The following is a 55472-nucleotide window of genomic DNA, read 5'->3' as shown; positions in this document are numbered from 1 at the left end:
CGCCAATCCCAGCCGACCGTGCCGCGCCCGAGCGAAAGCGCCCCTGTCGGACGGGCCGCCGCGCCACCCGCGGCCAGCGCGTAATCCTCAGCGCGAGAGGATACTTCGATGGCTGCGGGTGCGGGCTCGTCGTCCGGCGCGGGCTCATCATCGTCGATGAGCAGTTCGCATTGCGCGCGCAATGCGGTGATCTCCTGGTCGAGCAAACGGTCGTCGAGCGCGGTGATGCCGTCGATCGTCGATGCGGGCCACCAGCGCGTGGCCCAGTATGCGAACCCGAGACGCCGGGCAGCGGCCACCAGATCCGGCGCCGCGGGTGCCACAGGGAATTCGGGCGCGTCGGTGAATTCGCTATCGCCGCTGTCGAAGTCGGCGATGGCCACGGCGATCCGCTCGCCGTACACCGCCCACAGCCAGTCATGAGCCAGCTCGAGGTCGTCGATGACTGCTGCCGGAATCATCTGTCCGGCAAGCAGACTCCAGGTCAGATGGCCGCCGACCACCTCCAGCACCATGGTGTCGATCGCCGCCGCGGCATCGAGTACGGTCGGCGTGCCCTCGGGCACGACGGACCAGATCCCGTCTCCGGCTTGCCCGATCCGCACGGTCCCGCTCATCAGCTCGCCCTCGATTCCGCCGGATCCGGCTCGGTGACCAGTGCACTCAATGCCTGCTTGACCCGCATCCGATGGTCGAGCATGACCGAGCGAGCCACGCCATCCAGTAGATCCCACAGCTCGTCCGGCTCGTGGACACCGACTTCCCTGACGTCGCGGCCGTGCAGACGGACCCACAGTCGCCGCAGATAGGGCCGCCATGGTGTGCGCAGTTCGGCGGCAATGGCGGCCAGCGGGCCTTCGGGTAGGTCGATATCGGCGCGCACCGCGAGCCGCCGCGCCTGCAGCACATATGCCTCCCGCTGCCAGCGGCCATTGATCAGCCGGTGCGCCGCCGTTTCGGCTGCCGGCGACTCGGTCGGGCTCGCGCCGTTGGTAGTCGCATGCGCTGCGGCCGCGGCAATCGGCCGTAGCCCGAGTGCGAGCGTCGCTCCGGCCGTCGCCGCGACACGTAGCGATTCGTCCAAAAGTGCCCAGGGCGAACAGCTTCGGGCGATTTCCGTGGTCACCAGTTCCGGAATGGGCGGCAGTTCGGCGCGTTCACTCGACGCCTGTAGCGCGGTGAACACGCGTTCGTAGACGCTGCGATCGAACGGCAGCCCCAGACTGGCCTTCGACGCCGATGCGCCGAGCGCGGGTGGCTGCGGAAGCGGACGCGTGGTGAGGCCGAGTTGATGTGCCGTCGGCGCGGATGCGTTGTCCCAGAGCCGAATTCCCCCGTGCGTTCCGGCGTGGGTGGCGATCAGGTGATCGAATGTCGGCTGCCCGTCGGCAGTACCACCGTTGCGAGCCGCGGCGCACGCGTCGAGCAGTACCGCGAACATCTCGGCGTGATCGCTGCTCGGCCCGCCCACCGGACGTCGTCGCCATGCGATGTCGATCAACGTGGTGAGTTCGGTGATCCGCGCATCCGCGGTGATGTACTCCTTGAGCGCCTGTGTGGTGCGCCCCGCCGCGAATTCGTGCACATCGCGCAGTGTCGCCTCGGCGATCGCCCGGTCGCGGTTCGGATCCGGCATACCCGATGTGGTGGCGAGTTCGAACGAACGCTGGAAGTACAGATCCTGCGGATTGCCCTCGGTGATCCGCAGCGCCCGCCGGACCTGTTTGAGCAGGGAGAACCATGCGGCCGTCGCGCGCAGCACGTCGGCGGCGGCGTGTATCCGGGTGGCGAGCAGGATCGCGCCGTCGGCGGTGACGATCGGGCCAGCGCACAACGGATTCTGCACCGGCCGGATGACCAGCGGATCCAGGATGAGCTTCACTGTGCGCCGCAGCGGCCCGCCATGGGGTCCACTGAGCGGTTCGACGCCGTCCAGTCGGCGCCAAACCTCGTCCAGCACCATCGCGCGCGGCCGTCGCATTCGACCAGGTTAACGGAAGTTTGTCCGTTTCAGACTCCGAAAAACCTGGGATCGGTAGGGCGCGTTCGATTCCTACCTTTCTCGTATCGGCCCCACACCGGATCCGAACGAAGCAAAAGGAAGCAATCATGAACACCAAGTCGGTCCGCATCTCCGCTGCCGCCCTCACCGCCACCGCCGCCGTTGTGACCCTCTTCGTCACCGGGTGCAGCGACGATTCGAGCAGCTCTTCGCCCACCTCGGCGAAGCCGGGCACCTCGGCCGCCGTCGCTCCGGCACCGGCGTCGGGCAAGTCGGCCGCCGCGGTCGACGGCAAGGGGCTCGACGGCAAGTTCGAGACCACCTGCGCCAAGCAGGGCGACACCCTCGCCCTCGCGCTCAGCGACACCAATAACGCCGCCTACGGCACCCTGAGCGTCAGCGCCTCCATCACCGGCACCGACAACGTCCAGGCCGTCGCGGTCGCGGGCAGCAAGGGCGGCAGCAACGGCCTGCCCTACGCCCTCGGTTTCGGCAACGGTATGCCCGGCGGTTCGGCCAAGGTCGTCAAGGACGGCAACACCTACAAGGTCACCGGCGAGGGCGTCGGCGCACCCGACCTCACCAATCCGACTGCGGGCCCGAAGACCTCGAAATTCGACATCACCTTCGCCTGCTCGACCGTGGTCGGCGGCTGACCCGCACGAACGCGCCCATCCCGCTCATGCCCCATAGCCACGGGGCATGAGCGGGCCAGCGATCCGAATCCGTTCACGCACAAGGAAATATCATGAAAACCATTGCCCGCTCGCTCGCCGTCGCCTTCCTCGTCCTGTCGATCGGCTACTACCTGTGGCACGGCCTCACCTACACCAGCTCGGGCCCGTTCGACGACGGCACTCTCGCCTGGGTCGGACCACAGATGGCGCTGCCGATCATCGCCATCACCATCGTCGCGATGGTCTTCGCCTTCACCGGCGAGGGCATCATGGCGGCCTTCACCGGTAACAACAGCTCGGCCTTCCGCGACGGCCTGGTCGGCATCGGCACCATCAGGTCCTTCCGGCAGACCGGTCTCACCGTCAATGATCAGCCGCAGATCCGCATCGACTTCAGTGTCGAGGGCGTCGACGGCAAGATCTTCGACTCGCACGCCAAGATGATCGTGCCGCTCACCGAACTCGCCCTACTGCAACCCGGCGTCGTCCTGCCGGTGCGCTATCTCCCCGACCGTACCGACCGGGTCGAGGTCGACCGCTCCGGCGATAGGTCGGCCGCGCAGCGCGCCATGAACGAGTCCATGATCCGAAAGGGATTCACCACCAAGGCCAAACTCGATATCGCCGAGCGCGGTATCACCGCTCAGGCTGTCGTGCGGACGCTGTCGGTACCCGGCGAAATTCGCGACGGGCACTCCAAGATCGAGCTCGGGCTCGTGGTAACCCGCCCCGACGGAACGACTTTCACGACCCGTGTGGAGAAATTCCTGCCACCCGCCAGCGTCGGCCGGGTCCAGGTCGGGCGCATACTCCAGGTGCACTATCTGCCGGAGAACGAACAAGAGGTCGTGATCGCCCTGCAAGTCAATGCGTAGCCCCGGCGGCGAATGTTCGCTCTCGTTCGGCAGGAACGAGGGCGATATTCGTCTGTGCACACCCCTAGAACACCCGGTGGCTGAAGAAGCTGTGGTGGCAGGTCGGGCGCTTGCACTCCGCGCCGCCGCCCGGAATGAAGCCGACGCAGGTGGGGTGGGTGCACCTGTTGCAGCCACCGTCACCGTCTTCATCGAAATTGTTGTGGTCTACAAGTACGACGCGCGCCTCGGCCACCGCGCCCGCGAGAATCGAATCGAGATAGTCGAGCGCTTGTGGGCTCAGTTGGGACTTTCCTTCGGACAGAGTCATGGCATTGCTCCTGACTTTGATACCAATGTCCTTGTTATCGATCCTTGCACCGGAAACGCGACAGCGCCCGAGTACGCGCTACGCGATCCGGGTCCGAAATTGAGGGTTACCTAATTGGTCAGTCGTTCATCTGACCGTTTCCTGTGGATTGCCTGAGCGGCTTACCGTGCGGCCGTCGGCACTAGTCAGGAGTAGCTCGTGACCCCCAAGCCCCTCACCTTGTTCGTGAAGAGGGACGGCCAGCCGAAGCGGTCGGCCATCACCTGTCAGTACAAGTGTGGTAACGCCTGCTTCCACGAGGTGCCCAACACCTCGGACAACGAATACTTCGGCGATGTGGTGCGCGCGGCGCTGTCCCGGCGCGGCCTGCTCAAGGGCAGCGCGGGTGTGGTGGTCGCGGTCGGCGCGGCCGGTGCGCTCGCGGCTTGCGGTGACGACGACAAGGTCGAGTTGGCGGCGGGCGGTTCGCTGGTCGACGGCGTGCCGGTGGGTACCAAATTCGAACCGGTCGCGGCGAATTCCGATGACGCGCTGGTCATTCCCCAAGGCTACGACCACAACGTCGTAATCCGCTGGGGCGACCCGCTGTTCGCGGACGCACCGAAGTTCGACCCGGACTCCCAAACCGCAGCCACGCAGAGCAAGCAGTTCGGCTTCAACAACGATTTCGCGACGCTGCTGCCTATCGAAGGCCAGGCGAACACCTATCTGCTGGTGGTGAACCACGAGTACACCACCGAGCCGCAGATGTTCAAGGGCTACGACAAGGCGAACCCGTCGCTGGAGCACTACCAGACCGCGCTTGCCGCGCACGGACTTTCGGTGGTCCAGGTCAAGGGTGAATCCGACACCGGCAAGCTGACACCGGAATTCGGCAAATACAACCGCCGCATCACCGGCACTACCGAGTTCACCGTCACCGGCCCCGCGGCGGGCAGCGCATTCCTGAAGACGTCCGCCGATCCGACCGGCGCCAAGGTGCTCGGCACCCTGAACAACTGCTCCGGCGGTCTGACCCCGTGGGGCACCGTGCTTTCCGGTGAAGAGAACATCAACCAGTACTTCGCGAACGTCGACAAGGTCACCGACGAGGCCGCGAAGCCCAGGCTGAAGCGCTACGGTTTCGCGAATGCCTCGGAGCGCAAGTGGGAGATCCACGAGCCGCGCTTCGACCTGGCGAAGGAACCCAACGAGGCCAACCGCTTCGGTTGGGTCGTCGAGGTGAATCCGTGGGATGCCTCGGCCGCGCCGATCAAGCACACCGCGCTCGGCCGGTTCAAGCACGAGGCCGCGACCATCCACGTCGCCGAGGACGGCACTGTTGTCGCCTACATGGGCGATGACGAGCGCTTCGACTACATGTACAAGTTCGTATCCTCGCGAAAGGTGCAGTCCGGCACCGGCCAGGCGAGCATGCGGCACAATCTGACGATCCTGGACGCGGGCACGCTGTATGTCGCCAAGTTCACCGGCGATCACCCGGACAAGATCGACGGCAACGGCACCGTGCCCTCGGACAAGGGTTTCACCGGTACCGGCCAATGGATTCCGCTGCTGGTCACCGGTGAGGACGGCAAGGCCACCTCGAAGGTCGACGGCTTTACCGCCGAAGAGGTTTCGGTCTTCACCCGATTGGCCGCCGATAAGGTCGGCGCCACCAAGATGGACCGCCCCGAGGACTTCGAGGCAAATCCCAAGTCCGGCAAGGTCTATGTCGCGCTGACCTACAACGAGCAGCGCGGTAAGGAGGGCAAGGCCACCGTCGACGAGGCGAATCCGCGCAGAGACAACAAGTTCGGGCAGGTACTCGAGCTCGACGACGACCATGCGGGCACCAAGTTCACGTGGAATATCCTGATGCTGTGCGGTGATCCGAAGACCACGGACACCTTTTTCGCCGGATTCGACAAGGCCAAGGTCAGCCCGATCGCCGCGCCGGACAACCTGGCCTTCGACGACTACGGCAACCTGTGGATCTCCACCGATGCCTCGCGCGCGGCCGGTGCCAATGACGGTCTGTTCTCGGTGGTGCTCGACGGGCCGAATCGCGGTGAGACCAAACAATTCCTGACCGTGCCCTTCGGCGCGGAGACCTGTGGTCCGACGGTGTCGGAGCATCGGGTCACCGTCTGCGTCCAGCACCCGGGCGAGCGCGATGACGCGACCGCCGAGAAGCCCGCCTCGCATTGGCCCGATGGTGGCAATAGTCTGCCCAGACCCGCCGTTGTCTCGGTGTGGAAGAAGGGCGGCGGCCGGATCGGCACCTAGCCGAAGGCCGCGCAGCACACGAAACCGCTACTCGAACCTGCAGGGAGTAGCGGTTTCGTGCTGTCAGCGCGCGATATTCGCGTAGCGCGCGAAATCGCCTTGTGCACCGCTGTATACGTTGACATCGGTGCCGCCCGCGATGCCGGGAATGCTGCCGCCGTCGGTGGTCTGCCAGAACGTCCACGTCGGCCAGCCGCCGGGTACCTCGGGTTGTTCGTTGCCGCGGTAGTCGGCGATCCAGAGCGGATACCGGGTGAACTCAGAGGTATTCGCCATCGCCGTCTTCCAGAAATTCGGATACGTGTAGATGATCGGCACCCGCCCCGTCAGCGCCTGCACGGTATTCAGATACCGATGCGTCCAATCGATCAGTCCACGCGGATTCAGCCCGCCCGCATTCTCCAGATCGAGTACCGGCGGCAGATCCAGCGGCCCGTTCTGCCCGAGCACGACTGTCGCGTACAGCGCCGCCTGCGGCTCCGGCGGCAGATTCGGCCGCGCGTAGTGATACGTCCCGCGCGCGACGCCGGCCGTCCGCATCAGAATGCTGTCCGGCACGAAATACGGATTGACGTAGCTCAACCCCTCGGTCGCTTTGACCATGGCGAAGTCGTGCCCCGCCCGCCTCACCGCGAACCAGTCGATGAATCGCCCATCCACATGCTGCCACGACGACACATCCGGCCCACTCGGTTGGGCCACCGCCGTTCCAGCCGATGTTGCGGCAAGGATGCTGCCCAAAGTGATCGCGGACAACGCCGCAGCGCGAGTCGATCTCCAACGAGTGCTATCCATGCTTTTCGACGATAGCGACTCGCTCTCTCTGTGGCCAGAGTTGCAGATGAGGTATTTGCACAGCGTTCGCTCGGAGACGTTGTTCGGTGTTGTGTCGGCGGTGAGCCGTCCGGTACCGCGTCAGCCGAGCCAATCCAGGACCGATGCCGCGGTCCAGGACTGTTGCATGCTGCCGAGTGGCTCGCCGGTGAAGGGTTCATAGTACTCGGCGAAGCTGCCGTCGCTGGCCTGGCGCAGGCCCTCGGCACGGAGCATGAAGGAGCGTTCGGCCCAGCCGCGGCGGGCGAAGACCCAGGAGAACAGCCAGCTCATGACCGGCCAGACCGGGCCGCGCCAGTATTCGCGTGGCCGGAAATCCTTGGAAACCGGCGAGGTCGACGGCGGGAGCGCGTAACGCAGGTCCGGGTGGCCGCAGAAGCGCGGTCCCTCGAACAGGCGCAGCAGGCTGCGCTCGGTATCGCGGGGCAGACCGCCGCACAGCAGCGGGGCGAACATCGAGAGGGTTTCGGTGCCGATCCACCGTTGCAGCCGCACATCGAAGTCTCTGGCCGCGCCGGTGCGCCCGTCGGTGGTCGCCACCACGCCGGCGCGGAAGCGCTCCGCCCACGAATACAGGTCGCGGACATCGGCAAGGGGCTGCTTGTACTCCTCGCCGATATTGGCGAGTACCTCACAGGCCAGCGAGAAGATCGCGGTGACGAAGACGTCCTCCACCGCGAAGCTCATCGTCGAAGCGAGCAGGTAGTCGTCGTATCCGGCGCGGCGCATCTGCTCGACCAGCCACAGGTAGCGGTCGTACTCGCGATCGCTCGGTCGCTGCGACGGGTCGGCGACGATCAACACGTCCTCGCGCTTGTACGGCGGCAGGTCGCCGGGGACCACATTCGCATACGCCCGGTCCCAGCGCGGCGAGTTGTCCATCCCGGATTCCCAGCCGTGATACAGCGTGATCCGGCCGCTCTCCTTCGGGTCGCGAGCATGGGCCAGCCAGCGATGCCAGCGCACCAGATCCGGCCAGCGCCGGTTCAGGAATTCCTCGGCCACCGCCCGGGTACTGCGGCCGTGGCGGCGGGAATGGTCGAGGATGCGCTGCACCGCGATGGCGTGCACCGGCGGCTGGGTGATACCGGAGGTATCCAGACCGTCCGGGGCGTTCTCGGCCAGCTTGCGGCACTCCCAGCGGGCCGGGCCGGGAAAGTAGCCGTCAACGCCATTGGCGAAGACGATGTGCGGGATCATCCCGTTCTTCCACTGCGCCGAGAGCAGCGTGTCCAGCTCGATGACCGCGCGCTCGACGCTCAGCGGGGCGAGGCCGACCGCGACGAAGGCGGCATCCCAACTCCACATATGCGGATACAGTCGGGGCGCGGCGCTGGTCATGGTGCCCAGATCGTTGCCCCGAAGCAGATAGGCGGCGCGGGCCGCGAGCTGTGTTGGGGTGAAACCCGGGTGTGCCATCCCCCCATTCTGCGATGACACCCGCAGATACGCGCGCTCAGTGACGTCGGTCTCGGGCTCGGGATGTCGGGCCACCGGCAGGTAGTCCGCAGTGGTCTGCGACCGGCTCGTCGTCGGCTGGTGTGCGGCGGATCTCACTCTGGCTTGCCCCATCCGTGAATCTCTCTGTTACCGATATGCGTCCATCGCCATCTGTGCGGGTCGTGCTGCTGCCCGTGCCGGGCTGGTGACACGGCCGGATACGGTGAGCCCCATGACCACCGCCGTGACCAGCACACCGAAGCCGACCGCGCTGATCACCGGCGCCAGCCGCGGGCTCGGCGCCGCGATCGCTCGCGAACTCGCACCCACCCACGATCTGTTGCTCGGCGCCCGCTCCGCTCAGGCGCTGCGCGCGATCCTAGGCGAACTGCCGGGCGCCACCGGATGGCCGGTCGAGTTGACAGACTATTCCGCTGTGGCCGAAGCGGTTTCGCCGATCCAGCGCCTGGATGTATTGGTGCACAACGCCGGTGTCGCCGACCTGGGTTCGATCGCCGAGTCATCGGTGCAGCAGTGGCGAAATACCTTGGAAGCCAACGTGATCGCCGTCGCCGAGTTGACCAGACTACTGCTGCCCGCCCTGCGTGCGGCCAATGGCCATGTGGTGCTGATCAATTCGGGCGCCGGGTTGCGGGCGAATCCGGGCTGGGCATCCTATGCGGCGAGCAAGTTCGGACTGCGCGCCTTCGGTGACGCATTGCGGCTCGAGGAGCCGACGCTGCGGGTGACCTCCATCCATCCCGGCCGCATCGACACCGATATGCAGCGCGAGATCATCGCGAGTGAGGGCCGCGAATACCGCGCGGAGGAGTTCCTGCGCCCGGAGACCGTCGCGGGTGCCGTCCGGTGCGCCATCGATACACCGCGCGACGGCCATCCCACCGAGATCGTGCTGCGGCCCTACTGATTCGCCGCACCCTGATTCGGCCAGTTCTCACCACGCATGGGACGGCAAAATGATGCTCTTTTGTCGAGTTGTTGTGCTGAGGTTCAGCTCGCGGATGGTTTAGCTCGGTACAGTGCCGATTGTTACCTGCGCATTACGTCGACGGGGCGGCGGGGCGCTGACAGAGCGAAGTAAAAGGGTTTGGATCGTGGATAGACGTCGGCTGCTGACCATGCTCGCAACGGGTACCGCGGTGGCATTGACCGGCTGTGTGAAGGCGGAGGGGGAGCCGTTCAACAGTGGTTCGGCGGGCAGCGGGCCCATTCTGCCGGCACCGGCGCCGCTGCTGGCGCCGCCCCCGATCGGACCGAAGACGCCGATTCCGGCGCAGACGATCACCGCGTTGCCCGGGGCGGGCACCAGCATGGCGCTCACCGTCGATGACGGCGCGAGTCCGGAAGTGGTCGGCGCCTATATCAAGTTCGCCAGGGATACCGGCGCGCGATTCACCTTCTTCGTGACCGCGTACTACGACTCGTGGACGATTCACCGAGATGCGTTGCGGCCCTTGGTCGATTCCGGTCAGATCCAGCTCGGCAACCACACCTGGGACCATGCCGATCTGACCAAGCAGTCCGCATCGGGCGTCGCCGCCCAGTTGGCGCGGGCGAAGTCCTACCTGTGGAACAACTTCGGCGTGGACGGCACGCCGTACTATCGCCCGCCCTTCGGCCGGCACAACGGCACGGTCGACAAGGTGGCCGCGGATCTCGGCTATCCGGTGCCGACCATGTGGTACGGCTCGCTGTCGGACTCAGGTGTGATCACCGAGGACTATCTGCTGGAGTGCGCGCGTAAGTATTTCAATCCGCAGACGATCATTATCGGGCATGCGAACGCGCCTGCGGTCACCCATGTCTACGGGCAGTTGGTGGACATCATCAAGGAGCGCAATCTGTCCATGGTGACCCTCAACGACGTCCTGTTGGCGCCGCGCTGACCGTTCGCCGGAGCATCGAAGTCGGCGCTCCGGCAAGTCATCTGGTGACGGCCCCATAGCGGTCTTGCTTCGAGACATCTACGCCCGGACACACTTTCGCCCAGGCATCCGAACATGCCCGGGCGAAAGCGTGACTCAGGCGACGATGTTGACCAACCGCCCCGGCACCACGATCAGCTTACGCGGCGCGCTGCCACCGAGCGCTGCCGCGATCTTCTCATCGGCCAGTGCCGCCGCCTCGATGGTCGCGTTATCGGCGTCGGCGGGTACCTGAATTCGGCTGCGCACCTTGCCGTTCACCTGGATCGGATACTCCACCGACTCATCGACCAGCAGTGCCGGATCCGCCACCGGGAACGGACCGTGCGCAAGGGACTGCCCGTGCCCCAGCCGTTCCCACAGCTCCTCGGCGATATGCGGCGCCATCGGGGCCAGCATCAGCACCACCGGCTCCACCACCGCACGCGGCGCACCTGTCGGATAGCTCTTGGTCAGATGGTTGGTCAGCTCGATCAGCTTGGCGCCCGCGGTGTTATCGCGCAGTGCGGCGTAGTCGTCGTCCACACCGGCGATGGTCTTGTGCAGCAGGCGCAGTGTCTGCTCCGACGGCGTCGCGTCGGTGACCCGCGTCGCGCCGGACTCCTCGTCGACGACCAGTCGCCAGACGCGCTGCAGGAAGCGGTGTGCGCCAACGACATCCTTGGTCGCCCACGGCCGTGAGGTGTCCAGTGGACCCATCGACATCTCGTACAAGCGGAAGGTGTCGGCGCCGTACATATCGCACATCTCGTCCGGCGAGATGGCGTTCTTCAACGACTTGCCGATCTTGCCGTACTCCTGGAAGGCCTCGATCTCGATGCCGGTGGTCGGATCCGGGAAGTAGTGCTTACCGTCGCGTTCGATGATCTCGGCGGCGGGCAGGTAGGCGCCGCGCGCATCCTTGTAGGCGTGCGCCTGGATATAGCCCTGGTTGAACAGGCGCCGATACGGCTCGTAACCGCTCACATCGCCCAGATCGAACAGCACCTTCTGCCAGAACCGCGCGTACAGCAGATGCAATACCGCATGTTCCACACCGCCGACGTACAGGTCGACGCCGCCCGGATCGTTCGGGCCGTGCTCCGCGGTGCGCGGGCCGAGCCAGTACTGCTCGTTTTCCTCGGCGCAGAACGCTTCCGCATTGGTCGGGTCGGCGTAGCGCAGCTGATACCAGGAGCTGCCCGCCCAGTTCGGCATGACATTGGTGTCGCGCCGGTACTGCTTGGGGCCGTCGCCGAGATCCAGTTCGACGTGCACCCAGTCGGTCGCCTTGGCCAGCGGCGGGGACGGCTCGGAGTCGGCGTCCTCCGGATCGAAGGTCACCGGCGCGAAGTCGTCCAGCTCCGGAAGTTCCACCGGCAGCATGGATTCCGGCAGTGCGTGCGGTGCGCCGTCCTCGTCGTAGACGATCGGGAACGGCTCGCCCCAGTAGCGCTGCCGGGCGAACAGCCAGTCGCGCAGCTTGTACTGGACGGTGCCCTTACCGTGCCCATCGGCCTCCAGCCGGGCGATCACCATCGCCTTGGCCTCCTCGATGGACCGGCCGTTCAGGTAGTCGGAGTTCACCAGTGTGCCGTCGCCCGTGTAGGCCGCGGTCGTAGTGTCTCCACCGGAAATGACTTCCACGATCGGCAGACCGAATACCGAGGCGAATTCCCAGTCGCGCTGATCGTGTCCGGGCACCGCCATGATCGCGCCGGTGCCGTATCCGGCCAGCACATAGTCGGCGATGAAGATCGGCACCTGTGCGCCGTTCACCGGGTTGGTCGCGTAGGCCCCCAGGAAGACGCCGGACTTCTCCTTGTTCTCCTGACGCTCCAGCTCCGATTTGGCCGCGATCGCCTTGCGGTATGCCGCAACGGCTTCGGCGGGGTCTCCGGCGTCCTCGAAGGTCCAGCGGGCGTCGACGCCAGCTGGCCATTCGTCGGCGATCAGCCGGTCGACCAACTCGTGCTCGGGCGCCAGCACCACGTACGTGGAACCGAACAGGGTGTCGGGTCGGGTCGTGAATACCGCGAGATGCTGGCCGTCGGCGTCGAACTTGACCTGCGCGCCACGGGATCGCCCGATCCAGTTGCGCTGCATGGCCTTGACGTTTTCCGGCCAGTCCAGTCGATCCAGATCGTCGACCAGCCGATCGGAGTACGCGGTGATGCGCATCATCCACTGCCACAGCTGCTTGCGGAACACCGGGAAGTTGCCGCGCTCGCTGCGGCCGTCAGCGGTGACCTCCTCATTGGACAGCACCGTGCCGAGGCCGGGGCACCAGTTGACCACCGAATCGGTCTGGTACACCAGGCGATACGAGTCGAGCACCGCCGCGCGGTCGGCGGCGGGCAGGTCGTTCCAGGTCCGGCCGTCCGGGGTCGGCCGCGAACCGGAGGCGAATTGCGACTCCAGTTCGGCGATCGGGCGGGCGCGGTCCAGATCCTCGTCGTACCAAGCGTTGTAGATGCGCAGGAAGATCCACTGCGTCCACTTGTAGTACTCCGGATCGGTGGTCGCGAACGAACGCCGACGGTCATGGCCGAGACCCAGCCGATCCAGCTGGCGTTGCATGGTGGCGATATTCGACTCGGTGGTCTCGCGGGGATGCGCGCCGGTCTGCACCGCGTACTGCTCGGCGGGCAGACCGAACGCGTCGTAGCCGAGCGCGTGCAGCACATTGCGTCCGTGCATCCGGTGATAGCGGGCGAAGACGTCGGTGGCGATGTAGCCGAGTGGATGACCGACATGCAGACCCGCGCCGGAGGGGTAGGGGAACATGTCCTGGACGAATAGTTTGTCCGTCGGAGTCGCACCCGCGAGCGGACCTACCGGGTTCGGCGCGTGAAAGGTTCCGCGCTCATCCCATGTCCGCTGCCACCGGCGCTCGATGCGGCCGGCAAGGCCGGCGCTGTACCTGTGCTCCGGTACATCGCTTTCGGTTGCACGAGTGTCCGCCACGGTCCTGCCTTCTTGTTATCGCCGATCCCCGTCATAACTGTGTCTATCAGGGTAGAACGTCCGGGTTCATGCACCGAAAATCGGGCTCGGCTGTACCCGCGAGTCCGGCCGTCGCGTGCCGCCCGCCGCGTCGACTCGGCGGTGGGTTAGCCTTCTCGGGTGTTCGTCGTCGCTCTCACCCTGTTCGTGCTGGCCTTCGTGGCCATCGCAACCGGCGTGCTCGGACTGACCGGCCGTCTTCCCCGCAACCGCTTCGTCGGAGTGCACACCGAAGCGGCACTGTACGACGAAGAAACCTTCCGCATCGCCAACCGCGTCGCCGCCCCCACCTCCGTGGCCGCGGGCGCACTGCTGTTCGCCGGTGGACTCGTCGCACTCGCCGCGGGCGGATTCCTCGCGGTCATCGTCGCGGTGCTCACGGCGGCCGTCGCGCTGTTCACCCTCGGCGCCGGTGCCAATGCCGCAGCTCGCACGGTCGAGGCGCTGGTTCCGGCACAGGAAGTCGGCGGCTGCGGGTCTTCTTGCGGTGCGTGCTCGTTGCGCGACGCCTGCGCGCCGACCAACTGAGGCGTGGTCGCAACCAGCGCAGACTCGGTCGCGACGTCGTGCGCGCTGCTATTCGCTCCATTTCCGGAGGTGCTCGGCGATCTCGGGTACGTCCATGTCCCCGACTGCGACCGCGATCATGACCGGTTCCTGTTCGTCGGGGAGCACGGCCAGCACGACGCCGTTACGTTCGAGCATGAGCGCCGCCGCAAGGAACGCGGTGCGTTTGTTGCCGTCGATCAGGGCGTGATTGCGAGCTAGCGAATGCAGTAATGCGGCGGCACGGAGATCCGATCGCGCACCAGCCGACCGGGCGGGGATTTGAGCGCCAGACGACATGTGAGCGACGGGCTGGGGCGGCGCAGCCGAACCCACACAGGTCCCGCGAACGCCGCCGATCCAATACCACCTAGCGCAGTGACTCCAGCGCCTCGACGACGGCGCTGTCCGCTTCCGGATCCCCGACGGCGATGCGCGCGCTGCCGTCCGGATACGTCTTTGCCGCGATACCTGCCCGGCGCAGCGCCGTCGCCACACCCGGCCCCGGCAGGTACAGGAAGTTGGCGTAGCTGCGGGGGACCACGATATGCATGCGCCGCAGTGCGCTGCGCAGCGCCTCGCGTTGGGTGGTGATGCGCAGGATGCGCGCGGCGAGTTCGGGTTCGGCGGCGTAGGACGCGGCGACCGCGGCCACTGCCGCCGAACCCACCCCGAACGGCAGTTGCAGCCTGCGCACCCGGGCGATCAGTTCGCGTCCGCCGAAGGTGTAGCCGATGCGCAGTCCGGCCAGCCCGTATGCCTTCGAAAAGGTGCGCAGCACCAGTAGGTTCGGATGCCGATCCAGCAGTGCCAGGGTGTCGATCTGATCGGCGGGCCCGAGGAATTCGGCATACGCCTCGTCGAGGATGATCGGTATCCGGCTCGGCACCGAACACAGGAACGCCTTCAACTCACTGGCCGCAATCACCGTGCCCGTCGGATTGTGCGGACGGCAGATCACCACCAAACCGGTCCGCTTGTCGATGGCCCTCGCCATCGCCCAGAGATCCTGGTTGCCCGCGGCATCCAGGGGGACAGGGACGACATCGAGATCGGCCATCTCCGCCATGATCGGATAGCCGTCGAAGGTCGGTGACCCGTAGACGATTCCGGTTCCGGGAGTGGTCAACGCCTGGATGATCTGCATGGCCACCCCGGTCGCGCCGGACCCGACGACCACCTGATCCGAATGCACGCCGACATGACCGGCGATCAGCCGGGGCAGCCGCCGCGGCAGGAATTCCGGATAGCGATTGGCCTGCGCCAGTACGCCGTTCACCGCGTGCAGTACCGAAGGCAGTGGCGGAAAGGGGTTTTCGCTCAGGCTCAGATCGAACCGCGCCTGCGGCCGCTGACTCCGGTGCTGCTGCGAAGGCCGAGACTCATCGGCCAGCCGCACGCTCATCGAGACGCACCCCAGCGCACCGCGGCGGCTCCGGCGAAGTCACCCGCGTGCGCGAAGGCCGACAGCAGTACGACCGATCCGTTGCGCAGCCGACCCGCCCGGTTCTCGGTATCGAGAGTTACCGGAATGCCCGCGGCGAAAAGGTTTCCGCACTGGTCGAAGGTATCCGGATGCCGTTCCGGCGGCAGCTCCAGCGCATCGTGCCAGTTGCGCAGGAACAGCCGGTTCGGCTGATTGGTGACGAAGGTATCGATATCGCGGCCCTTCACCCCGATCCGATCGCATACCGCCAACGCCACCTCGGGCACCAGGCGATTGCCGCGCGCGAATACCTTGGTGATCTTCGATTCGGTGAAGCTGACACAGCCCTGTCCCTCGCCGGGCTGCCAGTATTTGCGCTCACCGTTGGTCGAGAACTCCATATCCCCGGCGAATTCGGGATAGGTACGGCATTCGATATCGAGAATCGGCGCGGAGTCGTCCTTGACGAGCAGTCCGACACCGCATCCGTCGCCGGGGACGGGGGCCTGGGCGAGTTTGCGGATCTCGGTCTGGGTGAAGACCGGGCCCGCGCAGTTCTGCGATGCCGCGATGAGTGCGGTGCGCGCGTCGGTGGTCTGCAGGACCATCCTGGCCATCGCCATCATGTGCACAAAGGCCGCACAGCCGCCGTTGTGCACGTCGTAGACGAATCGGGGCTTCATGCCCAGGCGGCGGGCCACCTCGGGACCGCATCCCATGACCGGATTGTCCGGTAGCTGAGTGTGCGTGATCAGCACATCGATATCGGTGATCGTCTGTGCGCCATGGCGTTCGATCAGTGCAGCAACAGCGCGCTCGACCATATCCACCGCGGTCTCGTCCCCGGCCACGTGGTGGCGACCCTTGGGCGAGCGGAACATGACGTTCTTGGCCATCCGATCGGATCGGCTGTACTGCGTGAAATATTCGGTGCCGACCGGTTCACCCGGCAGATAGCTCGCCACATCGACGAGGCTGACCGCCGGCAGTCCAGTGGCTCTGGGGTCAACGGGTACTTCGGAGTTCGAGATCATGGTGTGGCCTCACTTCATCCAGTCGGGCTTGATCGGAAGGCCGTGTGCCGCACGGTATTCGCAGATCGCCTTGAGGTTGTCCATCTCGAGCTGGTGCCCGGCGGAGAACATGTCCCAGAAGTCGCCCACCCAGACCGGCCGCTTCTCGGGAGCCGTTTCGGGATAGGGGTTTTCCTCGTAGAACGGGTGGCGGCAGTTCACCCACAACACCACCGACCCGGGCTTGTTGAACACCACCTGGGCGTCGACCACCCGCAACAGATAGATCATCCACAGGTGCTGGGACTGGTCCCAGGCACAGTGATAGTCGACGGTCATCGCCTCGGGATGTGCGATGGTGCGGGTGAAGATTTTGGTCGCCGGGCCGAGCCGGTCCCAGGCCAGCCACAGCCCCGGCTCCTCGGTTTCGACGAATCCGCGCAGACTGTAGGTCCATTCCTCCAGGGAGCGGGTATCGGCGAGGTATTCGAACACCTCCTGCGGCGGCGCGGCGATATATGCCTGCACCGGACAGTATTCGCCGAAGATCTGGTCGTGCGGGTACACCGAGCGCAACATGTCCATGATGATCGGGGTGGTGGCGTCCTTATCGGAGTTCTCGACCCGCAGTACGCCGGGAATGACATCGTCGGGGATATCGCTGAGGGCAGGGAGGGCACTGGTCGTCACTGCTTCTTCTCCAATGTCGCGAGGAATGGGATGAACGGTGGAACTTCGTCGGGGTCGACGTCGATCGAGATGAACGACGGCCCCTCGGTTTCGACGCATCGCCCCAGTGCGATGGCCAGGTCTTCGGTAGTACGGACGGAGTACGCGGGGAGTTCAGGGAACATCGCGTCGATGCCCGCTCCCAGGTGTGTGGGCCGGAATCGGTTGAAGCTGTAGCGATCCTGGTAATAGAGCTGTTCACGGGTGACGCACATGGCGTGCGCGTTGTTGTTGAGCACGATGAAGATGACCGGCAGCTCGTGTTCGATCGCGGTGTGCAACTCCATGCCGTGCATGTAGAAGGCGCCGTCACCGGCGACGACAACGGTGCGCCTGGTTCCGGAGGGGCCGCGATGGCGTGCGAATGCGGAACCTATTGCCGCGCCGAAGGCGTAACCCATGCCGCCCATGCCGAGTGCGACCACGAATCGGCCGCCGCGCGGTACCCGCAGGTGGTGCACTACCGCGGCGCCGGTATTGCCCGCATCGGCGAATACGTCGGTGCCCTCGGGCAATAACGCTTCGATCGTCTCGACCAACTCGCGGTAGCGCACACCGGGACCGGTCGCCGCTGGCACGCGCAGCGGTGTCAGCGCGGGCGCGGCATCGCGGCGGTTGTGGCTCGATATCGTGCTGTCGTCGGTGAATTCATCGGCGAGCGCGGCCAGATCACGTGCGAGATCAGTGCTGGTGGCGTGGATCGCGGACAGATACGGCGCGGTGACACCGATATGTGCGACGGTGGTTTCGGCCAGCAGTTCGTCCAACCCGGTGCGCGCGGTGATCGGCATCGGCGTGCCGACGATCAGGCACAGGGCCGCGGAGCGCAGCGCTGCCGACAGCTCGGCATGTCCCATGCTCCCGGCGACACCGCAGAACGCGGGATCGGCATTGTCATAGGTGTCCTTGGCATCCGGTGCGACACCGACCACGGCATCCAATGTCCGTGCCAGCCAGGCGAGTTCGCCACGTGCGTCGTCGCGTGCGACTTGATCGCCCGCGATGATCACGATCTTGCCGACCTTGTGGGCCGTGGTCAGCGACGCACGCACCCGGGCCATTCCGCTTTCATCGCGCCGGTACGGCGGCGGCGTCGACCGGAACGGCGGGACGTCGCCGATATCGCTCTGCTGCACATCCTTGGGCAGCAGCAAGACGGCGGGCCCGCCGTGCCGGGCGCCGCTGACCGCCCTGGCCACCATGTCGGGGAGGTCGGCGACGGTCTCGACGCGGGCGCAGTACTGGGTGATCTCCTCGAACATCCGGACCGCATCGATGGTGCCAGCGAGCCCGCTGGAGTCCTGGAACGCGCCGCGCCCTTCCAATGCGGTCGGTGGCTGGCCGATCAGCGCCAGCACCGGTACCCGCGATGCGTACGATTCGGCAAGTCCGGCAACGAGATTCATCGCACCGCCGCCCGAGGTGGCGGCGACGACGCCGAGCCCGCCGGTCGAACGGGCGTAGCCGTCGGCCATGGTGGCGGCCGAAAACTCGTGCTTGGCAACGATTCCGGTGACGCCGCAGGGCGAGTCGAAGAGCGCGTCGTACAGATCCTCGATGTTCGCGCCGTCGACACCGAAGATATGTCGCACGCCAAGAGTTGAAACCGCTCGGACCAGATAATCTACGACCCTGCTCGGCATCGACACTCCTCTCGCAGCGACCCGCGGTGCACTGAGCGCACGCGTGATCGCACATCGCGTACACGTGAACTACGTGTGGGACTGCGGAGCGGTTCAACGCCTCGCGCAAGATGTACTTCGAAAAATCTGGGCTGTGGGCGACGCTTGCGTGTACGTATACATCTACGTATAGTGAGGTCATGCCCAATAAGACGATCTACGTTGCCGATGACGATCTACCACTGTTCCAGCGCGCGCAGGAACTGGTCGGCGGCAACCTCTCGGGGGCGGTGACCACCGCACTGCGGCGGTTCATCGAACTGGAGGAGGGCAGGCTGGAGGGCTACGACGAGGTAGTTCTGCGGGTCGGCCACAACGGCGTGCGCCAGGTCCGCTTCTCCGGCGCCCTGCTCGGCGAACACCGTGACGTGAACGACGAGCGCATCGAACACGTTCGGGTGTATCGCAGTCGGAAGGGCAAGTTCGTCATGCACGCCCAGTATTCGAACTGGGACGAATATCCGCAGAACTCCAATTGGATCAAGGATCTGACGAACTGGCGCCGCATGCTCGGTGTCGGCGATCAGGACTGGGGCGACTTCATTTTCGAGGTCGTCGATTCACTGGGCGAATTGAAGGGAAAGCTTCCGGACAAGCTCTATGAGCGGGTCGCCCAGATCGCCGACCGTCCGCCGGTCGAGGAACTCGACATCTAGCCGAATCATTCAGCCGGACAACCGAATACCACTACTGATCGCCGCACCGGACGCCGGGCGCGGTGCAGGTAACTCATGCTGTCATTCGCATTATTCTATGAAACTTTCCGCGAAAGGAAGACCATGACCAACGGTCATCGCGCCCCCGCCATTTCGGCGCTGGGCCTGCGTAAATCGTTCGGTGAGCGACCCGTTCTCGATGGCATCGACATCACCGTCCCGGCCGGCACGATCTACTCCCTGCTCGGCCCGAACGGTGCGGGTAAGACAACCACCGTGCAGATCCTCACCACGCTGCTGCGACCCGATGCGGGCGAGATCCGGGTCGACGGCCATGATCTGATCATCGAACCCGATGCCGTGCGCACCGCGATCGGTGTCACCGGCCAGTTCTCCGCGGTCGACGAACTGCTGACCGGTCGCGAAAACCTCGTTCTCATGGGTGATCTGCACCATCTGCCGCGCCGTGAGAGCAAGCGCATTGCCGCGGAATTGCTCGAGCGGTTCGACCTGGTCGAGGCGGGCGATAAGACCGCGGCCACCTACTCCGGCGGTATGGTCCGGCGGCTCGATCTGGCCATGACGTTGGTCGGCGATCCGCGCATCATCTTCCTCGACGAGCCGACCACCGGCCTGGATCCGCGCAGTAGGCGCGCCATTTGGGAGATGATCCGCACGCTGGTCAGCGACTTCAGTGTGACTGTCTTCCTCACCACCCAGTACCTCGAGGAAGCCGATCAACTGGCCGACCGGATCGCCGTGCTCGACCATGGCCGGATCGTCGCCGAGGGCACGGCCGCGGAATTGAAGCGGCGGGTACCCGGTGGACACATCCGTCTGGAATTCGCCGATCAGCTCGGACTCGACGCCGCGGCAACCGCATTGGGTACGCAGGCGCGCATCGTCGATGACACGGCCGAGGAGGAGTTCACCCTCGCGGTCCCGAGCGATGGCGGCGTCAAGTCGCTGCGCTCCGTACTCGACCGGCTGGATTTCGAACAGATCGAGATCGCCGGACTTTCGGTGCACACCCCCACTCTCGACGACGTATTCCTCACTCTCACCGGACATCCCACGGCCGAAAAGGAGACTGTGCGATGAGCGCAATGACCTACGCGTTGGCGGACTCGAAAACGATGTTGCGCCGCAACCTGCTTCATGCGAAGCGTTACCCGAGCATGACCGTCGGCGTCATCGTCATGCCGATCATCTTGCTGCTCACCTTCAACTTCGTTTTCGGCGGCGCACTGGAGAAATCGTCCGGAGGCAAGTACATCGATTACCTGGCCCCCGGCATGCTGTTGATGATTCCGGCATATATTACGGCGGGTGTGGCGGTCTCGGTGTGCACCGACACCACCAAGGGCATCGTGAATCGCTTTCGCACGATGGCCATTTCGCAGTCCTCGATATTGGCCGGACATGTGATCGGCACATTGATCCAGGCCCTGCTCGGCATCGCCGCGATGGTCGGTGTCGCAGTGCTCGCCGGTTTCCGGCCGTCGGCGAATGTCATCGAGTGGATCGCCGCATTCGGACTGCTCGCCATGCTCGTCTTCGCTCTCACCTGGATCGCGGTCGGCATGGGGTTGATCGCGTCGAATCCGGAAAGCGCGAGCAATATGCCCTTTCCGCTGATCATGCTGCCGTTCCTCGGCAGCGGCCTGGTCGGTACCGACACCATGCCGGTCGGCCTGCGCCAGTTCGCCGAGTACCAGCCGTTCACCCCGCTGACCGAAACCATCCGCGGCCTGCTCATGGGCACGGAGATCGGCAATAACGGAATCATTTCCATCGCCTGGTGCATCGGCCTCGCGCTGGTCGGATACTTCTGGTCGACCTCGGTCTTCCGCAAGCAGCCCCAGCGCTGAATCTCGGTGCACCGAGCCACCTTCGATCCCCTCGCCGAATTTCGGCGGGGGGATCGATCGCGTCAGACCGTGCCGGACAGCAGCGTCTCACCTGTCGACGCCAACCGGATCTGCACCGCCTGGATCTGGTCCGGTGCTTTATCGATGGTCCGGTCGATCGTCAGCTCGGTCCCCGGCCCGGCGGGCCACTGATCGAGTTTGCTCTGACTGCCGTCGGTGCCGATCACGTAGAGGTCGAGATTCCAGCTGTAGCGCTGATCGCTCGGCCCGTAGCTGCACGTCATCACGATCCGCGTCTTGCTGTCGGCCCGAACGACTTTGAAGCTGGCCGTCACCGGATTCGGCTTGATCGGCTCCATACTGCGTTCCGCCACAACCTGTTCGGTGCCCGACGTAGTGTCCGTAGCGGTGATCGAGGTGATCACCGGAACCGCGATGGCCACTGCGGCGGCGGCCGCCGCGACCGCGGCGCCGATGGAAACCCACCGGCTGCGACGTCTGCGCTTTTCGGCCGCATAGGCGAGCCGGGGCAGCAACTGCGTGGGCGGCTCGGCTTCGGCCACAGGCGCTTCCAGCGGCTCGATCATCGCGAGTGCGGTCTCGGGTTCGACCAGGGCGAGCAGACCGGGGAGTACGGCGAGATCGGAAACCGCGGCCTGGCAGACCGGGCAGCCGGCCAGATGCTCCTCGTACTCCTGCCGCTCGGCGCGGGTCAGGGAGCCGAGTACATAGGGTGCGTCCCACGTCGAGTAGTCGTCGGCAATATCCGTCATCGGTTCGTCACCCCCATCTCCTGTAATGCCAGCCGAAGTGCCCGCATGCCGTAGTGCATTCGGGATTTCACCGTGCCCGCCGGGATATCGAGTTCCTCGGCGATCTGGTGAGTGGAAAGACCTCGATAGTAGGCACGCACGATCACCTCGCGATGATCGGCGCTGAGCCGTCCCAACGCATCCGCGACCAGCCAGCCGTCCAGAGCCCGATCGGCCTGATCCGGTGCGGCCTGCTCCGGCGGGTTATCGGTACGGAACTCGCGCCGGTTGCGGGCGCTGCGATGTTCATCCACGGCGAGATTGCGCGCGACCGTGAACAACCACGCGCGCGCCGAGGTCGTCGATTGATCCAACACATTCGGGCGTTGCCACGCCCGCAACAACGTCTCCTGCACGATGTCCTCGGCCCGACCGGGGTCGCGAACCAAACCAAGCGTGTACCGCCATAGCGCCGAAGCATGTTCCTGATACAGAACCCGCATCAGCTCGGCTTGTTCTTCGGGCATTCGTCACCTCCCGCTCATCCCACGAATCAGGAGGGTCGAAAGGTTCAATGCTCGACGGCATGTCAATTGCGCTCTAGTTCAATCGGATGCGTGGCCAGCAGCGACAGGGGGAGTGGTTGGCGGCGCAGGACGTGGGCCCACAGGTCCGGGCGGCCGGTACTGATCGGATCCGACGGCAGGGCGGAGAGCACGATCCAGTCGTTGTTCTGCAGTTCGCCTTCGAGCTGGCCGAAGGTCCAGCCGGCGTAGCCAGCGAATATTCGCAGCCCCTCGAGCAGCGGCGTGATCCGTTCCGGGTCGGCGTCGAGGTCGACGAGCACCACGCGGCCGTCGATCCGGCGAAGTCCGGGGACACCGGCGATCGATGCGCCGACCCGCACGGTACCCAGGCATAGTGCCGCGTCCCGTTTGACCGGGCCGCCGATGAACAGCGTCCGTGGCGCGGCCGCCGCCTCGGTCCAGCGTGGCAGCACGTCGTGCACCGCGGTATCGCTCGGGCGGTTGAGGACCACGCCGAGGCTGCCCGCCTCGTTGTGCTCGATGATGTAGACGACGGTGCGCCGAAAGGTCGGTTCGACCAGGTCGGTCGCCGACACCAGCAGGGTGCCGGCGCGCACCACCTGCTCGCTGTGCCGGGAATCACGTCGCCTGCGGTCACCGTGTCCGCCGCGAGTTTTCCGATCGTCCGGGTCATCTCCGCGTGCCACCCCGACATCATCGCACCGTCAGGGGTCATTCGTCGGTCAAGCGGCGTGGCGGATTCCGTTAGTGTGTGGCCATGGAACGGCCCGAGGTTCTCCTCGACAATGCGGACACTGTGTACGACTTCTATCGCGAACACCAGCAGAACCGGCTGAAGGCGTGGGGTGCCTACGCCATTCTCGGGCGTCGATACCATCCGCGCGTCGTGTACGCCGAGGGCGCGCGCAAGCTGCTGCACCAGGTGATCAGCCAGCGAAGACCACTGCTCATCGCGATCAACCATCTTTCCGAATCCGATCCGTACACCGTCGCCGCGGCGGCCTGGCGCAGCGAATTACGCCGGGTGATCGGGCGGGTGCGGGTGCTGGCCAAGGACGAGCTGTTCCTCGAGGCCGGGCAGCGCCGCAATATCGACATGATGGGCGGGATCCCGGTGTTCCGGGGCAAGGACCACGGCTTGCGTGCGGTGAACGCGGCCGGTCAGCGCATGATGGATATCTGCGCCGAACGGATGGCCGGTGGCGATGGGATCGCGGTCTTTCCGGAAGGCACCTGCAATGAGGTCGATCACACCGAGGTGCAGTCGGTGGGCAGCGGGATCGGACACATCGCGTTCCGGGCAATGAAGTTGGGTGCGGAGCCGGTGTTGGTCAGCATGGCTTTGAGCTACGGACCCCGACCCGATCCGACTCTGCCGGTCACCAAGGAAGAGGCCAAAGCGGCCAGCGTCTATTTCGGCGTACCCATCACCGAACTGCCCGCCAAGCCCGCGGAGATCGCCCGGTTGGTGCGCACGGATCTGCAGCAGGCGCTCGACGGGGCGGTCCACGCGTACTGATCTTTGCGCTGTTACTGGGGCAGGCCGAGGTTCGAACGCGCCCACTGTGGGACCAGCGCGATGTATTCCGGTTTCGATTCGACGAAGTGACGCACCATCGGGCACATCGGCAGAATGCCGAAACCCTCCTGACGCGAGGCGTTCAATGCCGCCTGCACCAGCATCCGGCCGTAGCCCTGGCCTTCGTGCCTCGGATCGATCTCGGTGTGGACGAAGGCTCGCTCCGAGGCGGTGTCCTGGTATTCGGCGTATCCGGCGATGGCACCGTCGACGTAGATCTCGAAGCGTTCCAGCGTGGTGTTGTTACGGACCTCAGTCGACATGGCTCGACGCTACTCCGGTGTGGGCGGGCGACTGTGCACCGCAACACTAATGGAACCCGATCGCGTGCTCGACTTGTCTACTTGTCCCGGGCTGGCGAGAATGCTCTTGGTCGCGCTGAACTCTTCTGAACAGCGATGGCCTGGCGGAGGTACGAAACATGATGAGGACGCTGGGCAGTTCACGGGTATTCGGCATCTCGCGGGCATTGGTCGCGGTGGCCGCCGCAAGCCTGATCGGCGGATCGATCGTCACGGGCGCGGCCACGGCAACACCCGACGCCGTCTTCGGCGCCTGCCCGGACTCGTCGGTGACCGAGGGGCACGGCGTGCAATGCGCGGTGATCTCCGTCCCGATGAATTACGCCGAGCCCGACAGCGCTCGCATCGAACTCACCGTCAGTCGGATCGCCGCCTCCGCGGAACGTCGCGGCGTCATCGTCGCCAATCCGGGCGGACCCGGCGCGGACGCCCTCGACTACTGGGCCCGCCGAATCGACTCGCTGCCCACCGAACTCAACGAGCACTACGACCGGGTCGCGGTGCAGCCGCGCGGACTGCGCTGGGCCACGCCACTGCGCTGTGCTGTCCAGGTCAGCGGGGATGCCCAATCGGTCGCGAAATCGGCCGACGGCGAACAGGTTTCGCTGGGCGGCGGTAATCGCGACGACATCAAGAAGGCCTGCGACGCCGCCCTGCCCGGCTACCTCGACACCATCACCACCGAGAGCACTGCCCGCGATCTGGACCAGGTGCGCGCCGCGCTCGGCGTCGACCGGATCAGTTATCTCGGCACCTCCTATGGCACCTACCTCGGCGCGGTGTACGCATCGCTGTTCCCGAACCGGGTGGATCGCATGGTGTTGGACTCCAACGTCAATCCCGACTGGGTGTGGACCGAGGAGTTCGCCCAGCAGCAGGTTGCGGGCAAGCAGCGGCTCGACGATCTGTTCACCTGGATCGCCGAGCACAGCGGTGAATACCGGCTCGGTGATACGGCGTTGCAGGTCTACCAGAATTGGGTGCGGCTGGTCGTGGACCAGGGCGGCGGCTGGTACGCCAATCTGACCCCGCCGCCGGCGAGCGTCGCCGATCTGCCCGGCGCACTGCCCGAACCGCTCGCCGAGATCGCCCGCGACGGCTTCAACGACAGCGTGGAGCAGGCGGGCAAGGTGCAGAATCTGGTGCGCCTGATGCTCACCGGCGGTGCGTCCGCGCAGGTGCCGCTGGTCGGTGCGACCGCGGTCGCCACCTACACCCGTACATTCTGGCCGACCTTCGCCGGGGCGATGGCCGATGCCAATATCGACCCGAAGAATGTCCGCCAACTGCTCGCCATCGAGGGCGCTACCAGCACGGATCCCACCGGTCGCTTCGTGTTCTCGGCCATCACCTGCAATGAGAACGCCGTGCGCGGCAGGCTCGAGCTGATCGGCTCGGCCTTCGCCACCATCGCCTCCGGCGGCAATGCCATGGATGCCCGCGCCGATCTGGTCCGCTCTGGATCCGCCTGCGGTAGCTGGAAGCCGGTGACCCAACCGGTGCCGATCAATGGCAAGGACCTGCGCACCCGACCGCTGCTGCTGCAGAGCCGCCATGACGCGCTGACCACCTATGCGGGCGGTCCGGCCATGGCGCGCGCGATCGGCGGCTCGCTGATCACCGTCGAGGGCGGTGACCACGGTGCGTTCGGGCGCGGCAACACCGTCGTCGACGAGGCCGTGATGACCTACTTGCGTACCGGTCAGGTCGCCATCGACCACGCTGACCAGGCTCCATTGCGGTAGCCGCGCCGACCTCGACGGCGCTGTACCCAGGCCGCGCGGCATCGGCCCGACATGCGACCGTCGAGATCGCCCTCGACAATGTGGGGATGACGTCCGCGCCCCGGGTGGTGCTCGCCCCGGACAAGTTCAAAGGTTCGCTGACCGCACCCGAGGTGGCGGCCGCGCTGGCCGCTGGCATCGTCCGAGTCGTGCCGGAGGCGCAGATCCGGCAGGTGCCCGTCGCGGACGGTGGTGACGGAACCGTCGACGCCTTCGTGGCCGCGGGCTGGGAGCGGGTTGCGCTGACCGCGCCGGGCCCGACCGGCGAGCCCGGCGCGACCTCCTATGCGGTGCACGGCGCCACCGCGGTCATCGAATTGGCGGCGGTCGTCGGACTGACGAAACTGCCAGGCGGACAACCCGACCCGCTCGGAGCCCACACCTACGGCCTCGGCGTCGTCATCGCACACGCGTTGGACCGGGGCGCCACCGACATCGTGCTCGGCTTGGGCGGTAGCGCCTCCACCGACGGCGGCGCGGGCATGCTGATCGCCCTCGGAGCCCGGGTATTCGACCACGATGGTGCCGAATTACCTGTGGGCGGAGCCATTTTGGCGAACGCCGAACACCTCGATAGATCCGGACTGCACCCCGGCATCGCTTCGGCCCGTTTCACGCTGGCCTGTGATGTCGACAATCCGTTGCTCGGATCTGCCGGTGCGGTTGCGGTCTACGCACCACAGAAGGGCGCGACATCGGAGGATCTTCCGATTCTCGAAGCGGCACTGACGAATTGGTCCCACATCGTTGCTCCGGAATACGCCGAGGTCCCCGGCGCGGGCGCCGCGGGCGGTACCGGCTTCGGTGCGCTGGCCGTGCTCGGCGCGAACGTCCGCAGCGGCATCGAAGTCGTCCTCGAACTCCTTGATTTCCCAGCCCATCTCGATGGAGCCACCCTGGTCGTCACCGGCGAGGGCACTCTCGATATCCAGAGCCTGCACGGCAAGGCCCCGATCGGCGTCGGTGACGCCGCGCGCACGATGGGCGTCCCCGTCGTCATCGCCGCCGGTCGCATTCTCCTTACCCCGCAACAGATCCGAGCGGCGGGCTTCACCGCCGTCTACGCACTTGCCGATCTCGAACCGGACCCCGTCCGCTCGATGTCACGCCCGGTTCCCTTGCTGGAGCGCGTAGGCGAACAGATCGCTGTCCACAACCTGCGGATTTGACCCGCGACTATCGTGCGTCGGGCGCCGCCTTATGTTTTCGTACCCTGCTGTTTCGGTATCGGGTACGGATTCCGGAATCGGATGCGCCGTTGCCCATCAGCGGATGACACTGGCCAGGCATCAGCCCGAATCACTTGGGAGACAGCATGACCGAGCCCGTCATCCAGCTGCCCACCGCTGGCGAATCGACCTTCGAAACCTACGACCGGATACGCGAGCGCGGCGAGGTGGTTCCCATCCAGCTGCCCGGGGATGTGCCCGCCTGGATCGCCGTCAGCCACCGAGCCGTCAGCGCGGTTCTCGACGACAGGATGTTCAGTAAGAGCGCGGCGAACTGTCCCGCCCTGCACGATGGCACCATCCCGGCCGACTGGCCCATGCGCGCACTGACCGATATCGACCACATGCTCAACAAGGACGGTCTCGAGCATCGTCGGCTGCGCAAGACGATCAGCCGCGCCTTCACCGCCGCCAGGGTCGCGGCACTCGAACCGCGCATCGAGAAGATCGCGACGGAGCTCATCGACAACTTTCCCGGCGGCAACGAGGTCGAACTCGTCTCCGCCTTCACCACTCCGTTCCCGGTCCGGGTGATCTGCGAATTGTTCGGCGTTCCCGTATCCGAACAGCCACATATCAAGACCTGGTCCACCACGATCGTGTCGCACACCAGCACGGGTGAGCAGGCACAGACCGCGATGCAGAGCATGATCGCCTATTTCATCGAACTGCTCGAGCGCAAGAAACGCGAACCCGGCGACGATCTCACTACCGGACTGCTGCAGGCCGATACGGACAATGAGCTGACCACCGAGGACCTCGTCAATATGCTCTGGTTGGTGATCGTGGCCGGACACGAGACCACCGTGCACCTGCTGAGCAACGCCGTCGTCGTGCTGTGCGCTCATCCCGATCAGCGAGCCAAGGCGTTGGCCGAGGATCGCTGGGGCGACGTCGTGGAGGAGATCCTGCGGTATCAGTCCTCGGTGGTCGGCGCACTGATGCGATACGCGCGCCACGACGTGACGGTGGCGGGGGTGGACATTCCGGCTGGAAGCATGATGCTGTGGTACGGCGGCGTGGGCAGGGACGCGCGGCATTATCCGGAGGCCGATCGCTTCGATATCGATCACGACCATCGCGATCAGCTCGCGTTCGGGCGCGGACCGCATGTCTGCCTCGGCGCGCCGCTGGCTCGGCTGGAGAGCCGGATCGCACTTTCCGAGCTGTTCAATCGCTTTCCGCGACTGAGCCTTGCCTGCGATCCGTCGACAATTCAGTATGCCCCGCAGATCAGCACCAATGGCCCGCTCGAATTGCCGGTGCTACTCGATTCCCTCGGTTAGCCAGCGGGCGGCCGGGTCCTGCCGCCCGGGACCCGGCTCCGGCCAGTGCGTTCGGCAAGCCTGCGAAATGCTCGGCGCATGTGGAAACCGTTGTCTGCGAATGCAATACGGCGGACTCGCGGACACCGCTCGGTGCCCGAGCCGCTAGTTCGCGGAGGCCAGCAGATTTCCGAGGAGCTGATCGCGGTTCTTGTCACCCCACGCCCCCAGCGGACGCAATGCGACATCGAGTTCTTCGCCGAGTGGGGTGAGTGAGTATTCGACGCGCGGGGGAACTTCGGGGAACACCTCACGGTGGACAACGCCGGTGGCTTCGAGCTGGCGCAGGTTTTCGGCGAGCACTTTTTCGCTGACGCCGGTGAGCAGCTTGCGGATCCGGCCGAAGCGCTGCGGGCCCGCGCTGAGCACCCACATCAGATGCAGCTTCCATTTGCCGCCGACGACGTCGATCGCTACCGACATCCCGCACACATCGTGATCCGCGTCACTGCTCATGTCCGCCGCACTCCTTCTGACCTGAATTCGAACCTCGAGGTAAGCAACCGCACCTGAACGTTCGGTCTTCCCGACCCTACCTGCGACAACGACGATGGATTCCTGGCCGTAGCGACTGCTTGCAGGTCGCTGGAAACGGTCAGCCGACAACCATTCGAACGAGAACCGAAGGGACACCCAATGTCCGAGCAGACCACCACTGGATCCGTCTCCGTCGTCGGCCTCGGGCCCATGGGACAGGCCATGGTCAGGGCCTTCCTGGACGCCGGTATCGAGGTAACGGTGTGGAACCGCAGCAGCGACAAGGTCGACGCCATGGTCGAACTAGGCGCGAAGCGCGCCGCCACGGTCGCCGATGCGCTGGACGCCAATGAGGTCACCGTAATCAGCCTCACGCACTATGCCGCCATGTACGACGTGCTGGGCCAGGCGACCGGCCACTTGAAGGGCAGGGTGATCGCGAATCTGTCCTCGGATTCCCCGGAAAAGGCCCGCAAGGGTGCGGCCTGGGTCCGCGAGCACGGTGCGGAGTTCATCTCCGGCGGCGTCATGTCGGCGGGCGACAATATCGTCCATCCGGCGTCGTACATCTTCTACAGCGGTCCGCGCGAGGTCTTCGACGCGCACGCCGAACTGCTCCGCCCGCTGAGCCCGCAGGAGTACCTCGGCGTCGACGACGGTCTCGCGCAGGTCTTCTACCAGGCCCTGCTCACCATCTTCCATCCCTGGCTACTGGCTTTCGACCAGGCGACCGCGGTCATCGAACGCTCCGGGCACCGCGTCGACCAGTTCGTCCCGTTCGCCGTCCGGTCCAATGCCGCGTTCCCCTATTTCATGGAGCAGCATTCGGTCGCCAACCAGAACGGCGGCTGGGCCACAGTGGCCAGTCTCACAATGATGGACGCTGGCGTACAGCACATCATCGACGCCAGCGAAGAGGTCGGTGTCGACGCGACGTTCTCGCATACCGCACAGGCGTTCTGGCGCAGGGCCGTTGCGGCCAGCGAGGAGAAGGGCGAGGCCGTGTCCACATACGCGTTGATGCTCAGCGACCGTTCGTGACACGGTGCGCGCTGCCGTCCGGTACGAGGAGCCTTCGGATCCGCGCTGGGTGGCGGCGCTCCGGCCTATCGAATCGGTTGTGGCACAGCATATGTCGAATTATGGACAGTCTAATCGCCTGCCGCCCCGACTGATTCGGCCGAGCCGAGGCGTGGAAACTGGTGGATGGCGAATACGACTTCCACCGCCACTTCGAAGTACGCAGCGATCCGCAATGCCAGATGCAGGCTCGGGCTGTATTCGCCACGCTCGAGGTAACCGATCGTCTGGTAGTGCACCCCGAGCGCCTCGGCCAACTCCCGTCGGGAGATGCCGCGCTCGGCCCGCAACATGGCGATGCGGTTGTAGATGACCTCAGTAGGCACGCTGAATCGCCTTCTCGCGCCGCGCCGCCACGCTCGACCCGGATTCGCGACGTGCCATCCTGCGCAGCACGACCGGGGCGAGCAGCAACCCGACCACCGCCCAAACACCGAGCACAGCAATGGTTTCCAGATGCCGCCAGGAATGACCGAGCTCGATGGTGACCGCATCGCCCGGCAGCATCGCCGCGCGCATGCCGAGGCCGACCCAGTAGACAGGGAATACCTGCGCGACCCCTTGTATCCAGCCCGGCATCGAGGTGATCGGGTAGAAGATGCCGGAGATCGCGACGATGCCCATGATCGGCAGCGAGACGAAGCCGATATTGCGCGGATTGCTGAACAACGATCCGAGCACCGCACCGACCGGCATGGTCGCGATCATGCCGAGCGTGACAATGCCGATCAAGCTCAGCCAGGAGCCGACGCTGTCCATCGCCGTGCCGTCGACCAGGAAGAGCCCGGGTATCAATACGATCAGGAACGGGATGACTACCCACCCCGCGGTGGTGACGATCTTGCCGATCAGATAGCCCACCATGCCGTTCGGTGTTGCCTTGGCGCGCAACAGCGTTCCGTCTTCGCGCTCCATGGTGAGCAACTGGGCGATGCCGAACATCCCGTTGAAGGCGACGAGCATGCCGAGGATGCTCGGCAAGGCCAGCGACCCGAGCCCGAGGCCACTGGCCTCGAATGTCGCATTGCGCATGAAGAACAGCACGATGACCATGGTGACCGGCCAGAACAGCATGCCCCACAGGTCCTGCGTATTGGTCAGCGATTGCCGCAGCTCGATCAGTCCACGCCGGGTTCCGGCCCGGACCGCGGCGTCCATCGGATTCATCGCGCGACCTCCTTCAGTGAGTGCACCTCGGTTTCGACCCTGCCCGACTCGTATTGCCGCACCAGCGCCATGTACGTGTCCTCGAGCGAGGCGCGCCGCACCTCCAGTTCGCCGATCTGCTCACCGTGTTGTTCGAACAGTTCGTAGACGAATTTGGTCGATTCGGTGGTGGTGTGCACGAATCGCTGTCCGCCATGGGTCCAACGGATTTCGGCCTCACCCGCGATGCGGCGCGACAGTTCGTCGGCCGAGCCGTCGGCGATGATCCGGCCACCGGCCAGGATCATGATGCGGTCGGCGAGCTTCTCGGCCTCGTCGAGGTCGTGGGTGGTGAGCAGGATGGTGGTCCGGTCGTCGGCGAGTCGATGGACCAGATCATGGAATTCGCGTCGTGCCTGTGGATCGAAGCCCGCGGTCGGTTCATCGAGGAACAGCAGTTCGGGACGGCCGACGATGCCTATCGCCACATCCATGCGGCGGCGCTGTCCGCCGGACAGCGATCCGATCTTGCTGTTCGCTTGCTCAGTCAGACCGACGGCCGAGATGAGTTCGTCGGTGTCCCAAGGTCGTTGGATCGAATCGGTGCGGTACGGCGCGTAGTAGGAGCCGAGGTGTGAAAGTAGTTCGTGCACGCGCCATTTCGCGTGGTCGCGCCACGACTGCAGGACCACGCCGACTCGCGCCCGCCAGGCTTCGCTACCGTGTGCGGGATCGGTGCCGAGCACCTCGACGCGGCCCGCGGAGCGCATACGGAAGCCCTCCAGAATTTCGATGGTGGTGGTTTTGCCCGCACCGTTCGGTCCGAGGAGTACCAGCACCTCGCCCTGCCGCGCTCGGAATGTCACATCGTGCAGGACATCGGTCGTGCCGTACCGCATCCGCAATTTCTCGACGTCCAGCGCGACGCTGTTACCCATTGTCATCTCATCCTCCCGTTGTGAGATCGGGATGTTTCGTAGCATATCTACTACATGCCGCCGCGACAATGCTCTTTCCGCGTCGTTCTCCAGTTGACATGCAGCCAAACGGCTGCATATCCTCGGATATGCAGCTTGCTGGCTGCATATCCCGCGAGAAGGTGGCATGGACGAGGTATTCAAAGCACTCGCCGACCCGAGCCGCAGAAGGCTGCTCGACAGCCTCAACGCGCGCAACGGACAAACCCTGCGCGAGTTGTGCGCCGAACTGGATATGGCGCGTCAATCGGTGAGCAAGCACCTCGCAGTCCTGGAGGCGGCCAATTTGATCACCACCCGCCGCAGCGGTCGCGAAAAGCTCCACTACCTCAACGCCGAACCCATCAACGCCATTGCCGACCGCTGGATCACCCGCTACCACCGTGCCCGAGTCCACGCACTGGCCGACCTGAAACATGCATTGGAGGCAAACCCCATGAGTGACAACGCATTCGTCTACACCACCTACATCCGGACCACGCCCGAAAAACTCTGGCAGGCGCTCACCGACCCCGCCTTCACCAACCGCTACTGGGGTGCCAGCTTCGACACCGATTGGCGGCCCGGTTCGGAAATGGTGTGGCACCAACAGGATTGGACCAGCAAGGACCCCGAACAGGTCGTCCTGGAATCAGATCCGTACCGCAAACTGTCCTACACCTGGCACACCTTCGACCCCTCCTTCGCCGCAGCATTCGAGATGAACCCCGACGACGTAGCGGCGTGGTCCCGCGAGCCGCGCTCGAAGGTGACCTTCGAGATCGAGCCAGCCGGTGCCGAACTGGTGAAGTTGACAGTGGTACACGACGGCTTCCAGCCGGGCAGCGCTGTCCTGGCGGGCATCAGCGGTGGTTGGCCGAGCATCTTGTCCGGCCTCAAAACTCTGCTGGAGACAGGCGAGACGCTCCCGGAACCAGCCGTATAGCGCATTGTCAGGTGGGTTGACGTTGCCGAGTTTCCGGGAATCGCCGGTGGAGGCGGTCTATGAAGTATTGGACAGTGCGCAGCTCACCCGTCAACTCTTCGCGTGAGGTCGGGTTGAGGCGATGAGCGAATCGGAGTTCACGAGTCAACACTTTGGTCTGATTCGCCAGCAGTTCCAAGAAGACCTGCGCTTGCGCAAGGTCCGGATCTTCATACATCTATCAGGCCGATCTGTGGGCGTGCATGGACAGGCATCACCTAGCAGGGTGCGTCCCCAGCCGTCGCGGCCCTCGACAGCGCGGGAATCGCACAATGCTATAACGCTGGCCCGTAATTTGTTCTGGCTCACCAAGTTTTCCGCTCCTAGCGCTTTGTGCGGATCTGGCTAGTGCCTGCCTGATGGGCGCCACTTCGAAAGTGGAACGGTTCGAGTCGATCGCGGCCAGGCATGTCGAGGAATGGCCCGCGTGGGGACACCGCAAGATCGCAGCGTTGCGTTGATGCGTGCTGACGGAATCGGCAACGACCAACGGCCAGGGCCTTCGACTTCGCCACCGGCTCGAGCGGCCAACATGATGCGTAGCATGGGCGGTCATGGATGCCGCGATCGACGAACTGCTGGCGTCGTTGACTGAGTCGCGACGTGTGCATTCGCTGGCGGTCGGGCGCAGGTTGGAGAGTGTGGCGCACATGCTGCCGGAGCACCTCCGACAGGATGCGATCACGGCGGCATACCTGCACGATGTCGGGTATGGGTACCCAGTTACGGGATTCCATCCGATCGATGGCGCAAACTTTCTCGAGTCGTTGGGGTACTCGCCGGTCGTATGCCATGCCGTCGCGTTTCACTCCGCCAGCGTCGTTGAGGCCGATGTTCGAGGGTTGGACCTAGCTGCGTTCGATCGGTTCAAGGCAACAAACGTCGACGCACTGGACACGGTCGATGCGTTCGTATGGTGGGCCGATATGACGACCGGCCCGAACGGTGAATTGCTGACAGTAGACGAACGCTTGGATGAGATCCTGAGCCGGTACGAGCCCGGCAGCACTGTTCACACGGCTATCAGTCGTGCCGAACCGCTCATCAGGACGATGGTTCAGCGAGCTTCGGGGTCGATGTAGGGCTCGGTCTTGGTCAGCGCCCAATCGATCCGTTTGCGCTGGCTCGGATCCATTGTGAGAGCGGGGATCTGGTCGACCAGAACCCATTCGACCCGAGTGCTTTCATCGCTCGGTGTCGGCTCACCGCCAATGGATTCGGCGCGGTAGATGACGGTGAATTCCTGCCTGACCTCATCGTTGCTGGTGTAGTGAATGACATGGGTCGGGTCGGTAAAGATGCCGACAAGCCCGACCAGTCGGATGTCGACACCTGTTTCCTCGTGTGTTTCACGAACCGCGGTGTGGCTGAGTGATTCCCCTGGATCGTGTGCGCCACCGGGCATTGACCAGTTGCCGTTGTCGGATCGACAGATGAGCAAGACGGTGTCGTCACGTCGCACGAAAGCCCCCGCGCTCGGTCGGACGCTGTTCGCCGCTGGCGCATTGGGGTCCTGGTGGTAGTCGATGCGTCGACCCATAGAACTCAGAGTACTGCGGGGCGGGCGGTCGCCCACACGGCTTCGAACGACTGCAGGTAGTACGAGAAGAGCCGTCCGCCTGGTACGTGCTGTAGGTGCTGAACGGGTGATTTCGCAGCGTACGCGCCATAGCTATGGGTGTTGATGAGCATCGAATCGTCGAAACGATAGATGCTGTTGTACAGCGGCGTGCGGTGAGTCCTGATGTCGACTCTCGGCAATTTACTTGTCTCCCGCAGGTATTCGAGTGTTGAGTGGCAGCGCTGCGGCAACGATGGCAATTCCTCTTCACGAGCGCGCGCGAACTGCCTCCGAATCGGCATCACCAAGAAGGATGCGAATCTCGGCGCCAGCCTCCGATTTGGCCTGGGCAACGTTCACGAAGTCCAGCGACTCAACTAGGAATCCGCCCGCGTAGACCAAGATTTCGATGTTCTTGGATGCCTGTCGCAGCAACGCCCGCCACACATCGTGCGGAACATCTGGGCGGGTGGGCCAGATCTGAACGATTTCGGACAGTGACGTGTTCATCGTTCGACTACCGGCCAACAGTTCGGGCCACAGGTAGGTCTCGTCTTGTCCAAGTGCCCGAGCGACTTCCACGCGAATGCGTGGGTGTGGACACCGATCCTGGGTGAGCCAGCGCTCGACAGTCTTCGTGCTGACTCCGACCAGTTCGGCGAGACTGTTCTTCGTGAGGCCCGCCGCCGCGGTTGCGCTGCGGAGCCGTTCGTTGGACATGTCGCTATTTCATCAATGAAATGTCCCTAAGTGTCCCTTTTAGAGGGTTATTTCGTCCCTGGATATCGCGCGATTCTGAGTGTCTTGGGCGCCGTGGAGGTGGCAGGGCGCCGGACGCACCAGTAATCGTCGAGGTCCGGGAGGGCGGCAGATGTCGAACCAAGAGCTTCCACAACGAAATCCGTTCATCGGGCCGCCAATCACCTACAGTGGCGCTTCGATCGACGTGGTCGAGCGGTTTGCGGACGCGGTCCGCGAGTGGGCAGGCCAGCCTGCGCCCACAGGATCGTTCCCGCGTGGGACTGTCGATTTTCCCAGCGTTGGGCGTGTCAACGGTGAAGTCGCGTGATGCGGCGAGATTCATTGCGGACCACGCAAACTCGATGTGGTCGCAAGGTCGCGGTGTGGCAGCTGGTACGGAGTTCCGCACGCATTCTGCGGGTGCAGTTCCCACACGAGTCGTTCACCGCCTGTCGCCTGCCGTCGCGCACGCTACTTCCGGATGTGCAACCTGGAACGATCATGTTCGACGCGTATCCGGATCTGGCCGATGCGCGGCAGTTGCTTCCTGAGCACGGCGACCTCTGGGACGCACTTCGCGAGGACTACTGGGCCGCTCTGCTGTGTGGGACGGACCTCCCAAACCCATTGGGGCATAACTCGAATGACTGAGATGCAGCCCCGGCGATGTGAAATCGCCCCGTGCGTGCGTGCGCTGCTCGCGGCTTTCCACGAAGACACCTGGTTCAAGCTCGAGTTGGCTCCCGTGGAAGGCGGCCCGCTTTATCAGCGGGCGGACGGCTCGCTATGGGAGATCGGCGAAGACGGCTGGCCCATTGACTACGACTGCCGATAAAGAGAGCAGTGCTCTTGACTTTGCGCAGGCTGACGTGGAACACTGATCTCAACAGAGAGCAGTGCTCACAACAAGGAGTCGTCATGAACGCCAGCACCCGCTACATCGGTCCTACCGGCCTCGACCCGATCATGAACAAGGTTGCCAACTGGCTGCCTCGGCTCGGCATCAGTGTGATGGGTTCGCGGCTGCTGGCCGTGCGCGGTCGCAAGAGTGGCGAGTGGCGGACCACGATGGTGAATCTGATGACCGATAGCGATGGCACTCGCTACCTGGTCGCGCCGCGCGGGCATACGCAGTGGGTGCGGAACCTGCGGGTTGCGGGCAATGGTGAACTGCGACTCGGGCGCAAGGTCGAGGCATTCACGGCAGCGGAGGTGGCGGACGCGGACAAAGTGCCGCTGCTGCGCCTCTACCTGCAGAAGTGGGGCTGGGAGGTCGGCAAGTTCTTCGAGGGCGTCACCAAGAACGCCACCGACGCGGAGTTGGCCGAGATCGCGCCGGGCTTCCCGGTCTTCCGGCTCGCATAGCCCGACAAGGCAATCCGGATCGTGACGAACGGCCACGCGGCGAAAGCCGGCCCGCTGGATGCTCAACAGCGGGCCGGCCTCGCTTAACGGTTGATCAAGAATTCGATGGCGGCGGCGTAGCCCCGAATCCCCATCCCGGCGATCACCGCGGTCGCGATACCCGAGATGTAGGAGTGATGCCGAAACTCCTCACGCGCATGCACATTGCTGATGTGCACCTCGACAATCGGGAGCTCCGGAATCACCAACGCATCGCGCAACGCCACCGAAGTGTGTGTCAGCCCACCGGGATTGATGACAATGCCCGACTCGACGCCGCGTGCCCGGTGGATCCGATCGATGAGCGCTCCTTCGGAATTCGACTGGAACGCATCGATCTCGCGGCCGTATCGGGCGGCGGTCTGCTTGCACAGCTCGACGACATCGTCGAGCGTGTCCGACCCGTAGACCTCCGGCTGCCGAGCGCCGAGCATATTGAGGTTCGGGCCGTTCAGAACCAGGATCGGACCAGGTGTCGACATGAACAAGACACTAGCCGTAGCGGCAGGGTCGCTCGAACAACGCAGCCGATCCGATCAGAGTCCCTGCGGACCTTCCGACCGCAGGTCGTCCACCTTCCGCATGGCGGTGCGCAACTCCTCGAGCCAGGCCTCCGCATGTTTGCCCGCCAGCTTCACCGTCCATGCCAGCGCATCCGCCCGCGACCTGGCCACACCGGAATCGACGAGCGTATCGAGCACCTTGCGCTCCGGCTGACGCAACCGGGTCATCACCGGAACGGCCAAGTGCGTGAACATGATTCGTTCACCGTCCACGGAGACGCCCCAGGCGACACTGCGGCCGTAGCGGCGCTGCGCTTCGTCCGCGATCCGCATGCGTGCCGGGCGGGTGGTCTCGCGGAATCGGGCGACCGCACCCTCTTTCGTCGCGGTCGGAACCTTCTCGGTGGGCGCATCGGTATCGGCCTCGGCGGCCTCCGCTACCGCGGGCTTTTCGGGCTGCGGGATCGGAAGTTCACCGATCACCACGATTTCGTCGCGGTCGATTTCGATAACGGGCGGTGCGCTGAACCAATCGCTCGGCAACCGTCCAGCGAACCAGTCGGGGGCATCCGCTGGGTCCGGTAGGTCGGCCTGCTGCCAGCCGCCCGGACGTCCGAAACCCCGTCCCCGATGATCGTGCCTCATGGGATTCACCTACTTACTGTGGTGTGTTCGTTTCATTGATTACAAGATTACGTCGCAAATGCGAGCAGCGGTTCTGCTCTGTGCGAACGGTTTCGATGTCCAGCCGCGCGGGTAGCCCGCAGTGAGGGTGTGCGCTGGTCAATGGGGCCCTTCGCCCCCGAAACGCCGACGTACGCCGTTTTCGTCCGACTTTGCGTTCCGGCCGGTACGGTTGCGGCGCTGGGTGTCGCAGCGGACCGGAGAACGGCCATGATCGGCCGCCCGAAGCCAGGGTTTCGGGCACAATTGGAGATGCTGAGCATGGGTAACGAACGGGCGGCGGCGGCACGGCGGGCAAATAATTTCAGGTACGGTGGTCTTGTTACTGGAGTGACAAGAGTAAAGAGTGGGCGACATGGATGTGTGGGGATCCCGCCGCTATCGCGTCCGGGGCGCAATCGCACTCGCGGGGGCGGCGGCACTGGCCATCATGCTCGGATCGTGTGGATCCGACGAGAAACGAAATGAAGCCGAAGGCGTCGTAGACCGCTTCACCGAACTGCTCGACGATCAGAACTATGCCAAGGCCGCGGAGCTGACCTCCTATCCCACGGCTGCTTCGGCAACGCTGAAGCAAATGTTCGCGGGTTTGCAGCCGGGCAAGGTCGACTACCAGAAGACCCAATTCATCGGTCTGGACCGCGAGGCCGGACTGTTCAGCATGGACGTCGCCTGGAACTTCGGCGAGAACAAGATCTGGAAGTACAGCCTGCAGGGCAATGTGCGGAAGTTGGCGATCGGCTGGCGGATCTCCTGGGATCCCGCCGTCGTCATGCCGCAACTGGACCACAACCGCACAGTTCGGCTCGTGCGCACTACACCCACCCCGCCACCGCGGGTCACCGACATCGTCGGCGGCGCGCTGATGACCGAACAGGTCATCAATGTGATCAAGCTCGATCCGGCGAAGACGACCAACTTGGTCGCCTCGACCGACGCACTGGCCAAGGCCATCGAACCGGTCGCGCCGCTGATCACCGGACCGTCGCTGATGCAGCAGCTGTCGACCTCGCAGGGCAAGCCGATCGTCGCGGTGAATCTGCGTGAACCCGATTTCGCGATCCTGGAGTCCGCGATGGGGCGGGTGCCCGGCGTAGTCATGGAGAAGCAGCCGCGGCTCATCTCCGCCGATCGCCGGACCTGGTCGCCGATGCTGGACGCGCTGCGCAAAGTGTGGCAGGACAGTCAAGATCAGCACGCCGGTTGGGGTGTGCAGATTTTCGAACAGGACGGTCGCTATGTCGGTCAGGTCGCCGGATATCAGGGACCGCCCGGTCCGGATATCGCGGCCACCATGGATCAGCGCCTGCAGCGTGCCGCCGAGGATGCCGTGGTGAGCGTCGCCACGCCCGCCTCGATCGTGGCGATCCAGCCCTCCAGCGGCGCGGTCGTCGCGGTCGCGCAGAATACGCAGGCCAGTGAGCACGGTTCGGTCGCCTTCACCGGGCTATATCCGGTCGGCACCAATATCGACCTGTTCCGCAATGTCGCCTCGGTCCTGAAGAACAAGGCACCGCAGGACGTTCCGGTGCCGGATGCGGCCGAGGCCGCGCCGAATCTCGGCGTCGGCGTCGACTACAAGGTGCCCGGATTGGATGAGGTCACCGGGCGGGTCGCGGTCGCTGGTCGCAGTGCCGAGCAGGTCCGTCAGGGCGGCGGGACGGATGCGGTGTTGGCCAGCCCCTTCGGTATGGCGATCGCCGCGGCGGCTATCGCGCGCGGACAGGTGCCGCCGCCGATGATCGAGGCCGGACGGCCGAGTACTACCGACGCGCAGGTCAGCGGTATGCCACCGGAGCTGACCAACCGGTTGCGCGGTCTGCTGCGCGATGGCGCGGGCCGACCGGAATTCGCACCCCTGCGGCCGTTCCGTGACGTCACCGGGCTCGCGGCCACCGCGGGCAATGACGGTTGGCTCATCGCGAATGCGGGGGATCTGGCCTTCGCGATCCACATCAACGATGCCGACAGCGGCGACGCGACCGCGCGGATGGCGGCCAGGATGCTGCAATACTTGGCCAGCCCGGAGCCGTAACGCCTCAGTTGAAAGCCTTGATGGCCGCGCGCCAGCCGAGTAGGAACAGCGCGAGCACACACGCCGCGACGATGATGAAACTGAACGCCGTGCCCTGACCGCCGATCACACGCAGCAGCATCCCGCCGCAGAGCGTGCCGAGCCACACCAGAACTCCGGTCGGCCACAAGGCGGTTCCGTCGAAGTGCTCGGCGCGCCCCTTGTCGCCGACCGTCCGGCTCGCCACGGCGACGGCCACCACCCAGCCGATCGCAAGTCCGATCCCGAACGGCCACACCGTCTTCAATAATCCGGTGAGTACCGCCTCGTCATGGCTGCGCCTGCCGATCACGCAGAACAAGATGACCAGCAGTGCATCGACCAGCAGCGGCACCAGTTTCTTCACGCGCGCAAGCGTAGTAGTGCCCACCTATCGCTCGACCCAACACCTGCCCGGTCGAGTCCGGACTTACTTGCCCCGGACGACCACTGAGCCGGTATACGTGAGTCTCGGAACGATTCGTACCCCGGCGCCCATCGCGGAGCGGGTCTTACGAGCGAGGAGTTCGTGGCCTGTCTCGTGTCCGCGTCGTAGAAGCGCATGCCCGCAGGTACGAGTCTTGATCACGGTGCTGGCATACCCTAGGGCCGAACGATCCGTACCCCCGGCGCCCATCGCGGAGCGGGTCTTACGAGCGAGGAGTTCGTGGCCTGTCTCGTGTCCGCGTCGTAGAAGCGCATGCCCGCAGGTACGAGTCTTGATCACGGTGCTGGCATACCCTAGGGCCGAACGATCCGTACCCCCGCGCCCACCGCGGAGCGAGTCTCGACGGCTCGGACGCGAGACCAAGGGGGCCGCGAACACGCGGCGCCCGCGCCGCCAAAAACAGAGCGGCCAACGACACCTCACAACCGTCGTTGCTCGAATTCCTTCTCGAACTCGGCATCGTCGGCCTGCGGGGTGCGGAACAGGAAGGCGAAGACGATCCAGCCGATGATCGCGACCAGGATGAAGCTCACCAGGCGGTAGACGAAAGCGGCAGCGACGGCCTGGGAGGCGGGTAGGGCCGCGCCGGCGGTGAGGCCGTAGATGAGCGTCGCGTCGACGTAGACGATGCCGCCGGGGGCGAACGGGATGGAGCCGACGGCCTTGCCCGCGGTGAATGCGATCAGCAGACCGGCCAGCTTCGGATCGGCACCCACCGCGTAGCAGGCGGCGCCGAGGCATGCGACATCGGCGAAGCGGTGCACCATTGCCCACCCCGCGACCAAGACGCCGTCGCGCTTGCCGAGATCAACCGATTCCAGCTGCGAGAGCATATCGGCGATCTTGCTCATGGCCTGGTCGGCGGGCCGTTTGCGGATTCGGTTGAGCAGCGCGAGCCCGCGGCGCAGCACGGCCTCCAGCGCGCCGGGATTCTTCGAGAGGTAGTTGCCCGCCCAGACCAGCGCGATTACACCGGCCAGCGACAGGATGAGTTTGAACGGTCCGACCCGGTTGCCGACCAGCAGCGTGCCGCCGACGCCGAGCAGCGCGAGTCCGGCGGTGGCCACCACACCGGAGATCACCAACTGCCAGGAGGCGACGATCGGGTTCGCGCCCCAGCGACGGGTCTGGCGGTAGGTGAAGGCGGTGGAGAACACCTGTCCGGCAGGCAAGGTCACCGACATCGCGGTGGCGCCGTAGACGACGGCGACGGATTTGTGCTGGCGGACTTCGACGCCGCCCGCGTGCAGGAGTTGTTTCTGGACCCGGCTGAATCCGCTCATCGACAGTGCCTGCATCCAGATGCAGGCGGTGACCCAGCCCCAATGAATTTCGGTGAGCTTATTCCAGGAATCGTGTAATCGTGGCCAGAGGTAGTAGCCCTCGCCGATCAGCAATGCCAGCAATGCGATACCGGCGACCCATTTGACCCACCAGAACCTCCCCCGTTGCCCCCGCGTCGATTGTCTGTCGGTGGGGTCGTCGGACGACCGCGGTGCGGGATCGTCCGCTAGTTCCCCGTTGGCGGTCACGCGATCAGCCTAACGAACCGACTGTTTCGCTGTCTGCATCGACGTGCGGAGCCAGTAGCTACTCGGCGGTGCTCCCGGTGCTCTCCGTGGTCGCCCAGGCTGTCTCGTCCTGATCCGCCGCTGGTACGTCGGCGCCCTCCTTGGGCCAGGCCAACCTGGTCTTTCGCCGCCGCCCGCGCAGCTGGACTTCGTCCCCCGCTATCCAAGAGTCCTGCTCACTTTCATCGGCGAAATACAGCGCGCTGCCGGAGGCGAGTACGCGGCCGGGTTGATCCTTGGCCAGTTCGGTCAGTCGTGATGCCTCGTTCACCGGATCGCCGATCACGGTGTATTCGAAACGGTTTGCGGCGCCGATATTTCCGGCGACGGCCAGACCCGCCGATACTCCGATACCGATATCGAGTCCGGGCACCTCGCGCAGGGCTTCGCGCAGTTCGCGGGCGGCGGCCAAGGCGGCGGTCGGCGCGTCCGGCCGGTCCAGCGGTGCGCCGAAGATCGCCAGTGCGGCGTCGCCGACGAATTTGTTGACGAATCCGTGGTGGCGGTCGATGACGTCGACGACGATGCGGAAGAACTCGTTGAGCAGGCTGACCACCTCGGTCGGCGGCCGCTCCGCCGCGGTCGCGGTCGACCCGACCATATCGACGAACAGTACGGCCACGAATCGGGTCTCCCCGCCCAGTTCGGTGCCATAGTCGAGTGCGCGCTGGGCCACCTCCTCGCCGACATGCTGGCCGAAGAGTTCCTGCAGCTCGCGGCGTTTGGCGGCCTCTTCCATCATGCGGTTGAAGCCGACCTGGAGCAGCCCGATCTCACTGCCGTCGAATACCTCGACCTGCACGTCACGGGCGCCCTCCTGCACCCGGTCGATGGCCTGGCTGAGCTGGCGCACCGGATCGGAGATGCTCGATCCGGTCAGCATGGACAGGGCCAGCGCCTGCATGATCACCACACCGCACAGCAGCAGGATGGAGATGGCCAGTGACTGCGCAGAGAACTTCACGTCCGACGAGATCTGCGTGACGCACAGCAGCACGATGGCGATGGTGGGGGCGAAAGTGCCCATGCCCCAGGTCATCGCCATCCTGGTGCCGACGCCCGCCGTCAGCGTGCGGTCGAACGAACCCTCGGTGAGGGCTTCGGCGGCGACCGGGCGCAGAATCCGTTCGCCGAGCATGTAGGTGAAGCCGAAGACGATGGTCGCGGCCATACATTCGGTGACGATGACCGCGCCCGCCAGTTCCGGCGCCTCCGCGATGATGGTGGCCGCCAGGATGGCGCCGCCGATCAACCACAGCACCAGATGCAGGATCGCCTGTCGCAGCGGGGCGTGCAGTGCCGCCATCTGCTCCTGTCGGCTCGGTGGTCCGCCGCGCATCTGCCAGCGCATGACCGGGCGCAGCATCAGCGCCGACGCGGCCAGGCTCAGCAGACCACCGGTGGTGAAGACCAGCGCGGGAATCAGCAGGCCAGTGCGCCTCGCACCGGCCGCCTCACCCTCGGGAACCGGGAGTCCATATTGGATGAACGCCCACACCAGGACCGCACCGAAGGCATTGGCCAACAGCATCGATGTCAGGTACAGCGGCCAGCGCGTTCGCATGGTCTGTTTGACCGCTTCCAAAGGCGCTGACACGATGACCAATCTAGCGTTTGGATCATGCGCATATCCGCGGCGGTCTGCGCCCATTAGGCTCGCGAAGGTGACCGACCAGAAGGTAAGTGCTATGGGGAAAGCCACTGCTTCGCGGTCGGCTGCTGATTCCGTCCACCCATTCGTCCGGGTTTCCGCGGAGTGGTCGTGGCGGCTGCTGGTGATGTTCGCGGCGCTGATAGCGGTCTCGGCGGTGGTGCAGAGATTGGCGACGGTGGTGATCCCGCTCGCCATCGGCCTACTGGCCGCCGCACTGCTGGCGCCGCTGGTGGATTGGCTGCAACAGCTCGGGGTGCCGAGGTCGGTGGGGGTGTTCGTCGCGCTGGTCGGGTCGATCGGCGTGGTCGCGGGCATCATGACCTTCGTCGTCGAACAGTTCGTCGAGGGCGTGCCGCAGCTCTCCGACGAAATCACCCACAGCATTCACGAGATTCAGGACTGGCTGATCAACGGTCCGCCGCATCTGAGCAATGAGCAGATCCGGAATGCGGGCGACACGATCGTCAAAACGATCCAATCGAATAGGGAAGGTCTCACCAGCGGGGCGCTGACCACGGCGACAGTGATCGGGCACGTCCTCACCGGCGCGTTCCTGACGCTGTTCATTCTCATCTTCTTTCTGTACGGCGGCGATCAGATCTGGCATTTCGTCACCCGGATCGTGCCGACGCCGCATCGGGAAAAAGTGCGCACCGCAGGGCAACTCGGCTTCGGCACGCTGGTCGGGTTCGTCCGCGCCACCGTGGTGGTCGCGCTCGTCGATGCCATCGGCATCGGTGCTGGTCTGGCGATTCTCGGTGTGCCGTTGGCGCTGCCGCTCGCGTCGCTGGTGTTCATCAGCGCGTTCATTCCGATCGTCGGTGCGTTCCTGGCCGGGACCATCGCGGTCTTCATCGCGTTGGTGACCAAGGGCTGGGTGACCGCGTTGATCGTGCTCGGCATCATCATCGCGGTGATGCAGTTGGAGAGCCATGTGCTGCAGCCGCTGTTGCTCGGGCGGGCCGTGAGTATCCATCCGCTGGCGGTGGTGCTGGCCATTGCCGCTGGCATCGTGCTCGGTGGGATCGCGGGCGGTTTGCTGGCGGTGCCGTTCGTCGCGGTGATGAATACCGCGATCCGGTCGCTGCTGTCCGATAACGCGGAGGAGGCGTTCGAGGAACTGCACACCGGCGAAGGGGGCAGGATGTATTCGGCGGAGCCGGATAAACCGGACCTCGGCCGATTCGACGTGGAGGCGACACTGGCGCGGGAGGCGGCCAGGGAGCAGCAGGGTGGGGATAAGACCGATGACGCGGCCGGGCCCGACTGAGGTCGGATCTGTCGAACTGAGCGCGGACGATGCGGCGACCGCGCCGCTGTGGCGAGCCGTGCAGGCGTTGCGGCTGGTCACACTGCTCTACGCGGTCGGCCAGCAGATCGCCTCGGTGGGTTACTACCAGCACCAGCAGCTGAGCTGGGTGCTGATCGCGGTAATGGCGGTGTGGTCCGGCGCCTCGGCGTTCATGTTGTCGCAGTGGCATTTTCCCGATGTGGCGCGGCTGCGGTGGTGGGTGGTGATCGGCGACCATGTGGTGGCTGTCGCGCTCATCGCCTCGACCCGATTGGTCGCCGATTACGGCTGGTACCACGGGCATCAGACGCTGCCGACCACCCTATGGGTCGCCAATGCCGTTGTGTCGGCAGCGATTCTGCGCGGCCCGCTCGCCGGTGTGCTCTCCGGGCTGCTCATCGCCGCGGTGATCGTGACGGTGCGCGACCAGTGGGGTCAGGATGTGTGGGCCGATGCGAGCGCGCCGGTGCTCGTCTCCATCGGTCTTGCACTCGGACTCGCGGCCAATACCGCGCGGCGCGCCCAAGGCCAGCTGGAACGGGCCGTGCGGTTGACCGCCGCCGCCGAAGAACGCGAACGGCTGGCCCGCGAAGTGCACGACGGTGTATTGCAGGTGCTCAGCTACATCAGGCGGCGCGGCAACGAGATCGGCGGGCCCACCGAGGAATTGGCGCAGCGGGCCGCCGAACAGGAAGTTGCGCTGCGGGTGCTGATCTCCGAACAGGGCAAATACCGGGATACCGGTGGCGCCGATGTCGATCTGCGGCCGCTGCTGACCGTGCACGCGACGCCATCGGTATTCGTCTCGACGCCGGGTGAGCCGGTGCGGGTGGGGCGCTGGGCGGCCGGTGAGATCGCTGCGGCGGTAGCGAACGCACTGTCCAATGTCGCGTTACATGCCGGACCGGAGGCGAAAGCCTATGTGTTGCTGGAGGATATCGGAAACGAGCTGATCATCAGCGTGCGCGACGACGGCGTCGGTATCGCACCCGGTCGGCTGGCCGAAGCGGAAGCCGAAGGACGCATGGGTGTTTCGCGCTCCATCATCGGCCGGATCGAGACTCTGGGTGGGACCGCGGTCTTGTTGACCGAGGCGGCGGGTGGTGTCGGATTCGGCACCGAATGGGAGTTCCGGGTACCACGGACAGGAGGTGCGGCGTGACCGATAGCCATGCGGCCGATGTGATTCCGGTCGTGATCTCCGAGGGATACCGGAGGCCCCAGGGCAAGCGAACCGACCCGGGGGCGGTGGCTCGAGCGTCGAGAGGAGGACACGGTGACCAGTGATAGTGCGGCCGGGGCGATTTCGGTGATGGTGGTCGACGACCACCCGATGTGGCGCGATGGGGTGTCCCGGGATCTGGCCGAGGCCGGGTTCGAGGTGGCCGCCACCGCGGACGGGGTCGGATCGGCCACCCGGCGGGCGGCGGCGGTGCGGCCCGCCGTGGTGCTGATGGATATGCAGCTGCCCGATGGGAACGGGGCCCAGGCCACTGCGGAGGTGCTGCGGGTGTCGCCGCAGAGTCGGGTGCTCGTCTTGTCCGCGTCCGCCGAGCGCGGTGATGTGTTGGACGCGATCAAGGCGGGGGCCTCGGGTTATCTGGTGAAGAGCGCGTCCGCCAGCGAGCTGATCGAGGCCGTGCGAGCCACCGCGGCAGGGCAGCCGGTGTTCACTCCGGGGCTGGCCGGTTTGGTGCTCGGCGAGTACCGGCGGATGGCGACCGCACCCGCCGAACCGGACCAACCGCATCGGCCCGCGCTCACCGAGCGGGAGACCGAGGTGTTGCGGATGGTGGCCAAGGGCTTGTCCGCCAAGCAGATCGCATCCCGGCTCGGGCTCAGTCATCGCACGGTGGAGAACCATGTGCAGGCGACACTGCGCAAGTTGCAGTTGGCCAACCGAGTCGAACTGACCCGCTACGCGATCGAACAGGGGCTCGAATAGGCCGGCGCTGGAATCGGGGATTGCCCTGATGCACGCAGCGCCCCGCGCTCGGTAATCTCGAATTCATGGGTGGCCCCGAATCGGTATCCAATGGCGTCGGCTCCGGTGACGTGGTCGGCGGCCGTGAACTACGCGTCTCCGACGCCGAACGCGAGCACGTCGGTCAGCTGCTGCAGCGGGCCGTCGGGCTCGGCATGCTCTCACTCGGGGAGTTCACCGAGCGGATGGATACCGCACTGGCCGCCAAAACCCGTGGTGAGCTCAACGCCGTACTGGTCGATCTGCCCGGTGTCCGGCTCATCGGTCAGCCGGCCGCACCGCCGTCGACATTCGTGAACGCCGCACCCGCCTTCGCGAAGCGGCCGATATCGCCGCCGCCGGCGGTCCCGTCACAAACCACACCGGGCAGTGTGATCCGCAGCCGCCTGTCCGGCGTCAACCGCCGCGGCCGATGGCAGGTCGCGCCATCGCTGCACCTGAACAACTGGCTATCCGGCGTCACCCTCGATTTTACCGAGGCGATCATGTCCACCCAGGTCGTCGAGGTGAACGTCGACGACTATCTCAGCTCGCTCACCCTGATCGTCCCCGCCGAGGCCACCGTCGATCTCAACGGCGTCGATCTGATCGGCTCGAGCGTCAACAACAAGGTCCGCACCGGCCCACCCTTCGGCCCGCTGCATCTGGTCGTACAGGGCCGGATCCGCTTCGGCTCGGTGACCGCCAAACACTCCCTGCGTGCTCAGTGGCGCAAGTTGATGGGCAGCTGATTCTCGGTCTAGTCGTTGACGCCGATCCGGCGGGCGAAGGCGCGCAGCGGGACTCGGCGGTCATGGTCGAGCAGTTCGGAGACGATATGCCTCGGCAGGGACTGGTATTTGATCCAGTCGGCGCCGCCGACGCGTTCGGCGTTGAGTAGTGCGTCGAGTGCGCGTTCGTGCTGGCCGGTTCGGGTCCAAGCGACGGCGGTGTCGGTGAGGTGCCGGGCCCGGGAGGCCTGCGGGAGACCACAATTTGCGGGCATATCCCTGGCGGCGGCCAGCGCCTCCGGATAGCGTTCGGAGCTCACGTTGACATCGACGGTCTGCATGACGACTTGTGAAGGGCCGAAATAGGTTTCGTAGTCGTGCCGATCGGTGCCGATGCGCAGTGCGACCTCACCGGCCGCTTGGACCAGCGACAGCGCCTCGGGAACGTCCTGCGATCGGCCCGCCGCGGTCGCGCCCTGCAACACCAGTGACCCGTATGCGGACAGATGCGCCGGTGTTTCGTCGCCCTCGGGTTCCAGGCTCGCCGCCGCACGCAGCGCGACCTTGCGCGACTCCTCGTAGCGTCCCTGTACCAGCAATTGCCAGGCGACCGAGCCGCGGATAGTGGCCGCCAGCAGCGGGTCGTTGCCGAGCTCCGCCGCGGCCAGTGCCTGCCGGATGGCGAGGAATGCCGGATCGGTCTGGCCGAGATGGACCAGTGTGCAGCCGGTGACCCAATACATCCGGGCGAGTAGTTCGTTCGCGGGTGCGACCGTGCCGTTGCGGGCGGCGTGCACCGTTGCCCGCAGTTGGGTGAGCCCCGACGGCAGGATCGAGGTCAGCAGTTCGTAGCGGCCCGTCCAGTAGGCGCCCCAGGCGTAATCGACAGCGCGACTGCCCTCGTCGAGGCCGATCGCGTCCTCCGCGGGTATTTCGCCGAGCAGATCGTCGACCGGGGTCAGCGCGCGCCGGATCGCGACGATGCCCGCATCCGGATTACCGGAGGGAATGCCGTGCCGCTTACCCACCAGGTCGGAGATGTCGACATCCAGTGCGCGCGCGAGTTTTTGCAGACTGGCGATCGACGCGGTCTGGCGGCCCCCCTGTTCCAGTTTGCGCACCAGATCCACGCTGACACCGGCTTGGTCGGCGAGTTGGCGCTGGGTGAGCGCCTTTCCGCGGAAGAGTCGTATCCGCACACCGATCGACGAATCGTCCATGTAGCCAAGTCCTTTGTTACATCCTTGTTTCAGCGTACGACGTTAAGTGATTGCGCTCACCCGAAGTGGGACATTACGTACGACTCGTTCACGCTCAGTTGGAATACCGTTGCCTTTCTGCAACTTTGAGAATGCAAAGGGCGGCGGCAATGATCACCATGCCGAATACCACCGTGCGAGCTCCCCGCGCCGATCGCGCGTTCGAGCCGGGTGCACACACCAATCGATCCACGCGCCACACCCAGCGCGTACGCGAACAGCACGGCCCGCTACGCGTGGGGGGCCACCGGTTATGCGGCGGAGGTGAGGGGTAGGCCATGTTCGAGCGCTGTCACTCGCCCCATGAGGTCGCACATATGCTGCGACATCGGTACGGGTTGCCGGTCCAACTGCTGGCCGGTCGCCCGATGATCACCACCGGCTCCATCCTCGGCGCCCTTGTGATGCCACCGGACCTGGGCCGCAAGGTCCTGGCCAGCCTTGATCGGAACTACGCGGCCCCCGTGGTCGCCGATCCCGGCGAGCGGACCTGGACCTTCCTCGTCGCACCCCCTGGCCCGTCGAGCCCCGTCGATATCAGCGTGCGTCGCTGTTTGGCCGGACACCACGTGACCGTCGTCCCCGGCGGCCGCCACGTCCTGCTGCCCACCACCGACTCCCAGCTCGGCTGGCACTGGGCGGGCGAACCGGCCCCCGGCGTCCTGCGTATGCCACCACGCTCCGCGGTGATCAGCGCAGTCCACCAGGTCACAACCATGCGTGCGCCGAGCAGATGATCGCTCGTCGCGACTGATCCCCGCTCTCGGCCCGGGGCGGGGATCAGTCGCGCGATAGGTGCCGTTCGATTCGGCTCGGAGTACCACGCGGGACCGGGTGGGTGTGCCGGGAAATTCGGGTAGATCTCGGGTGGCGGGTGTGGGTTTCTACTCATGTTTCCGAGTGGGGCGGAAATCAGCATTGGGGATATGACTACGTCTATCGATCCCGCGCTGATTTCGCGGTTGTCACGGGAGTTCACTGCGTTGGGAACGCATATGGGCGCCCTCGGTCGAGACCTGGACTTGCTGCGCATTCAGGTCGCGGCGAGTTCGGTTGCGGCATCCGGTGTTTCGACGAACGCGACGGATGCGCGAAATGTCGTGGATTCGCCGCTCGGATCGGGTGCGTCTCCCGGAGTGCCTGCTGCGGCAGCGCTCTCGGAGCCCGATGCCGGGTCCGGAGCCGCAGGGACGGCTGGTAGCCCGAAGCCGGAATCGCCAGGCGCTCCCAAAGGCCCTCTGGCCGAGCCGATGTCCGGCGCTACGCCTGCCGTAGGAGTCGTCCCCGGTACTCCTGCGGTGGGTGCGGTCCCGGGTGTTCCCGACGTTTCCGTGCCGACGCCACCAGCGGAGCCCGGTATCGAGGCAGTGGCGACAGGTAGCCGGACACAGCGGCCGGAGCCGGTGCCGCCGGGAGCGGGTGCGGTACCTGCGGTGGGCGCGGAGCCCTCCGCGGCGGCTCCTGTCATGGGAGCCGAACGGATTCCGGTGCCGCCAGCCGCGCCTTCCAGTTGGGCACAGCCCGCGCCTGCGTACGGGCCCGGCTATGTGCGGCCGGGCGCTGCTGCCATGTCCGGTTGGGCGGTGCCAGCTCCTCCCGGGATGGTGGGCGCTCCCGGTGGATATGGGCCGCCGATGGGTATGCCGCTGCGGCCGGGGGCGGCGGTTCCACCAGGAATGCGGCCGCCGCTGCGGGGTGGGGCGGCTACGCCGCGGACGCCCTGGTGGCAGCAGGAGGGGATGATCAGTCGGGTGCTGGCGGTGGCCGGGGTGGCGGTGACGCTGATCGGTGTCGTGATGCTGCTGGTGCTCGCGGCGCAGGCCGGGTTCTTCGGTCCGGTGCCGAGAGTTGTTGCCGGGGTGGCATTCTCGGTGGCATTGGTGGGCGCCGGGGCGCGGGTGTTCGGGCGAGCCGGTGGTCGGGTCGGCGGAATTGCCTTGGCCGCCACGGGTATTGCCGGCGCCTATCTGGATGTGGTCGCGGTGACGGCGATCTACGGGTGGCTGCATCCGGTGGTCGGGCTGACGGTCGCGTTGGCTGTCGCCGCGGGTGGGGTCGGGCTGGCGATGCGCTGGCAGTCGCAGCCGCTCGCGGTGCTGGTGGTTGCGGGTGCGGCGGTGTTGTCACCGTTCGTCACCTCGGAATTGGTGCTGCTCGCATTCCTGGTCGTACTGCAGTTGGCCTGCGTGCCGGTGCAATTGGCGCGCGACTGGCCGTTCCTGCATGTGGTGCGCACCGTGCCGGTGACGTTGGCGACCTTGGTCGCCATTGCGGTGGCCGCCGTCGGCGATCCGGTGCCGGGCCGGGTCCACTGGCTGCTCACCGCCGCGGTGGCGATCGCATCGATCGGGCTGGTCGGCGGTGTCCTGGTGGTGCGCAAGCGATCCGGGGACATTGTCGCCGCGCTGACCTTCACGCTGTCGGCGGTTCCGCTCTTGGCCGCGCCCGCGATGTTCGAGCGGCACTCGGCCGCGTGGGTCGCGGGAATCTATGCTGCGGTTCTGCTGACCGTGGCGGCATTGTCACTGGTGCCGAAGCTGCGTGAGCTGGTGCGGATTCCGGGTTCGATCGCACTCGTCGCCGCGATAGCCGGTTCGTTCGCGCTGCTCGAAGCATGCGTCGGAGTCACGCGGGTGTCGACCCTGCCGATCGCGCTGTTCCTGGTTGCGCTGTGCTTCCTCGGGGTGGCAGGTCAACAACGCTCGCGCGTCACCGCCGCCTTCGGCGCCGCCTACACGGTGCTGGGCATGATGGTGTATTTCGCCACGGTGACGCCGGAAGCGCTTGCGGTACAACGGATCGCGCAGGAGCGGATGGACATCGCGACCGCGTTCGGCGCAGCACTCGCACTGGCCGTGATCGCCGCGGCGGTCTGGTGCGCCCGCAGGCTCCCCGGCATGACCAGGGGCGGAAGCGATGAATCGACGCTGTTCGTCGTCGCGAGCATCGCTGGCCTGTATGCCGTAACCGCGGCGACGGTTTCGATCGGCATCGCAACCGGTGCCGCCGACGGTTTCATCATCGGCCACAGCGCCGCCACCATCATCTGGATGGCCGCGGCCACCGCCGCCCTGCTTTTCGGCCTGCGCAAACTGTCCCGCTCGGCCGCCGTCGCGAAACTCGCCCTCGGCTCCGGTCTCCTCGTCACGGCAGCGGCATTGGCCAAACTGTTCCTCTTCGACCTCGCCACCCTCGACGGCCTCGTCCGAGTAGCCGCCTTCCTGGTGGTCGGCGTCCTGCTCCTGCTCGCAGGTACCCGCTACGCCCGAGCCTTCGCCGAAGCCGGTGCCACGAACCGGAATTCAGCGGACGTCCCAGCCAACGGACACCCACCGCACGACTCCTGATCCGCACCTTCTCGCGGGCGGCTGCGCGGTCCGGGCCACCAGCCGCCGGCGGCAGGAGTGAATGGCGCGGGCCCGCGTCGGCGTTACTCGCGATCCCTGCGACGCAGCAGTTCGTTGACGCTCACGGTCCGGCCATCGCCGCTGTGGTGGCGGCCTTCATCGGATTTGCCGATGCTGCGGCGGTTGGAGCGCAATTCGGCCATCCAGTTCTCGATACTGCTCCGGTTCTGGTCCGGGGCTTCGGCGTTCGATTGCGGGGTGGCGGGTTGTTCGGGTGCGGGGTGGTGGGGCGTGTGGTCCGATGACGCCGTTTGCGGCGGTGCATACTGGGCGGGCGGCGGAGGCGGCACCGGCGTAGGCGTCGGGGGGATCGGCCGCGTCGGCTCGGACGCTCCCGGAATCCTCGGCAGCGGCCGCGGCCGGATGGCGGGGTCGGCCACCGGACGCACGGGCGGCGGCGCGGACTGTGCGGGTGGAACAGGCGGCATGGACTGCGCGGGCGGCGCCGGTTGCACGGTTGGTACCGGAGGAGTCGCCCGGGGCCGTGTCGGATCATGCGGTGCGACAACCGGCCGCGGCGGCACCGGCGGGTCGGCCGGGATCTTGGCCATATGCTGCGTCGGTGCGTCGGCCTCGATCTCCTCGATCGTGCGCGGACGGCGTGGGCTCCGCGCCCGGTGCACGGCGGTATCGGTGAGTGCGGGCATCTGCATGGTGACCGGGTCGGTGATCGGCGTGGTCTTGACCAGGTCGACGACCTCACCGCCACCGGGCCGCTCATCGTCGAGAATCGGCTCGCCGAGCCCGACCTTCTGCTGCACCTTCTTCATCCACCCAGGCGCCCACCAGCAGTCGTCGCCGAGCAGCTTCATGGTGGCCGGGACCAGCAGCATGCGCAGGATGGTGGCGTCGATGAACAATGCCGCGATCATGCCGTAGGCCAGGTACTGCATCATCACCAGATCGGAGAACGCGAACGCGCCGGTGACCACGAGCAGAATGAGCGCGGCCGCGGTGATGATCCGTCCGGTCTGCGCGGTACCGATGCGCACCGCTTCGGTGGTCGATGCCCCCTGCGTGCGCGCCTCGACCATGCGTGACAAGAGGAATACCTCATAGTCGGTCGACAGACCGTAGATGACCGCGATGATCAGCACCAGCACCGGCGACATGATCGGCTGCGGGGTGAAGTTCAGCAGGCTCGCACCGTGCCCGTCGACGAAGATCCACGTCAAAATGCCCAGCGTGGAACCCAATCCGAGCGCGCTCATCAGCGCGGCCTTGATCGGCAGCACCAGTGAGCCGAAGGTGAGGAACATCAGCAGCGTGGTCACGAACAGGACCAGCGCGATCATCCACGGCATCCGGTGCAGCAGCGCGTCGATGCTGTCCTTCTGGATCACGGGCTGGCCGCCGACATACATAGTGACGTCGTCGGGCACTTGCAGCGACCGCAGATAGTCGATGGTCGGATCCGCGTTTTCGGAGTCCTCCAGCGTCGCGCCGGTCTTGTAGACGTTCGGGTCGGTGGTGGAGCGTGACGGCACATCGAATGTGCCGTTGAGCCCGGGCGCCTGCTTGGCGGCGGCCCACACCTTGCCGACGTCATTGCTGTTATCGGAGACGAAGACCAGTTGAATCGGATCGGATTTGCGTAGCGGGAAGATCGAGTCGAACTTCGCCTGCGCGAGCCGAGTCGCGTTGTCCGGTGGCAGATACCGCTCGTTGATACCGCCGAACGCCAGGTTCTTGACCGGAATGATCAACAGCAGCAACAGGATGCAGATCGGGATCGCGATCTTGAGCGGATGCTGCATCACCCAGCGGGTCGATTTGCCCCAGAAGCCGTTCTCGACGTCTTCGGCGGTCTTGGTCTTGCGGAATCGCTTGAGTCCGAGCAAATCCACCCGCGGCCCGAGGATGCTCAACATCGCGGGCAGGATGGTGATGGCGGTCAGCGCGGCCAGCGAGACGGTCGCGATGGAGCCGTAGGCGATCGACTTGAGGAAGCCCTGCGGAAACAGCAGCATGCCGCCGAGGCTGGCGATGATCATGGTCGCGGAGAACACAACGGTGCGCCCCGCGGTCATCACCGAACGGCGCACAGCCGCGCGTGTGTTGTAGCCCTCGGCGAGTTCCTCGCGGAACCGGCTCACGATGAACAGGCCGTAGTCGATGGCCAGACCGAGACCGATCATCGAAACGACCGGCGAGACAAACGAGTTGACCTCGGTGAACTCGGTGGCGAACCGCACGATGCCCCAGGCGCCGATCACCGTGAGACCACCGACGATCAGCGGCAGCGCCGCCGCGACCACACCGCCGAAGATGAAGAACAGCAGCACCGCGACCGCGGGGATGGCCAGGATCTCCATCCGCTTCTGGTCGGCGGCCATGGTGTCGTTGAGCGTGCCCGCGACCGCTTGCAGACCCGCGACCTGCACATCGACGCCCGGAATGGCGAAGGCGTCCTTCGCTTTCCGGAAGTTGCGCACCATATCGGTGTCGTTATCGCCCTTGATGGCGATCGAGGCGAAGGTGTACTTCTTATCCTTCGAACCGAATATCAACGGTGACGCCGGACCGGTTTCGGTCTGCCAGTAGGCGCCGTTGACCTTGGTGATCTCGTCGGGGTGGTTCTTCGGCAGGCTGTTGAGGCTGTCGACGATCTTCTGCCGGAATGCGGGATCATCGATCGTCTTACCGTCCGGCGCGGTGTACAGGACGATGACATCGCTGGTGTGATCACGCCCGAACGCCTCGTCGGACAACTTCGCCGCGCTGGCCGACTGCGACGTGGGGTCATCCCACCCGCTGGAGCTGAGATGGTCTTCCAGGC

At 65.5% G+C, this 55472-nt stretch carries 54 protein-coding genes (2 of these 54 running past the window's edge); 26 read left to right on the top strand and 28 right to left on the bottom strand.

The window, feature by feature from the left end; translation table 11 throughout:
* Together ACQP1G_RS45080 and ACQP1G_RS45075 are read right to left on the bottom strand one after the other, a co-directional pair.
* Nucleotides 1-617, bottom strand: the 5' portion of a protein-coding gene (locus tag ACQP1G_RS45080) for a hypothetical protein (RefSeq protein WP_433196733.1). It extends 430 nt beyond the left edge of the window; the window shows 617 of its 1047 coding nt (coding positions 1-617); its start codon is at nucleotides 615-617; its stop codon lies beyond the left edge, outside the window.
* Nucleotides 617-1963, bottom strand: a complete 1347-nt coding sequence (locus ACQP1G_RS45075; RefSeq protein ID WP_433209406.1) for a hypothetical protein — start codon at nucleotides 1961-1963, stop codon at nucleotides 617-619. Before ACQP1G_RS45075 ends, ACQP1G_RS45080 begins: the two co-directional genes overlap by 1 nt.
* 146 nt (nucleotides 1964-2109) lie before the next feature.
* On the opposite strand from ACQP1G_RS45075, the gene ACQP1G_RS45070 reads away from it, so the two are divergent.
* Nucleotides 2110-2658, top strand: a complete 549-nt coding sequence (locus ACQP1G_RS45070) for a lipoprotein LpqH (protein WP_433196731.1) — start codon at nucleotides 2110-2112, stop codon at nucleotides 2656-2658.
* Between the two features lie 92 nt (nucleotides 2659-2750).
* Nucleotides 2751-3554 (top strand): hypothetical protein, encoded by an 804-nt coding sequence (locus ACQP1G_RS45065; protein WP_433196729.1) that lies wholly within the window; start codon nucleotides 2751-2753, stop codon nucleotides 3552-3554.
* A 64-nt stretch (nucleotides 3555-3618) separates the two neighbouring features.
* Here the strand turns inward: ACQP1G_RS45065 and ACQP1G_RS45060 are convergent, their stop codons facing one another.
* Entirely contained in the window at nucleotides 3619-3864 is a 246-nt protein-coding gene (locus ACQP1G_RS45060) for a hypothetical protein (RefSeq protein WP_433196727.1), read from the bottom strand.
* Between the two features lie 198 nt (nucleotides 3865-4062).
* Between ACQP1G_RS45060 and ACQP1G_RS45055 the strand changes: the two genes are divergently transcribed.
* The gene (locus tag ACQP1G_RS45055; RefSeq protein ID WP_433196725.1) at nucleotides 4063-6132 is read left to right on the top strand and encodes a PhoX family protein; all 2070 of its coding nucleotides are present in this window, start codon (nucleotides 4063-4065) and stop codon (nucleotides 6130-6132) included.
* Between the two features lie 63 nt (nucleotides 6133-6195).
* Here the strand turns inward: ACQP1G_RS45055 and ACQP1G_RS45050 are convergent, their stop codons facing one another.
* Both ACQP1G_RS45050 and ggh read right to left on the bottom strand, forming a co-directional pair.
* A complete protein-coding gene (locus tag ACQP1G_RS45050) occupies nucleotides 6196-6927 on the bottom strand; it encodes a glycoside hydrolase family 25 protein (RefSeq protein WP_433196723.1) in 732 nt (243 codons plus the stop codon).
* A gap of 120 nt (nucleotides 6928-7047) precedes the next feature.
* Complete coding sequence (gene ggh, locus ACQP1G_RS45045; protein ID WP_433196721.1) at nucleotides 7048-8385, bottom strand: glucosylglycerate hydrolase; 1338 nt, start codon at nucleotides 8383-8385, stop codon at nucleotides 7048-7050.
* Between the two features lie 253 nt (nucleotides 8386-8638).
* Here ggh and ACQP1G_RS45040 point away from each other — a divergent pair, with 253 nt between their 5' ends.
* Together ACQP1G_RS45040 and ACQP1G_RS45035 are read left to right on the top strand one after the other, a co-directional pair.
* Entirely contained in the window at nucleotides 8639-9334 is a 696-nt protein-coding gene (locus tag ACQP1G_RS45040) for an SDR family oxidoreductase (protein WP_433196719.1), read from the top strand.
* A 187-nt stretch (nucleotides 9335-9521) separates the two neighbouring features.
* Nucleotides 9522-10313, top strand: a complete 792-nt coding sequence (locus ACQP1G_RS45035; protein WP_433196717.1) for a polysaccharide deacetylase family protein — start codon at nucleotides 9522-9524, stop codon at nucleotides 10311-10313.
* Nucleotides 10314-10448: 135 nt separating this feature from the next.
* On the opposite strand, the gene leuS is transcribed toward ACQP1G_RS45035, so the two are convergent.
* Nucleotides 10449-13298, bottom strand: a complete 2850-nt coding sequence (gene leuS / locus ACQP1G_RS45030; RefSeq protein ID WP_433196715.1) for a leucine--tRNA ligase — start codon at nucleotides 13296-13298, stop codon at nucleotides 10449-10451.
* Nucleotides 13299-13457: 159 nt separating this feature from the next.
* Between leuS and ACQP1G_RS45025 the strand changes: the two genes are divergently transcribed.
* Nucleotides 13458-13865, top strand: a complete 408-nt coding sequence (locus ACQP1G_RS45025) for an SdpI family protein (RefSeq protein WP_433196713.1) — start codon at nucleotides 13458-13460, stop codon at nucleotides 13863-13865.
* A gap of 48 nt (nucleotides 13866-13913) precedes the next feature.
* Here ACQP1G_RS45025 and ACQP1G_RS45020 read toward each other — a convergent pair whose 3' ends face one another.
* From ACQP1G_RS45020 to ACQP1G_RS45000, 5 genes are all read right to left on the bottom strand, one after another.
* The gene (locus ACQP1G_RS45020) at nucleotides 13914-14183 is read right to left on the bottom strand and encodes a type II toxin-antitoxin system death-on-curing family toxin (protein ID WP_433196711.1); all 270 of its coding nucleotides are present in this window, start codon (nucleotides 14181-14183) and stop codon (nucleotides 13914-13916) included.
* A gap of 70 nt (nucleotides 14184-14253) precedes the next feature.
* Nucleotides 14254-15288 (bottom strand): aminotransferase class I/II-fold pyridoxal phosphate-dependent enzyme, encoded by a 1035-nt coding sequence (locus tag ACQP1G_RS45015; protein WP_433196709.1) that lies wholly within the window; start codon nucleotides 15286-15288, stop codon nucleotides 14254-14256.
* A complete protein-coding gene (locus ACQP1G_RS45010) occupies nucleotides 15285-16343 on the bottom strand; it encodes a 3-oxoacyl-ACP synthase III family protein (RefSeq protein ID WP_433196707.1) in 1059 nt (352 codons plus the stop codon). The genes ACQP1G_RS45015 and ACQP1G_RS45010 overlap by 4 nt, the downstream gene beginning before the upstream one ends.
* Before the next feature lie 9 nt (nucleotides 16344-16352).
* On the bottom strand, nucleotides 16353-17012 hold the full coding sequence (locus ACQP1G_RS45005; RefSeq protein WP_433196705.1) for an SRPBCC family protein: 660 nt from the start codon (nucleotides 17010-17012) through the stop codon (nucleotides 16353-16355).
* Nucleotides 17009-18694 carry a thiamine pyrophosphate-binding protein gene (locus tag ACQP1G_RS45000; protein ID WP_433196703.1) on the bottom strand — a complete coding sequence of 562 codons (1686 nt, stop codon included), beginning with the start codon at nucleotides 18692-18694 and terminating at the stop codon, nucleotides 17009-17011. Before ACQP1G_RS45000 ends, ACQP1G_RS45005 begins: the two co-directional genes overlap by 4 nt.
* Nucleotides 18695-18873: 179 nt before the next feature.
* On the opposite strand from ACQP1G_RS45000, the gene ACQP1G_RS44995 reads away from it, so the two are divergent.
* From ACQP1G_RS44995 to ACQP1G_RS44985, 3 genes are all read left to right on the top strand, one after another.
* Nucleotides 18874-19389, top strand: a complete 516-nt coding sequence (locus ACQP1G_RS44995; RefSeq protein WP_433196701.1) for an EXLDI protein — start codon at nucleotides 18874-18876, stop codon at nucleotides 19387-19389.
* Nucleotides 19390-19512: 123 nt separating this feature from the next.
* Nucleotides 19513-20490 carry an ATP-binding cassette domain-containing protein gene (locus ACQP1G_RS44990; RefSeq protein WP_433196699.1) on the top strand — a complete coding sequence of 326 codons (978 nt, stop codon included), beginning with the start codon at nucleotides 19513-19515 and terminating at the stop codon, nucleotides 20488-20490.
* A complete protein-coding gene (locus tag ACQP1G_RS44985; protein WP_433196697.1) occupies nucleotides 20487-21260 on the top strand; it encodes an ABC transporter permease in 774 nt (257 codons plus the stop codon). Before ACQP1G_RS44990 ends, ACQP1G_RS44985 begins: the two co-directional genes overlap by 4 nt.
* Nucleotides 21261-21322: 62 nt before the next feature.
* On the opposite strand, the gene ACQP1G_RS44980 is transcribed toward ACQP1G_RS44985, so the two are convergent.
* The 3 genes from ACQP1G_RS44980 to ACQP1G_RS44970 form a co-directional block, all read right to left on the bottom strand.
* Nucleotides 21323-22033, bottom strand: a complete 711-nt coding sequence (locus ACQP1G_RS44980; RefSeq protein ID WP_433196695.1) for an anti-sigma factor family protein — start codon at nucleotides 22031-22033, stop codon at nucleotides 21323-21325.
* On the bottom strand, nucleotides 22030-22539 hold the full coding sequence (locus tag ACQP1G_RS44975) for a sigma-70 family RNA polymerase sigma factor (protein WP_433196693.1): 510 nt from the start codon (nucleotides 22537-22539) through the stop codon (nucleotides 22030-22032). The genes ACQP1G_RS44980 and ACQP1G_RS44975 overlap by 4 nt, the downstream gene beginning before the upstream one ends.
* A 62-nt stretch (nucleotides 22540-22601) precedes the next feature.
* Nucleotides 22602-23246, bottom strand: coding sequence for a YqgE/AlgH family protein (locus tag ACQP1G_RS44970; protein WP_433196691.1), 645 nt, complete (start codon nucleotides 23244-23246; stop codon nucleotides 22602-22604).
* 71 nt (nucleotides 23247-23317) lie between these two features.
* On the opposite strand from ACQP1G_RS44970, the gene ACQP1G_RS44965 reads away from it, so the two are divergent.
* Entirely contained in the window at nucleotides 23318-24079 is a 762-nt protein-coding gene (locus tag ACQP1G_RS44965; RefSeq protein WP_433196689.1) for a lysophospholipid acyltransferase family protein, read from the top strand.
* A gap of 11 nt (nucleotides 24080-24090) precedes the next feature.
* On the opposite strand, the gene ACQP1G_RS44960 is transcribed toward ACQP1G_RS44965, so the two are convergent.
* Complete coding sequence (locus ACQP1G_RS44960) at nucleotides 24091-24402, bottom strand: GNAT family N-acetyltransferase (RefSeq protein WP_433196687.1); 312 nt, start codon at nucleotides 24400-24402, stop codon at nucleotides 24091-24093.
* A 158-nt stretch (nucleotides 24403-24560) separates the two neighbouring features.
* On the opposite strand from ACQP1G_RS44960, the gene ACQP1G_RS44955 reads away from it, so the two are divergent.
* From ACQP1G_RS44955 to ACQP1G_RS44945, 3 genes are all read left to right on the top strand, one after another.
* Nucleotides 24561-26186 (top strand): alpha/beta hydrolase, encoded by a 1626-nt coding sequence (locus tag ACQP1G_RS44955; RefSeq protein ID WP_433196685.1) that lies wholly within the window; start codon nucleotides 24561-24563, stop codon nucleotides 26184-26186.
* 86 nt (nucleotides 26187-26272) lie between these two features.
* Nucleotides 26273-27394 carry a glycerate kinase gene (locus ACQP1G_RS44950; RefSeq protein WP_433196683.1) on the top strand — a complete coding sequence of 374 codons (1122 nt, stop codon included), beginning with the start codon at nucleotides 26273-26275 and terminating at the stop codon, nucleotides 27392-27394.
* 146 nt (nucleotides 27395-27540) lie between these two features.
* Nucleotides 27541-28740, top strand: coding sequence for a cytochrome P450 family protein (locus ACQP1G_RS44945; protein ID WP_433196681.1), 1200 nt, complete (start codon nucleotides 27541-27543; stop codon nucleotides 28738-28740).
* Between the two features lie 144 nt (nucleotides 28741-28884).
* Here ACQP1G_RS44945 and ACQP1G_RS44940 read toward each other — a convergent pair whose 3' ends face one another.
* The gene (locus tag ACQP1G_RS44940; protein WP_433196679.1) at nucleotides 28885-29235 is read right to left on the bottom strand and encodes a winged helix-turn-helix transcriptional regulator; all 351 of its coding nucleotides are present in this window, start codon (nucleotides 29233-29235) and stop codon (nucleotides 28885-28887) included.
* A gap of 180 nt (nucleotides 29236-29415) precedes the next feature.
* Between ACQP1G_RS44940 and ACQP1G_RS44935 the strand changes: the two genes are divergently transcribed.
* Nucleotides 29416-30297, top strand: a complete 882-nt coding sequence (locus tag ACQP1G_RS44935) for an NAD(P)-dependent oxidoreductase (protein ID WP_433196677.1) — start codon at nucleotides 29416-29418, stop codon at nucleotides 30295-30297.
* 110 nt (nucleotides 30298-30407) lie between these two features.
* Here the strand turns inward: ACQP1G_RS44935 and ACQP1G_RS44930 are convergent, their stop codons facing one another.
* The 3 genes from ACQP1G_RS44930 to ACQP1G_RS44920 are packed head-to-tail and all read right to left on the bottom strand — an operon-like array spanning nucleotide 30408 to nucleotide 32426.
* Nucleotides 30408-30662, bottom strand: a complete 255-nt coding sequence (locus ACQP1G_RS44930) for a helix-turn-helix transcriptional regulator (protein ID WP_433196675.1) — start codon at nucleotides 30660-30662, stop codon at nucleotides 30408-30410.
* Nucleotides 30652-31503, bottom strand: coding sequence for an ABC transporter permease (locus tag ACQP1G_RS44925; RefSeq protein WP_433196673.1), 852 nt, complete (start codon nucleotides 31501-31503; stop codon nucleotides 30652-30654). The genes ACQP1G_RS44930 and ACQP1G_RS44925 overlap by 11 nt, the downstream gene beginning before the upstream one ends.
* A complete protein-coding gene (locus ACQP1G_RS44920; protein WP_433196671.1) occupies nucleotides 31500-32426 on the bottom strand; it encodes an ABC transporter ATP-binding protein in 927 nt (308 codons plus the stop codon). The genes ACQP1G_RS44925 and ACQP1G_RS44920 overlap by 4 nt, the downstream gene beginning before the upstream one ends.
* A 160-nt stretch (nucleotides 32427-32586) precedes the next feature.
* On the opposite strand from ACQP1G_RS44920, the gene ACQP1G_RS44915 reads away from it, so the two are divergent.
* Together ACQP1G_RS44915 and ACQP1G_RS44910 are read left to right on the top strand one after the other, a co-directional pair.
* Complete coding sequence (locus ACQP1G_RS44915; RefSeq protein ID WP_433196669.1) at nucleotides 32587-33384, top strand: ArsR/SmtB family transcription factor; 798 nt, start codon at nucleotides 32587-32589, stop codon at nucleotides 33382-33384.
* 593 nt (nucleotides 33385-33977) lie between these two features.
* Nucleotides 33978-34505, top strand: a complete 528-nt coding sequence (locus ACQP1G_RS44910) for an HD domain-containing protein (protein WP_433196667.1) — start codon at nucleotides 33978-33980, stop codon at nucleotides 34503-34505.
* Here ACQP1G_RS44910 and ACQP1G_RS44905 read toward each other — a convergent pair.
* Complete coding sequence (locus ACQP1G_RS44905) at nucleotides 34481-34963, bottom strand: NUDIX hydrolase (RefSeq protein ID WP_433196665.1); 483 nt, start codon at nucleotides 34961-34963, stop codon at nucleotides 34481-34483. The genes ACQP1G_RS44910 and ACQP1G_RS44905 overlap by 25 nt on opposite strands.
* Before the next feature lie 288 nt (nucleotides 34964-35251).
* Nucleotides 35252-35704: a helix-turn-helix domain-containing protein gene (locus ACQP1G_RS44900; RefSeq protein ID WP_433196663.1), complete on the bottom strand. Its 453-nt coding sequence runs from the start codon at nucleotides 35702-35704 to the stop codon at nucleotides 35252-35254.
* Nucleotides 35705-36049: 345 nt separating this feature from the next.
* Here ACQP1G_RS44900 and ACQP1G_RS44895 point away from each other — a divergent pair, with 345 nt between their 5' ends.
* The 3 genes from ACQP1G_RS44895 (at nucleotide 36050) to ACQP1G_RS44885 (ending at nucleotide 37090) form a co-directional block, all read left to right on the top strand.
* Entirely contained in the window at nucleotides 36050-36376 is a 327-nt protein-coding gene (locus ACQP1G_RS44895; RefSeq protein WP_433196661.1) for a hypothetical protein, read from the top strand.
* Nucleotides 36369-36560, top strand: coding sequence for a hypothetical protein (locus ACQP1G_RS44890; RefSeq protein WP_433196659.1), 192 nt, complete (start codon nucleotides 36369-36371; stop codon nucleotides 36558-36560). The genes ACQP1G_RS44895 and ACQP1G_RS44890 overlap by 8 nt, the downstream gene beginning before the upstream one ends.
* A gap of 83 nt (nucleotides 36561-36643) precedes the next feature.
* On the top strand, nucleotides 36644-37090 hold the full coding sequence (locus ACQP1G_RS44885; protein WP_433196657.1) for a nitroreductase family deazaflavin-dependent oxidoreductase: 447 nt from the start codon (nucleotides 36644-36646) through the stop codon (nucleotides 37088-37090).
* A gap of 83 nt (nucleotides 37091-37173) precedes the next feature.
* Here the strand turns inward: ACQP1G_RS44885 and aroQ are convergent, their stop codons facing one another.
* Complete coding sequence (gene aroQ / locus ACQP1G_RS44880; RefSeq protein ID WP_433196655.1) at nucleotides 37174-37611, bottom strand: type II 3-dehydroquinate dehydratase; 438 nt, start codon at nucleotides 37609-37611, stop codon at nucleotides 37174-37176.
* Between the two features lie 54 nt (nucleotides 37612-37665).
* Nucleotides 37666-38277 (bottom strand): hypothetical protein, encoded by a 612-nt coding sequence (locus ACQP1G_RS44875; protein ID WP_433196653.1) that lies wholly within the window; start codon nucleotides 38275-38277, stop codon nucleotides 37666-37668.
* 394 nt (nucleotides 38278-38671) lie between these two features.
* Between ACQP1G_RS44875 and ACQP1G_RS44870 the strand changes: the two genes are divergently transcribed.
* Nucleotides 38672-40351 (top strand): NTF2-like N-terminal transpeptidase domain-containing protein, encoded by a 1680-nt coding sequence (locus ACQP1G_RS44870; protein WP_433196651.1) that lies wholly within the window; start codon nucleotides 38672-38674, stop codon nucleotides 40349-40351.
* A gap of 4 nt (nucleotides 40352-40355) precedes the next feature.
* On the opposite strand, the gene ACQP1G_RS44865 is transcribed toward ACQP1G_RS44870, so the two are convergent.
* From ACQP1G_RS44865 to ACQP1G_RS44855, 3 genes are all read right to left on the bottom strand, one after another.
* A complete protein-coding gene (locus ACQP1G_RS44865) occupies nucleotides 40356-40736 on the bottom strand; it encodes a DUF3054 domain-containing protein (protein ID WP_433196649.1) in 381 nt (126 codons plus the stop codon).
* A gap of 500 nt (nucleotides 40737-41236) precedes the next feature.
* Complete coding sequence (locus ACQP1G_RS44860; protein WP_433196647.1) at nucleotides 41237-42349, bottom strand: lysylphosphatidylglycerol synthase transmembrane domain-containing protein; 1113 nt, start codon at nucleotides 42347-42349, stop codon at nucleotides 41237-41239.
* Between the two features lie 58 nt (nucleotides 42350-42407).
* Nucleotides 42408-43952, bottom strand: a complete 1545-nt coding sequence (locus ACQP1G_RS44855) for an adenylate/guanylate cyclase domain-containing protein (RefSeq protein ID WP_433209404.1) — start codon at nucleotides 43950-43952, stop codon at nucleotides 42408-42410.
* A 124-nt stretch (nucleotides 43953-44076) separates the two neighbouring features.
* Between ACQP1G_RS44855 and ACQP1G_RS44850 the strand changes: the two genes are divergently transcribed.
* The 4 genes from ACQP1G_RS44850 to ACQP1G_RS44835 all read left to right on the top strand — a co-directional run bounded on the left by ACQP1G_RS44850 (nucleotide 44077) and on the right by ACQP1G_RS44835 (nucleotide 48048).
* Complete coding sequence (locus ACQP1G_RS44850; protein WP_433196645.1) at nucleotides 44077-45312, top strand: AI-2E family transporter; 1236 nt, start codon at nucleotides 44077-44079, stop codon at nucleotides 45310-45312.
* Entirely contained in the window at nucleotides 45290-46495 is a 1206-nt protein-coding gene (gene macS / locus ACQP1G_RS44845; protein WP_433196643.1) for a MacS family sensor histidine kinase, read from the top strand. The genes ACQP1G_RS44850 and macS overlap by 23 nt, the downstream gene beginning before the upstream one ends.
* Before the next feature lie 150 nt (nucleotides 46496-46645).
* On the top strand, nucleotides 46646-47278 hold the full coding sequence (locus ACQP1G_RS44840) for a response regulator (protein WP_433209401.1): 633 nt from the start codon (nucleotides 46646-46648) through the stop codon (nucleotides 47276-47278).
* 65 nt (nucleotides 47279-47343) lie between these two features.
* Nucleotides 47344-48048 (top strand): DUF1707 SHOCT-like domain-containing protein, encoded by a 705-nt coding sequence (locus tag ACQP1G_RS44835; protein ID WP_433196641.1) that lies wholly within the window; start codon nucleotides 47344-47346, stop codon nucleotides 48046-48048.
* A gap of 8 nt (nucleotides 48049-48056) precedes the next feature.
* On the opposite strand, the gene ACQP1G_RS44830 is transcribed toward ACQP1G_RS44835, so the two are convergent.
* On the bottom strand, nucleotides 48057-49247 hold the full coding sequence (locus ACQP1G_RS44830) for a helix-turn-helix domain-containing protein (protein ID WP_433196639.1): 1191 nt from the start codon (nucleotides 49245-49247) through the stop codon (nucleotides 48057-48059).
* A gap of 356 nt (nucleotides 49248-49603) precedes the next feature.
* Between ACQP1G_RS44830 and ACQP1G_RS44825 the strand changes: the two genes are divergently transcribed.
* Together ACQP1G_RS44825 and ACQP1G_RS44820 are read left to right on the top strand one after the other, a co-directional pair.
* A complete protein-coding gene (locus ACQP1G_RS44825; RefSeq protein WP_433196637.1) occupies nucleotides 49604-50023 on the top strand; it encodes a hypothetical protein in 420 nt (139 codons plus the stop codon).
* 189 nt (nucleotides 50024-50212) lie between these two features.
* The gene (locus ACQP1G_RS44820; RefSeq protein WP_433196635.1) at nucleotides 50213-52633 is read left to right on the top strand and encodes a DUF2339 domain-containing protein; all 2421 of its coding nucleotides are present in this window, start codon (nucleotides 50213-50215) and stop codon (nucleotides 52631-52633) included.
* An 83-nt stretch (nucleotides 52634-52716) separates the two neighbouring features.
* Here ACQP1G_RS44820 and ACQP1G_RS44815 read toward each other — a convergent pair whose 3' ends face one another.
* On the bottom strand, nucleotides 52717-55472 hold the 3' portion of the coding sequence (locus tag ACQP1G_RS44815; RefSeq protein WP_433196633.1) for an MMPL family transporter. Its footprint extends 97 nt past the window's final position; only the last 2756 of its 2853 coding nucleotides appear in the window; its start codon lies beyond the right edge, outside the window — the gene reads right to left on this strand; it ends in the stop codon at nucleotides 52717-52719.

It is taken from the genome of Nocardia sp. CA-107356 (assembly GCF_050946365.1).
Classification (GTDB): domain Bacteria; phylum Actinomycetota; class Actinomycetes; order Mycobacteriales; family Mycobacteriaceae; genus Nocardia.
This window is presented reverse-complemented; position numbering and strand designations above follow the sequence as displayed.

Bases quoted from the DNA above. Each gene is read 5' to 3' on its own strand.
- ACQP1G_RS44825 (WP_433196637.1), top strand. From the start codon at position 49,604: ATGCTGCGACATCGGTACGGGTTGCCGGTCCAACTGCTGGCCGGTCGC.
- aroQ (WP_433196655.1), bottom strand. From the start codon at position 37,611: ATGTCGACACCTGGTCCGATCCTGGTTCTGAACGGCCCGAACCTCAAT.
- ACQP1G_RS44855 (WP_433209404.1), bottom strand. From the start codon at position 43,952: ATGCGAACGCGCTGGCCGCTGTACCTGACATCGATGCTGTTGGCCAAT.
- ACQP1G_RS44885 (WP_433196657.1), top strand. From the start codon at position 36,644: ATGAACGCCAGCACCCGCTACATCGGTCCTACCGGCCTCGACCCGATC.
- ACQP1G_RS44995 (WP_433196701.1), top strand. From the start codon at position 18,874: ATGCCCAATAAGACGATCTACGTTGCCGATGACGATCTACCACTGTTC.
- ACQP1G_RS44840 (WP_433209401.1), top strand. From the start codon at position 46,646: ATGGTGGTCGACGACCACCCGATGTGGCGCGATGGGGTGTCCCGGGAT.
- ACQP1G_RS44985 (WP_433196697.1), top strand. From the start codon at position 20,487: ATGAGCGCAATGACCTACGCGTTGGCGGACTCGAAAACGATGTTGCGC.
- ACQP1G_RS44920 (WP_433196671.1), bottom strand. From the start codon at position 32,426: ATGACAATGGGTAACAGCGTCGCGCTGGACGTCGAGAAATTGCGGATG.
- ACQP1G_RS44965 (WP_433196689.1), top strand. From the start codon at position 23,318: ATGGAACGGCCCGAGGTTCTCCTCGACAATGCGGACACTGTGTACGAC.
- ACQP1G_RS45075 (WP_433209406.1), bottom strand. From the start codon at position 1,963: ATGGTGCTGGACGAGGTTTGGCGCCGACTGGACGGCGTCGAACCGCTC.
- ACQP1G_RS45000 (WP_433196703.1), bottom strand. From the start codon at position 18,694: ATGCCGAGCAGGGTCGTAGATTATCTGGTCCGAGCGGTTTCAACTCTT.
- ACQP1G_RS44915 (WP_433196669.1), top strand. From the start codon at position 32,587: ATGGACGAGGTATTCAAAGCACTCGCCGACCCGAGCCGCAGAAGGCTG.
- ACQP1G_RS44900 (WP_433196663.1), bottom strand. From the start codon at position 35,704: ATGTCCAACGAACGGCTCCGCAGCGCAACCGCGGCGGCGGGCCTCACG.
- ACQP1G_RS45040 (WP_433196719.1), top strand. From the start codon at position 8,639: ATGACCACCGCCGTGACCAGCACACCGAAGCCGACCGCGCTGATCACC.
- ggh (WP_433196721.1), bottom strand. From the start codon at position 8,385: ATGGCACACCCGGGTTTCACCCCAACACAGCTCGCGGCCCGCGCCGCC.
- ACQP1G_RS44910 (WP_433196667.1), top strand. From the start codon at position 33,978: ATGGATGCCGCGATCGACGAACTGCTGGCGTCGTTGACTGAGTCGCGA.
- ACQP1G_RS44875 (WP_433196653.1), bottom strand. From the start codon at position 38,277: ATGAGGCACGATCATCGGGGACGGGGTTTCGGACGTCCGGGCGGCTGG.
- ACQP1G_RS44950 (WP_433196683.1), top strand. From the start codon at position 26,273: ATGACGTCCGCGCCCCGGGTGGTGCTCGCCCCGGACAAGTTCAAAGGT.
- ACQP1G_RS45010 (WP_433196707.1), bottom strand. From the start codon at position 16,343: ATGATCTCGAACTCCGAAGTACCCGTTGACCCCAGAGCCACTGGACTG.
- ACQP1G_RS44850 (WP_433196645.1), top strand. From the start codon at position 44,077: ATGGGGAAAGCCACTGCTTCGCGGTCGGCTGCTGATTCCGTCCACCCA.
- ACQP1G_RS44945 (WP_433196681.1), top strand. From the start codon at position 27,541: ATGACCGAGCCCGTCATCCAGCTGCCCACCGCTGGCGAATCGACCTTC.
- ACQP1G_RS44890 (WP_433196659.1), top strand. From the start codon at position 36,369: ATGACTGAGATGCAGCCCCGGCGATGTGAAATCGCCCCGTGCGTGCGT.
- ACQP1G_RS45020 (WP_433196711.1), bottom strand. From the start codon at position 14,183: ATGTCGTCTGGCGCTCAAATCCCCGCCCGGTCGGCTGGTGCGCGATCG.
- ACQP1G_RS45065 (WP_433196729.1), top strand. From the start codon at position 2,751: ATGAAAACCATTGCCCGCTCGCTCGCCGTCGCCTTCCTCGTCCTGTCG.
- ACQP1G_RS44990 (WP_433196699.1), top strand. From the start codon at position 19,513: ATGACCAACGGTCATCGCGCCCCCGCCATTTCGGCGCTGGGCCTGCGT.
- ACQP1G_RS44975 (WP_433196693.1), bottom strand. From the start codon at position 22,539: ATGCCCGAAGAACAAGCCGAGCTGATGCGGGTTCTGTATCAGGAACAT.
- ACQP1G_RS44905 (WP_433196665.1), bottom strand. From the start codon at position 34,963: ATGGGTCGACGCATCGACTACCACCAGGACCCCAATGCGCCAGCGGCG.
- ACQP1G_RS44955 (WP_433196685.1), top strand. From the start codon at position 24,561: ATGATGAGGACGCTGGGCAGTTCACGGGTATTCGGCATCTCGCGGGCA.
- ACQP1G_RS45015 (WP_433196709.1), bottom strand. From the start codon at position 15,288: ATGAGCGTGCGGCTGGCCGATGAGTCTCGGCCTTCGCAGCAGCACCGG.
- ACQP1G_RS45050 (WP_433196723.1), bottom strand. From the start codon at position 6,927: ATGGATAGCACTCGTTGGAGATCGACTCGCGCTGCGGCGTTGTCCGCG.
- ACQP1G_RS44940 (WP_433196679.1), bottom strand. From the start codon at position 29,235: ATGAGCAGTGACGCGGATCACGATGTGTGCGGGATGTCGGTAGCGATC.
- ACQP1G_RS44835 (WP_433196641.1), top strand. From the start codon at position 47,344: ATGGGTGGCCCCGAATCGGTATCCAATGGCGTCGGCTCCGGTGACGTG.
- macS (WP_433196643.1), top strand. From the start codon at position 45,290: ATGACGCGGCCGGGCCCGACTGAGGTCGGATCTGTCGAACTGAGCGCG.
- ACQP1G_RS44960 (WP_433196687.1), bottom strand. From the start codon at position 24,402: ATGTCGACTGAGGTCCGTAACAACACCACGCTGGAACGCTTCGAGATC.
- ACQP1G_RS45060 (WP_433196727.1), bottom strand. From the start codon at position 3,864: ATGACTCTGTCCGAAGGAAAGTCCCAACTGAGCCCACAAGCGCTCGAC.
- ACQP1G_RS44870 (WP_433196651.1), top strand. From the start codon at position 38,672: ATGGATGTGTGGGGATCCCGCCGCTATCGCGTCCGGGGCGCAATCGCA.
- ACQP1G_RS44830 (WP_433196639.1), bottom strand. From the start codon at position 49,247: ATGGACGATTCGTCGATCGGTGTGCGGATACGACTCTTCCGCGGAAAG.
- ACQP1G_RS44820 (WP_433196635.1), top strand. From the start codon at position 50,213: ATGACTACGTCTATCGATCCCGCGCTGATTTCGCGGTTGTCACGGGAG.
- ACQP1G_RS44935 (WP_433196677.1), top strand. From the start codon at position 29,416: ATGTCCGAGCAGACCACCACTGGATCCGTCTCCGTCGTCGGCCTCGGG.
- ACQP1G_RS44925 (WP_433196673.1), bottom strand. From the start codon at position 31,503: ATGAATCCGATGGACGCCGCGGTCCGGGCCGGAACCCGGCGTGGACTG.
- ACQP1G_RS45070 (WP_433196731.1), top strand. From the start codon at position 2,110: ATGAACACCAAGTCGGTCCGCATCTCCGCTGCCGCCCTCACCGCCACC.
- ACQP1G_RS44980 (WP_433196695.1), bottom strand. From the start codon at position 22,033: ATGACGGATATTGCCGACGACTACTCGACGTGGGACGCACCCTATGTA.